Origin of the sequence: Caballeronia sp. INML2, assembly GCF_023631365.1 — a bacterium.
Taxonomy (GTDB): domain Bacteria; phylum Pseudomonadota; class Gammaproteobacteria; order Burkholderiales; family Burkholderiaceae; genus Caballeronia; species Caballeronia turbans.
On the sequence record NZ_JALQDH010000005.1, the window covers coordinates 1 to 57671 of the forward strand.

Annotated in this window: 47 protein-coding genes (1 of these 47 running past the window's edge); 36 read left to right on the forward strand and 11 right to left on the reverse strand. The window is 62.6% G+C overall.

From position 1 onward, the window contains the following. Positions 1 to 567: IS3 family transposase (locus NCT32_RS01395; RefSeq protein ID WP_250489853.1), on the forward strand; the 567-nt coding region annotated here is incomplete at its 5' end. A gap of 68 nt (positions 568 to 635) precedes the next feature. On the opposite strand, the gene NCT32_RS01400 is transcribed toward NCT32_RS01395, so the two are convergent. Further along, positions 636 to 1727 (reverse strand): AI-2E family transporter, encoded by a 1092-nt coding sequence (locus NCT32_RS01400; protein WP_061117865.1) that lies wholly within the window; start codon positions 1725 to 1727, stop codon positions 636 to 638. A gap of 110 nt (positions 1728 to 1837) precedes the next feature. Next, the gene (gene uvrA / locus NCT32_RS01405; RefSeq protein ID WP_250476251.1) at positions 1838 to 4711 is read right to left on the reverse strand and encodes an excinuclease ABC subunit UvrA; all 2874 of its coding nucleotides are present in this window, start codon (positions 4709 to 4711) and stop codon (positions 1838 to 1840) included. A 342-nt stretch (positions 4712 to 5053) separates the two neighbouring features. Here uvrA and NCT32_RS01410 point away from each other — a divergent pair, with 342 nt between their 5' ends. The 6 genes from NCT32_RS01410 to NCT32_RS01435 all read left to right on the forward strand — a co-directional run bounded on the left by NCT32_RS01410 (position 5054) and on the right by NCT32_RS01435 (position 13098). Next, positions 5054 to 6256 carry an MFS transporter gene (locus tag NCT32_RS01410; RefSeq protein WP_250476252.1) on the forward strand — a complete coding sequence of 401 codons (1203 nt, stop codon included), beginning with the start codon at positions 5054 to 5056 and terminating at the stop codon, positions 6254 to 6256. Between the two features lie 118 nt (positions 6257 to 6374). Beyond that, entirely contained in the window at positions 6375 to 6905 is a 531-nt protein-coding gene (locus NCT32_RS01415) for a single-stranded DNA-binding protein (RefSeq protein ID WP_250489854.1), read from the forward strand. Positions 6906 to 7334: 429 nt separating this feature from the next. Beyond that, a complete protein-coding gene (locus tag NCT32_RS01420; protein WP_284508471.1) occupies positions 7335 to 7964 on the forward strand; it encodes a response regulator transcription factor in 630 nt (209 codons plus the stop codon). Continuing rightward, the gene (locus tag NCT32_RS01425; protein WP_250476255.1) at positions 7961 to 8767 is read left to right on the forward strand and encodes a response regulator transcription factor; all 807 of its coding nucleotides are present in this window, start codon (positions 7961 to 7963) and stop codon (positions 8765 to 8767) included. Before NCT32_RS01420 ends, NCT32_RS01425 begins: the two co-directional genes overlap by 4 nt. Before the next feature lie 110 nt (positions 8768 to 8877). Continuing rightward, positions 8878 to 9528: a response regulator transcription factor gene (locus NCT32_RS01430; protein ID WP_250476256.1), complete on the forward strand. Its 651-nt coding sequence runs from the start codon at positions 8878 to 8880 to the stop codon at positions 9526 to 9528. Positions 9529 to 9798: 270 nt separating this feature from the next. Continuing rightward, complete coding sequence (locus NCT32_RS01435; RefSeq protein WP_250489856.1) at positions 9799 to 13098, forward strand: ATP-binding protein; 3300 nt, start codon at positions 9799 to 9801, stop codon at positions 13096 to 13098. Between the two features lie 40 nt (positions 13099 to 13138). Here the strand turns inward: NCT32_RS01435 and NCT32_RS01440 are convergent, their stop codons facing one another. Beyond that, complete coding sequence (locus NCT32_RS01440; protein ID WP_250476259.1) at positions 13139 to 14074, reverse strand: LysR family transcriptional regulator; 936 nt, start codon at positions 14072 to 14074, stop codon at positions 13139 to 13141. Between the two features lie 440 nt (positions 14075 to 14514). Here NCT32_RS01440 and NCT32_RS01445 point away from each other — a divergent pair, with 440 nt between their 5' ends. From NCT32_RS01445 to NCT32_RS01455, 3 genes are all read left to right on the forward strand, one after another. Then, complete coding sequence (locus NCT32_RS01445; RefSeq protein WP_250476347.1) at positions 14515 to 15660, forward strand: porin; 1146 nt, start codon at positions 14515 to 14517, stop codon at positions 15658 to 15660. A gap of 219 nt (positions 15661 to 15879) precedes the next feature. After that, on the forward strand, positions 15880 to 16281 hold the full coding sequence (locus NCT32_RS01450; protein ID WP_409219250.1) for a CHRD domain-containing protein: 402 nt from the start codon (positions 15880 to 15882) through the stop codon (positions 16279 to 16281). Between the two features lie 25 nt (positions 16282 to 16306). Next, positions 16307 to 17233 carry an alpha/beta hydrolase gene (locus NCT32_RS01455; RefSeq protein ID WP_250476261.1) on the forward strand — a complete coding sequence of 309 codons (927 nt, stop codon included), beginning with the start codon at positions 16307 to 16309 and terminating at the stop codon, positions 17231 to 17233. Here NCT32_RS01455 and NCT32_RS01460 read toward each other — a convergent pair. Continuing rightward, positions 17203 to 18051, reverse strand: a complete 849-nt coding sequence (locus tag NCT32_RS01460; protein WP_061117857.1) for an EcsC family protein — start codon at positions 18049 to 18051, stop codon at positions 17203 to 17205. The genes NCT32_RS01455 and NCT32_RS01460 overlap by 31 nt on opposite strands. Positions 18052 to 18157: 106 nt before the next feature. Here NCT32_RS01460 and NCT32_RS01465 point away from each other — a divergent pair, with 106 nt between their 5' ends. Together NCT32_RS01465 and NCT32_RS01470 are read left to right on the forward strand one after the other, a co-directional pair. Continuing rightward, positions 18158 to 19753: an MFS transporter gene (locus NCT32_RS01465; RefSeq protein WP_061117856.1), complete on the forward strand. Its 1596-nt coding sequence runs from the start codon at positions 18158 to 18160 to the stop codon at positions 19751 to 19753. 17 nt (positions 19754 to 19770) lie between these two features. After that, the gene (locus NCT32_RS01470) at positions 19771 to 20241 is read left to right on the forward strand and encodes a MarR family winged helix-turn-helix transcriptional regulator (protein ID WP_250476262.1); all 471 of its coding nucleotides are present in this window, start codon (positions 19771 to 19773) and stop codon (positions 20239 to 20241) included. On the opposite strand, the gene NCT32_RS01475 is transcribed toward NCT32_RS01470, so the two are convergent. Further along, complete coding sequence (locus NCT32_RS01475) at positions 20238 to 21512, reverse strand: amino acid deaminase (protein WP_250476263.1); 1275 nt, start codon at positions 21510 to 21512, stop codon at positions 20238 to 20240. The two genes, NCT32_RS01470 and NCT32_RS01475, sit on opposite strands and share 4 nt — an antisense overlap. 145 nt (positions 21513 to 21657) lie before the next feature. On the opposite strand from NCT32_RS01475, the gene NCT32_RS01480 reads away from it, so the two are divergent. Genes NCT32_RS01480 through NCT32_RS01490 form a run of 3 tightly spaced genes read left to right on the forward strand, consistent with a single transcriptional unit; the run spans position 21658 to position 24444 of the window. Beyond that, positions 21658 to 22545 (forward strand): MurR/RpiR family transcriptional regulator, encoded by an 888-nt coding sequence (locus NCT32_RS01480; RefSeq protein WP_250476264.1) that lies wholly within the window; start codon positions 21658 to 21660, stop codon positions 22543 to 22545. A 2-nt stretch (positions 22546 to 22547) separates the two neighbouring features. Then, positions 22548 to 24032: an amidohydrolase family protein gene (locus NCT32_RS01485; protein WP_250476265.1), complete on the forward strand. Its 1485-nt coding sequence runs from the start codon at positions 22548 to 22550 to the stop codon at positions 24030 to 24032. A 31-nt stretch (positions 24033 to 24063) separates the two neighbouring features. Then, on the forward strand, positions 24064 to 24444 hold the full coding sequence (locus tag NCT32_RS01490; protein ID WP_106854831.1) for a RidA family protein: 381 nt from the start codon (positions 24064 to 24066) through the stop codon (positions 24442 to 24444). Positions 24445 to 24499: 55 nt separating this feature from the next. On the opposite strand, the gene queF is transcribed toward NCT32_RS01490, so the two are convergent. The 4 genes from queF to NCT32_RS01510 all read right to left on the reverse strand — a co-directional run bounded on the left by queF (position 24500) and on the right by NCT32_RS01510 (position 28198). After that, a complete protein-coding gene (gene queF / locus NCT32_RS01495; protein ID WP_061117851.1) occupies positions 24500 to 25324 on the reverse strand; it encodes an NADPH-dependent 7-cyano-7-deazaguanine reductase QueF in 825 nt (274 codons plus the stop codon). Beyond that, on the reverse strand, positions 25321 to 26235 hold the full coding sequence (locus tag NCT32_RS01500) for a 5'-nucleotidase (RefSeq protein WP_061117850.1): 915 nt from the start codon (positions 26233 to 26235) through the stop codon (positions 25321 to 25323). The genes queF and NCT32_RS01500 overlap by 4 nt, the downstream gene beginning before the upstream one ends. 6 nt (positions 26236 to 26241) lie before the next feature. Then, complete coding sequence (gene ilvA / locus NCT32_RS01505) at positions 26242 to 27765, reverse strand: threonine ammonia-lyase, biosynthetic (protein WP_250476266.1); 1524 nt, start codon at positions 27763 to 27765, stop codon at positions 26242 to 26244. A 229-nt stretch (positions 27766 to 27994) separates the two neighbouring features. Beyond that, positions 27995 to 28198, reverse strand: coding sequence for a hypothetical protein (locus NCT32_RS01510; RefSeq protein WP_250476267.1), 204 nt, complete (start codon positions 28196 to 28198; stop codon positions 27995 to 27997). Between the two features lie 92 nt (positions 28199 to 28290). On the opposite strand from NCT32_RS01510, the gene NCT32_RS01515 reads away from it, so the two are divergent. The 18 genes from NCT32_RS01515 to NCT32_RS01600 all read left to right on the forward strand — a co-directional run bounded on the left by NCT32_RS01515 (position 28291) and on the right by NCT32_RS01600 (position 50863). Next, entirely contained in the window at positions 28291 to 32385 is a 4095-nt protein-coding gene (locus NCT32_RS01515; RefSeq protein WP_061117848.1) for an FAD/FMN-binding oxidoreductase, read from the forward strand. Positions 32386 to 32420: 35 nt separating this feature from the next. Further along, on the forward strand, positions 32421 to 32867 hold the full coding sequence (locus tag NCT32_RS01520; protein ID WP_061117847.1) for an HIT family protein: 447 nt from the start codon (positions 32421 to 32423) through the stop codon (positions 32865 to 32867). Between the two features lie 9 nt (positions 32868 to 32876). Then, positions 32877 to 33284 (forward strand): gamma-butyrobetaine hydroxylase-like domain-containing protein, encoded by a 408-nt coding sequence (locus NCT32_RS01525; RefSeq protein WP_061117846.1) that lies wholly within the window; start codon positions 32877 to 32879, stop codon positions 33282 to 33284. 83 nt (positions 33285 to 33367) lie between these two features. Next, the gene (gene ubiE / locus NCT32_RS01530; protein WP_250476269.1) at positions 33368 to 34099 is read left to right on the forward strand and encodes a bifunctional demethylmenaquinone methyltransferase/2-methoxy-6-polyprenyl-1,4-benzoquinol methylase UbiE; all 732 of its coding nucleotides are present in this window, start codon (positions 33368 to 33370) and stop codon (positions 34097 to 34099) included. A gap of 25 nt (positions 34100 to 34124) precedes the next feature. After that, on the forward strand, positions 34125 to 35138 hold the full coding sequence (locus tag NCT32_RS01535) for a Tim44 domain-containing protein (protein WP_250476270.1): 1014 nt from the start codon (positions 34125 to 34127) through the stop codon (positions 35136 to 35138). Between the two features lie 218 nt (positions 35139 to 35356). Continuing rightward, a complete protein-coding gene (locus NCT32_RS01540) occupies positions 35357 to 36028 on the forward strand; it encodes an SCP2 domain-containing protein (protein ID WP_250476271.1) in 672 nt (223 codons plus the stop codon). Positions 36029 to 36050: 22 nt separating this feature from the next. Further along, positions 36051 to 37619: a ubiquinone biosynthesis regulatory protein kinase UbiB gene (gene ubiB / locus NCT32_RS01545; RefSeq protein ID WP_250476272.1), complete on the forward strand. Its 1569-nt coding sequence runs from the start codon at positions 36051 to 36053 to the stop codon at positions 37617 to 37619. 11 nt (positions 37620 to 37630) lie between these two features. After that, complete coding sequence (locus NCT32_RS01550; RefSeq protein WP_250476273.1) at positions 37631 to 38248, forward strand: methyltransferase domain-containing protein; 618 nt, start codon at positions 37631 to 37633, stop codon at positions 38246 to 38248. 144 nt (positions 38249 to 38392) lie between these two features. Beyond that, on the forward strand, positions 38393 to 38737 hold the full coding sequence (locus tag NCT32_RS01555; RefSeq protein WP_250476274.1) for an FmdB family zinc ribbon protein: 345 nt from the start codon (positions 38393 to 38395) through the stop codon (positions 38735 to 38737). Positions 38738 to 38871: 134 nt separating this feature from the next. After that, positions 38872 to 39534, forward strand: coding sequence for a DUF502 domain-containing protein (locus tag NCT32_RS01560; protein WP_061117840.1), 663 nt, complete (start codon positions 38872 to 38874; stop codon positions 39532 to 39534). Positions 39535 to 39628: 94 nt separating this feature from the next. Then, a complete protein-coding gene (gene aspS, locus NCT32_RS01565) occupies positions 39629 to 41431 on the forward strand; it encodes an aspartate--tRNA ligase (protein WP_061117839.1) in 1803 nt (600 codons plus the stop codon). Between the two features lie 108 nt (positions 41432 to 41539). Further along, positions 41540 to 42016 carry a dihydroneopterin triphosphate diphosphatase gene (nudB, locus tag NCT32_RS01570; protein WP_250476275.1) on the forward strand — a complete coding sequence of 159 codons (477 nt, stop codon included), beginning with the start codon at positions 41540 to 41542 and terminating at the stop codon, positions 42014 to 42016. Then, positions 42013 to 43302: a phosphatidylserine/phosphatidylglycerophosphate/cardiolipin synthase family protein gene (locus tag NCT32_RS01575; RefSeq protein ID WP_061117837.1), complete on the forward strand. Its 1290-nt coding sequence runs from the start codon at positions 42013 to 42015 to the stop codon at positions 43300 to 43302. The genes nudB and NCT32_RS01575 overlap by 4 nt, the downstream gene beginning before the upstream one ends. A gap of 270 nt (positions 43303 to 43572) precedes the next feature. Further along, on the forward strand, positions 43573 to 44247 hold the full coding sequence (locus NCT32_RS01580) for a TetR/AcrR family transcriptional regulator (protein ID WP_061117836.1): 675 nt from the start codon (positions 43573 to 43575) through the stop codon (positions 44245 to 44247). Positions 44248 to 44317: 70 nt separating this feature from the next. Continuing rightward, entirely contained in the window at positions 44318 to 46105 is a 1788-nt protein-coding gene (locus tag NCT32_RS01585) for an acyl-CoA dehydrogenase C-terminal domain-containing protein (protein ID WP_061117894.1), read from the forward strand. A gap of 297 nt (positions 46106 to 46402) precedes the next feature. Then, a complete protein-coding gene (locus NCT32_RS01590) occupies positions 46403 to 48832 on the forward strand; it encodes a 3-hydroxyacyl-CoA dehydrogenase/enoyl-CoA hydratase family protein (RefSeq protein WP_250476276.1) in 2430 nt (809 codons plus the stop codon). 14 nt (positions 48833 to 48846) lie between these two features. Further along, entirely contained in the window at positions 48847 to 50043 is a 1197-nt protein-coding gene (locus NCT32_RS01595) for an acetyl-CoA C-acyltransferase (RefSeq protein ID WP_250476277.1), read from the forward strand. A gap of 55 nt (positions 50044 to 50098) precedes the next feature. Then, a complete protein-coding gene (locus NCT32_RS01600) occupies positions 50099 to 50863 on the forward strand; it encodes an enoyl-CoA hydratase (protein WP_250489857.1) in 765 nt (254 codons plus the stop codon). Positions 50864 to 50869: 6 nt separating this feature from the next. On the opposite strand, the gene fdhD is transcribed toward NCT32_RS01600, so the two are convergent. Then, the gene (fdhD, locus tag NCT32_RS01605; RefSeq protein WP_250489858.1) at positions 50870 to 51697 is read right to left on the reverse strand and encodes a formate dehydrogenase accessory sulfurtransferase FdhD; all 828 of its coding nucleotides are present in this window, start codon (positions 51695 to 51697) and stop codon (positions 50870 to 50872) included. A 189-nt stretch (positions 51698 to 51886) separates the two neighbouring features. On the opposite strand from fdhD, the gene NCT32_RS01610 reads away from it, so the two are divergent. Together NCT32_RS01610 and NCT32_RS01615 are read left to right on the forward strand one after the other, a co-directional pair. Further along, positions 51887 to 52366, forward strand: coding sequence for a nitrate reductase associated protein (locus NCT32_RS01610; protein ID WP_061117831.1), 480 nt, complete (start codon positions 51887 to 51889; stop codon positions 52364 to 52366). Between the two features lie 198 nt (positions 52367 to 52564). Then, positions 52565 to 55678 (forward strand): EAL domain-containing protein, encoded by a 3114-nt coding sequence (locus tag NCT32_RS01615; protein ID WP_250476280.1) that lies wholly within the window; start codon positions 52565 to 52567, stop codon positions 55676 to 55678. 6 nt (positions 55679 to 55684) lie between these two features. Here the strand turns inward: NCT32_RS01615 and NCT32_RS01620 are convergent, their stop codons facing one another. Further along, positions 55685 to 56080: an acyl-CoA thioesterase gene (locus NCT32_RS01620; RefSeq protein WP_061117830.1), complete on the reverse strand. Its 396-nt coding sequence runs from the start codon at positions 56078 to 56080 to the stop codon at positions 55685 to 55687. Between the two features lie 234 nt (positions 56081 to 56314). Here NCT32_RS01620 and NCT32_RS01625 point away from each other — a divergent pair, with 234 nt between their 5' ends. Beyond that, positions 56315 to 57671, forward strand: the 5' portion of a protein-coding gene (locus tag NCT32_RS01625; protein ID WP_061117829.1) for an ABC transporter ATP-binding protein/permease. Its footprint extends 521 nt past the window's final position; the window shows 1357 of its 1878 coding nt (coding positions 1-1357); it begins with the start codon at positions 56315 to 56317; the stop codon falls past the right edge of the window.

The following is a 57671-nucleotide window of genomic DNA, read 5'->3' on the forward strand; positions in this document are numbered from 1 at the left end:
CCGAAGAAGTTTCGGGCATTCCGGGGGACGGTGGGACGTATTGCGCCGAACGTACTGCAAAGACAGTTCGATGCCGACGCGCCAAATCAGAAGTGGGTCACCGATATCACCGAATTCCGGGTGGGCGAGCGAAAGCTCTATTTGTCGCCGGTGCTAGATTTGTATAACGGTGAGATTGTCGCTTACGAAACAGCCACTCGTCCGGCCTTCGCGATGGTCGCACGCATGATCAAAAAGGCGTTCAGGAGGCTGGGCGTTGACGATCGCCCCGTGGTTCACTCAGATCAAGGCTGGCACTACCAGATGGACGCTTATCAGGCGTTGGTCTCGCAACGAGCCCTGACGCAAAGCATGTCACGCAAGGGCAACTGCCACGACAACGCCACCATGGAAAGCTTCTTCGGTACCTTGAAGTCGGAGTTCTTCTACCCGAATCGCTTCGAGAGCATCGAAGCCCTTCAGGCCGGCATCAGACACTACATTCACTACTACAATCATCACCGCATCAAGCTAAAGCTAAAAGGGCTGAGTCCTGTAATGTACAGAACTCAGCCCTCACGGCCTTAGCCCAAACCTGTCCAACTTTGCGGGGTCAGTTCAATGAATCGCGGGCGTTTTCATTTGTGGCGGCCGGATCAGACGAGCCGCAGATAAATCAGCTCACGCTTGATATACGCATAGAAAATCGGCGCGGCGATCACGCCCGGAATGCCGAACGCGGCTTCCATCGCGAGCATTGCGAGAAGCAGTTCCCACGCGCGCGCCTCGATCTGGCCGCCGATGATGCGCGCATTCAGGAAGTATTCGAGCTTGTGAATGACGATCAGAAACGCGAGCGACGCGACCGCCGTGCCGAACGACACCGACAGCGAAATCCCGACGATGATCGTATTGGAGATCAGATTGCCGATCACCGGCAGCAGCCCGACGATGAACGTGACCAGCACGAGCGTCTTGGAAAGCGGCAGCCTTTCGTGAAAGATCGGCAGCGCGACGAGGAGATACAGCGCGGTGAAGACGGCGTTGATCGCGGAAATCTTGATCTGCGCGAACACGATGCGGCGAAACGCGTCTGCGAAGCGCGACACGCGTGCGATGAGCGCCGTGGACAGCGGCAAGCGGTGATGCGAGGGCCGCGGCGCGCTCACCGCGATGATCGCGCCGATGATCATACCGATCACGATGTGCCCGAAACCGCGCGCCATTTCCTTGCCGCCTTGCTGGAGCATTTCGGCGTGCCTGTGCATCAACTCGGTGGCTTTGTCCTTCATCTGGCCGGCATCGACCGGGAGATAGTTCGCGATCCAGTCCGGTACGCGCAGGCGCGCGCTCGACGTGATGGTCATCAACTGATCGAGCAGCTTTTGCAGGCTCGGCACGTCGTGTTCGAAATGTTCGATGGTGGCGACGGTGGCGCCCGTCAGCCCGCCGACGATGATGGCGGAAATCAGCCCGACCGCGATGAGCCGCGCGCCCTTGCTCACCACATGGCGCTCGATCACCGGCGAAATCATGTGTACGAGCTGGAACACAAGCATGCCGGCGAGAAGGCCGCCGAGCAGTTTCAGATCGAGCACCAGCCACATTGCGAAGAGCGCGAGGGCATAACTACCGATCTCCACCGCGGACAGCTTCGGCAAGCTCATGTCGCTCGTCAGCCTGACGTGCCGGGTGGGCAGGTCCCGTACACGCGCTTCTTCGTTGGCAGCTTCGTTGCGCTTCGGCATGACTGCGTTCCTTTCCCCTGCTGCGTAAGACGGTTATTCTTGCCGCGGCGCGCGCGGCGCATTCCAGCGGTCCCGGCTGGCGCGCCCGGCCGCGAGGCCCGGCCCGTGGTTCAGGCCGCCGATTTGGCCCGTTGCAGCAAGGGTGCCAGATATCTGCCGGTAAAACTCGACTTCGATTTCGCGACCTGTTCCGGCGTCCCCTGAGCGATGATCTGCCCGCCGCCCGCGCCGCCTTCCGGACCGAGGTCGATCACCCAGTCAGCGGTTTTGATCACGTCGAGATTATGCTCGATGATGACGACCGTGTTGCCCTGATCTCGCAGCCGATGGATCACTTCGAGCAGCAACGCGATATCGTGGAAGTGCAATCCGGTCGTCGGCTCATCGAGGATATATAGCGTCCGACCGGTATCGCGCTTGCTCAGTTCCAGCGAAAGCTTGACGCGCTGGGCTTCGCCGCCCGACAGCGTCGTCGCGGACTGGCCGAGCCGGATATAGCCGAGACCGACATCGAGCAGCGTTCTCAGCTTGCGCGCGACCACCGGCACCGCCTTGAAGAACTCGTGCGCCGCCTCGACCGTCAGATCCAGCACTTCGCTGATGTTCTTGCCCTTGTACTGGACTTCCAGCGTCTCGCGGTTGTAGCGCTTGCCGTGGCACACGTCGCAGGGCACGTAGACGTCCGGCAGAAAGTGCATTTCCACCTTCAGCACGCCGTCGCCCTGACAGGCTTCGCAGCGCCCGCCCTTCACGTTGAACGAGAAGCGGCCCGGATCGTACCCGCGCTCCTTGGCTGCCGGCACGCCGGCGAAGAGTTCACGGATGGGCGTGAAGAGCCCCGTGTAGGTGGCCGGATTCGAGCGGGGCGTGCGGCCGATCGGCGACTGATCGACGGCGATCACCTTGTCGAAATGCTCGAGACCTTCGATCGACTCGTACGGCGCGGGCTCCGTCGCCGAGCCGTACAGATGCTGCGCGACCGCGTGCTGCAGCGTGTCGTTGATGAGCGTCGACTTGCCCGAGCCGGAGACGCCCGTCACGCAGGTCAAAAGTCCGACAGGCAGATCGAGCGTCACGCGCTTCAGATTGTTCCCGTGCGCCTCGACGATGCGCAGCATGCGATCGTCCGGTTTGGTGCGCTCGGCGGGATAGCCGATGGTGCGCTTACCGGACAGATACTGCCCGGTGATCGAGTTCGCGTCTTTCTGCACCTGAACCGGCGTGCCCTGCGCGACGATCACGCCGCCATGTTCGCCCGCGCCCGGTCCCATATCGACGACGTAATCCGCCATGCGGATCATGTCCTCGTCGTGCTCGACCACGATCACCGAGTTGCCGATATCCCGCAGATGCTTGAGCGTGCTGATGAGCCGGTCGTTGTCGCGCTGATGCAGGCCGATGGAAGGCTCGTCGAGCACGTACATCACGCCGGTGAGCCCGGAGCCGATCTGCGACGCGAGCCGGATGCGCTGCGCCTCGCCGCCGGAAAGCGTTTCGGCGCTGCGTTCCAGCGACAGATAATCCAGCCCGACGTTGTTCAGAAACGAGAGCCGCGCGACGATTTCCTTGATCACTTTGTCGGCGATCTCGCCCTTCGCGCCCTCTAGGCGCAGCGTCTGGAAATAGCCGAGCGCATCGCGCAGCGGCCAGCCGCTGATTTCGTAGATGCCGCGCGCCTGGTCATTGGCGCCGACTTTGACGAAGCGCGCTTCGCGCCGCAGGCGCGTGCCTTCGCAAGCCGGGCAGGGCTGATTGTTCTGGTATTTCGCGAGTTCCTCGCGCACGGCGGCAGAATCCGTCTCGCGATAGCGTCGCTCCAGATTCGGGATGATGCCTTCGAACGCATGCTCGCGAACCGACGCGCGCCCGCGCTCATTGATGTACGAAAAGGGAATTGCCTGTTTGCCCGAGCCGTACAAGAGGATCTTGCGCACTTTCTCGGGCAAGTCTTCGAATGGCGCGTCGATCTCGAATTCATAGAATGCCGCGAGACTCTGCAGCATCTGAAAGTAGAACTGGTTGCGCCGGTCCCAGCCCTTCACCGCCCCCGCCGCGAGCGACAGCGACGGATGCGCGACCACACGCTTCGGATCGAAGAACGTGATCTGGCCGAGCCCGTCGCACTCGGGGCACGCGCCCATCGGATTATTGAACGAGAAAAGACGCGGCTCCAGTTCCGGCAGCGAGTACGAGCAAATCGGGCACGCGAACTTCGAGCTGAAGAGCTTTTCCTTGTCCGTGTCCATTTCGAGCGCGATCGCGCGGCCATCGGCGAGACGCAGCGCGGTCTCGAACGATTCCGCGAGGCGCTGCTTCATGTCCGGGCGCACTTTCAGGCGGTCGATCACGACGTCGATCGTGTGCTTGTCGTTCTTCTTGAGCTTCGGCAGGGAATCGACTTCGTAGATTTTCGCGACGCCCTCGTTTGCCGTGCCGCCGCCCGAGCGGATGCGAAAACGGATGAAACCCTGCGCCTGCATTTCCTCGAACAGTTCGACATGCTCGCCCTTGCGATCCGCCACCACCGGCGCGAGGATCATCAGCTTGGTTTCTTCAGGCAGGGCGAGCGCGGCATCGACCATTTGCGAGACGCTTTGCGCCTCCAGCGGAATCAGATGATCCGGGCAATACGGCGTACCGACGCGCGCGTACAAAAGACGCAGATAGTCGTGGATTTCCGTCACGGTGCCGACGGTGGAGCGAGGATTGTGCGACGTGGCCTTTTGCTCGATGGAAATGGCAGGCGACAAACCTTCGATCAAATCGACGTCCGGCTTTTCCATCAACTGCAAAAATTGCCGCGCATACGCCGAGAGGCTTTCCACGTAACGGCGCTGGCCTTCCGCATAAAGGGTGTCGAACGCGAGCGACGACTTGCCCGACCCGGACAGACCCGTGATCACGATCAGCTTGTGGCGCGGCAAGTCGAGATTGACGTTCTTCAGATTGTGGGTACGAGCCCCACGAATGCGAATTTCTTCCACGAGTTCGTTCCGGCGTTTTTTCGGATGCTTTCGGATGATTTCAGCGGCGCTTTCATCGGCCCGGACGGGCCATACAGCCATTGCCGGGCGGAAAGAGAGGGAACCAAACCTGCTACTATAACGACTTTTGAAGGGCGCAGCTCCCGGGCCCGAGGGCCGGATGCACGTCAATCGGCCGGCGCGGGGACTTGCAGGCCATGTGCGGAGCGAGCGCTGGCGCAACGAGCCGTACGCCCAGGCGATTCGTTCCATATAGTGCCGTTACGAGCAAGAACAAGGCGACCGCGCCTGCCTGCGCCGCAGGCCAGGCCCGACGCGACCCTCATCCTTTTCCCGTTTCTGATGTCCAATCCGTCTGCCACGTCTACACGTCTCTCCGCGCCGGAGCTGCGCGCGACCGTGTCGCTCGCCGCCATCTTCGCACTGCGCATGCTCGGTCTGTTCATGATCATGCCGGTGTTTTCCGTCTACGCGAAAACCATCCCCGGCGGCGACAACGTGCTGCTCGTCGGCATCGCGCTGGGCGCCTACGGCGTCACGCAGTCGATGCTCTATATCTTCTACGGCTGGATTTCTGACAAGTTCGGGCGCAAGCCGGTCATCGCGTTCGGCTTGCTCGTGTTCGCGCTCGGGAGCTTCGTCGCGGCCATCGGGCATTCGATGGCGTGGATCATCGCCGGGCGCGTGATTCAGGGGATGGGCGCGGTGTCGTCGGCGGTGATCGCGTTCATCGCCGATCTGACTCACGAGGAAAACCGCACCAAGGCGATGGCGATGGTCGGCGGCAGTATCGGCGTGTCGTTCGCGGTGGCGATCGTCGGCGCGCCGATCGTTTTCCACTGGGTCGGCATGAGCGGACTGTTTACGGTGATCGGCGTGCTGTCGATCCTCGCGATCGGCGTCGTGTTCTGGATCGTGCCGGATCCGCCGGCGCATCCAGTCCACGTCAAGGCGCCGTTCGCGGAAGTCCTGCACAACGTCGAGCTGCTGCGTTTGAACTTCGGTGTGCTCGTGCTGCACGCCACCCAGACGGCGCTCTTTCTCGTCGTGCCGCGCATTCTGGAGGAAGGCGGGCTGCCGGTCGCGTCGCACTGGAAGATTTACCTCCCTGTGATGGCGCTCGCTTTCGTGATGATGGTTCCGGCGATCATCGCCGCAGAGAAACGTGGAAGAATGAAGAGCGTCATGCTGGGCGCGATCGGGCTTATCCTGATCGGCCAGTTGTTATTGGGCGCCGCTCCCCATACGCTGTGGTCCGTGGCCGCCATTCTGTTCGTGTACTTTCTCGGCTTCAACGTGCTCGAGGCGTCGCAGCCGTCTCTGGTGTCGAAGCTCGCACCGGGCACGAGAAAGGGCGCGGCGGCGGGCGTGTACAACACGACACAGTCGATCGGCCTTGCGCTTGGCGGGGTGATCGGCGGCTGGCTGCTCAAGCTCGACGGGCCGAGTGCGGTCTTCTTCGCCTGTTCGGGGCTGGTGCTCGCATGGCTCGTTGTCGCAGCATGGATGAAACCGCCGCCGCGCAGGGCCGAGCGCGTGGCCTGACAGATAGTTGAACCATCGAATCAAAGCCGGCTGGTATGGGCGAATCCACGTCTGAAGACCGGATCGTTCCAATCCCAGCATTCGGCTGACAGTTAGCAAGGAATCTACCGGAGAAATCATGGCATCAGTCAACAAGGTCATTCTCGTGGGCAATCTGGGCGCGGACCCGGAAACCCGCTACCTCCCGAGCGGCGACGCCGTGGCCAACATCCGTCTCGCGACGACGGACCGCTACAAGGACAAGAGCTCCGGCGAATTCAAGGAACTCACGGAGTGGCATCGCGTGGCGTTCTTCGGCCGGCTCGCGGAGATCGTGAACGAATATCTGAAGAAGGGCTCGTCGGTGTATATCGAAGGCCGTATCCGCACGCGCAAATGGACCGACCAATCGGGCCAGGAGCGCTATTCGACGGAAATCGTCGCGGACCAGATGCAGATGCTCGGCGGCCGCGGCGGCGCGGTTGGCGGCGGCGATGAAGGCAGCTACAGCCGAAGCGCGCCGATGGAGCGTTCCGGCGGCGGCGGGCGCGCGCCTGCGAGCGGACGCCCGAGCGGTGGCGGAGCGGGAGGCGCAGGCGCCGGTTCGAGCCGCCCGAGCGCGCCGGCGGGCGGCGGCTTCGACGACATGGACGACGATATCCCGTTCTGACGAACAGGAAACGATTTGCGCATCGAAAGGATGGGCCTCCGGCTGAATTAGCCCGAGGCCCATTTTTTCGCTCCGGCAAGGCGCTTTCCGAATTATCGCGTGCGCTCCCCCTTTTCTCGCCGGACATATTAATCTCTCGATATGCGTGGGGCGAGCGGCGATGTCTAATCGGACTTCTCCTATGGCCTGTGATTTATTCGCGTCCTATTTTTGAAGTAATTGTTCAAGAGAATAAAGAACATAATTTTGCTTGATGTCATTGATTTAGGCATTTTCACCGTATTTGATCATCGATTTTGTCGAGCACAGATTCGGGTAAAAGCGCGCCTATCGATTACCGTCTCGGATTAATCCGCTGAGCAGGTCGACCCAAGCAAACTCACCAAGACCAGCAACTTCAATGGGGGCCTCTTGAAGCTTCGAATAATATTGGCTGACGATCATCCTTTCGTACTCCTTGGGATGAAAGCGCTCTTTGCCGCAGACCGTGGAATTGAGGTCGTCGGCGAGGCAAATAACGCGAGCACTTTGCTGGCCGAGCTTGCCGTCAAGTCATGCGACGTTTTGGTCACGGACTTCGCCATGCCCGAGCCGGGTGGAGATGCGAATGACGGCCTTCGTCTCATCCGCAAAGTGCGTCAGGATTTCGAAAACGTCAGCATCGTCGTGCTCACTAGCGTCAGCAATGTCGCGATTCTGCGCTCCATCTTGAACGCCGGCGCGATGAGCCTCGTCAGCAAGGCCGAGCCGATCGAACTCGTTGGGACGGCCGTGCGGCATGCGAGCGTCGGACGTCGCTTCGTGTGCGCGTCGTTTCTCGCCGCGCTCGCGGAGGCGGGCACGGAGACGGACTTTTCGGCCGAGGAGCCGCGCCTTTCGCCGAGAGAGATCGAAGTCGTCCGCCTGTTTGCCAAAGGTCATTCAATTACAGAGATCGCGAGAGAGCTCGAGCGCGACGTCCGCACCATCAGTCGCCAGAAGCGCGACGCGATGAATAAGCTCGGCGTACGAAACGATCCCGGATTGTTCGCATTCGTTCGCGCGCGCGGACTCGGATGAATTTTGTTGTGCGTTTTTCATTTCAGATGCGTCTTATGTATCTAAATAATTCGGTATCCGATGCTTATGTTTCATTTCCGGATTCAGAATCGGGTCCGCAGTTCGATAAGGGGTTGGAGTCAATGGAGTTCGGGAACGGGAGCCAAGTGTTCTCGCACGCTAAACGGATAAGACTGGCGATAGCGGATGACCATCCTCTCGTCATCCTTGCAGTCGAGCGTTTTGCCGGGAATTTTCCCAGTGTGGAAGTGGTGAGTCGTAGCACGAATTCGACACAGCTCGAAGAGTCGCTGGCTCGCGGCGAATGCGACGTAGCGATCATCGACTTCTTCATGCCGGGCGGGCGCTACGGTGACGGCATCGAGCTGATTCAGCATATAGCGAACCGGTATCCCGAAGTTCGCATCGTCGTCCTGTCACGCAACGACGACGCCTCGATCGTGAAACAAGCACTGGAGGCAGGGGCGCATGCGTTCCTGAGCAAGGAGGACCGGCTCGACCTGATCTACGTGGCCATTGTTTCGGCCATCGCCAATGAGACCTACCTCGGACCAGGCATTCGCCGAATGCTGGCACTCGCGGACTCTGAAAGTCATGCACGCTTCATTCGTCAGAGACTCACGAGTCGTGAGCTGGATGTGATCGAGCGCTATGCCCGCGGCGCGAACGTCACCGAGATCGCGAAGGAACTCGACCGTAGTGTGAAGACAATCAGCGCGCAGAAGTGTGCGGCCATGCGAAAGCTCGATCTGTCGACCGACGCTGATTTGTATCGATTCATCGCAGATAGCGGCTTGATCTAAGGCGGACTGGGCAGCGCGGGGGCGGTTAGCAGTAAAGGCCGGCAAGGAGACAGCGCTCAGTCGGTCGACGACTGTGGCGCGCCGGACAACTTCAACAGAACGCACAAACAATGACAACAAAAACGCTGAAACGAGCGATTGTTGCGGACGACCATCCGGTTGTCATCAAAGGAATCCAAAGCTTCCTGGAGCAAGACGGCGCGATACGAGTGGTCGCCACCGCGCGGGACACGCTGGAGCTTGCGGAGGCGGTCGATACGACGCCGTGCGACTTCGTTTTCTCGGATATCGGCATGCGCGGTATCGACGGCGAAAGCAGTTCGATCGCTTTTCTTCGGCGTTTGGCGTGGCAGGAACGACGCCCGAAGGTCATCGTCCTGACGATGATTTCACAGACGCGAATGCTGGCGGGCCTGGTTCAACTCGGCGTGGATGGCCTGATCGACAAGCGCGACGGACTCGAATACTTGCGCGACGCGATATCGGTGGCTGAGGCGGGCGGCTGCTTCCTTTCGCCGCGCGTGGAGGCGGCGGTGAGTCATCTGCCGGCGACATCGCCGGCGCGCGCAGGCGTATTGAGCCGGCGAGAGTGGGAAGTATTTCAGCTCTATGCACGCGGCCTTCTCATTCACGAAATCGCGGATCACTTCGGGCGAAGCCGCAAGACAATCGCGACGCAGAAGCGAAGCGGCATGCGCAAGCTGGGCCTCGAAAGCGAAGAGGAAATGGTTGCATATCTGCAGCAGGTCGGATTGATCTGAGTCGGCGTGGCCGTCAGCAACGCCCGATTCTAAAGCAAATTGGGACGGTTCTTATTCGATTCCGATGCATTGCGGATCAGACTCAACTCATTTGCTTCGACAGGCAAGCATGAAGCGCGTTGGCATTCGTCCGTCAAAAGCGGCGGACTGACATCGTGGGCTTGCCCGGCCGGCCACGCAGCTTTCGTTGCACGCGTCGGCCTCGTATCCGAGGGGTTCGAATTGAGATTCCTGTTCGCACGTTGTCTGCTTCTACTCGCCCTGATCAGCGTGACTGTCCCGCTATCCAGCCAGGCAGCCGAGGCGCATGTTCACACGAGGGCCTCACAGCCAACAGTTGGCGTCCGGGCCGAACCGAAGAGCGCAGCAGCCACGCTGAATCTCGACGAACCCGAGCGCAGTTATCTGCGCACGTTGAAGCCCGTCGCCGTCGGATTGATCGAGGCAACGGGCGACTCTGCCGATGAGTCGCTCCAGCGGCCAGAAGTCGCACTGGAAGACATCGAGAAATCGCTCGGCGTCACGTTCCAACCGAAGCACTTCAGCGATTGGGCAAGGGCCGCGTCGGCCTTTCAGCGGGGCGAGATCGACATGATCGTCGCGCCGAGCCCGCCGGAAAGGCTTAACTACGCCATGCACTCCGAGTTGCATCCGCTCGATCTGCTCATCGGGCGCGCATTCGCGCAATCGGGGGCGTCGCAATCCGGAGGCCCGCAGACGGCTGCATCCGCCGGCTGGAACGTCACGGCGTTGCGTCTGCTGCCGGCGCTCATCGGCATTGCCGCTGTGCTGTTAGTCACGCTGCGCGCCTTCATTCGACTGCAACAGGAAATGAACCGGCGCATCGAAACGGAGCAGCGTCTCGGGACGCAACTCAGTTTTCAGCAAACCATGATGGAGGTGGTTCCGTACCCGCTCGTCGCGAAGGACATGCAGAACCGCTACATCATGGTGAATCGCGCCTTCGAGGAAGTGCTCGGGGTGCAGCGCGAAGACATTATCGGGCGCACGAGCCTCGAGGTGACGGCGTGGGGTGAAGCGCATAGCCGCGTGCTGAATGAACTGACAGGTACGACGCTGGCCACCGGTCAGCGACAGGAAGTCGAAGCTGAGTTCCTCGACAATCAGAATCACCCGCGGTGCGGCCTTTTCTGGACCGGCGCATTCACGGCATTGAACGGGGAGCGAGCGGGCGTCGTCGGCACGATGATCGACATCACCGATATCCGCGACGCCGAAACCCGCGCGCGGCAAACCGAGCGGCGGCTTCGCGACGTGACGCGATCGCTGCCGGCAGTCGTGTTCCAGTTGCGGCGCGCAAGCGACGGCACATACAGCCTTCCCTATATCGACGGCGATACCCGGCAGTTGCTCGCACTGGACGTCGTCGCACTGGCTGACGATCCGATTCACGCGTTGACGCGCATTCACGCCGACGACAGCGCGCGTCTGCTCGAAGAAATCGAAGCGTCGGCGCGCACACTCGAGCCGCTGCATACCGAGTTTCGCTCAACGGTGGAAGGCGTTACCCGCTGGATTCGCGCCGACCTCGTCGCGCAGCGTGAGGACGACGGGGCCGTGGTCTGGAGCGGCTATTGGGCCGATGCCAGCGTGGAGCGCGCCCGCGCGGACGAACTCGCCCGAGCACGGGATATCGCCGAAGCCGCGTCGCGCGCGAAGGACGACTTCCTGGCGATGATGAGTCACGAGATCCGCACGCCGATGAACGGCGTTTTGGGGCTCGTCGAAGTGCTCCAGAACACGCCGATGAATTCCGATCAGTCGCAGATGCTCGGCATGATTCAGGATTCCGCGAGTGCGCTCCTGCAGATCCTGGACGATCTCCTCGACTATTCGAAGATCGAGGCCAACCGGTTGACGATCGAGTCGACTCCGATCGATTTGCGCGAACTCGTCGATAGTGCGGTCGGCCTGCTCGCCGGAAGGGCGCACGAAAAGGGTCTTCGCGTGCGTGTCGACGTGGCGCCGGAAGTGGCTGCGACGGTAAGGGGCGACAGCGTGCGCCTGAGGCAGGTTCTCTTCAACCTGATGAGTAACGCGATCAAGTTCACGATCAAGGGCGATGTCGCGCTCCACGTACGCGCGATCGAGCAGGGCGCATCGGAACAGGTGATCGAACTATGTGTGAAGGACACCGGCATCGGGATTGCCGCGGAGGCTCAGCAAAGCCTGTTCGAGCCGTTCGTGCAAGCGGAGACTTCCACGACGCGCCGCTTCGGCGGCACCGGGCTCGGGCTGACGATCTGCAATCGTCTCGTCGAATTGATGGGCGGCGCGATGAGTCTCGAAAGCGCGATCGGCGTCGGAACGGCGATGACCGTTCGTCTCGCAATGCCCATCGAAACGTTGCGATATCAGATCGACGGGTTGCGCGGAAAGCGGGGCATCGTCGCGATCGACGACGACCGAGTAGCGGCAGCGCTCATGCACTATGGCGAGGCGCTCGGTCTCGCGTTGCAGCGCTACACGCCCAACGAACTCGCGCGGTCGCAGCCGGGGTCGCTCGACGACATCGAGATCGTCTTTCTGAGCGATACGCACACGCTCGCGCTTCCGCTCGGTTCGCGCGTGATTCACATGACCGAAAAGCCAAAGCCCACCGGATACCGGATTCTCGAAGATGACATCCGCGTGAGCGTCAATCCGATTTCATGGCACGGGCTTGGCGCGGCTTGCGTCGCAGCATTGACAGGCATGACGCAGATCGCATCGGGACTCACGCTCCGCCACGAAGCAAAGATGGCGGCGCCGGACCGGGAAGACGCACTGCGCAGCGGCAAACTCGTGCTCGTGGCCGAGGATCATCCGGTGAACCAGGAACTGATCCGTCATCAGCTCTCGCTGCTCGGTTTCGCCTGCGATGTCGTGCACGATGGTGCCGAGGCGTACGCCGCGCTGGCGGATACGCGCTATGGCTTTCTGATCACGGACTGCCACATGCCGAACATGACGGGGTACGAACTGGCGCGTCGGATCCGGGCCGATGAAGCCGGCACGACGCGTCGCCTGCCGATTCTCGGCATAACGGCGAGCACCGCGCCCGACGAACTGCAGCGGTGCCGCGACGCGGGCATGGATGACCGGCTCGTCAAGCCGACCCGGCTCGCGACGTTGCGCGAACATCTGAACCGCTGGTGGGTGACCGAGGCTGCCGCGCCCGAGACCGGCGCGCATTCACCGCAAGCTACCGACGTGCCGGCGCGCGACGACGATGATCTCGACCTGAGCGCGATGGCTCAGCTATGGGGGAGTGAAACGACCGTGAAGGCATTGCTGGACGCGTTCGTATCGTCGTTCCGCGAGGATCTCGTGACGCTTCGGCAGTTGCTCGATCGCGGCACGGTGGACGATCTACGGGATTGGCATCATCGTGTCGTCGGGGCGGCCAGCGTTTTGCAGTATCGGCCGCTGCTTGGTGCGCTGAAGGATTTTCGTCGGGATCTGCATGTGAAGACCCGCGACGCACGCCGGCGCGAAGGCTTTGCCTTGATCGCGCGATGCGAACAACTCGTCGAGCGCATCCAGGCGAAAGGTGCCGCACTTGCCTGATGGGGCGACGTGGCGCAACGGCGCCGCGTCCGCCTACTTCTTAATCCAGAAATGTCTCGGGACTCGCATCGACCGGTTCGCGGTCGCGGAAGTGGGCCAGCGCGAAGTCCACGAATGTGCGCGTCTTGGCCGGCACGTGTCGGCGTCCCGGGTAGACAATCGACACTTCCTTGTCCGCATCCTTGAGCGAATAGCCCGGCAGCAGGCGCACGAGCGAACCCGTTTCGATGTCCTGCGCCACATAGCTCTCCGGCAGCACCGCGATTCCCATTCCTGAAAGCGCCGCTTGCCGCAACATGTGCGAGCTGTTCACGGTGTATGCCGGATCGAGGGCGACGCTTTCCTCCACGCCCGAAGGTCCGACAAAGGACCACGTCGATCCATGAATATCCGCGGTTGGCGCGAGAAACGCGTGTGCCGCCAGCAACGCCGGACGGTCGGGCGCACGGCGCCGCGAAAGATAGGCCGGCGATGCGACGAGCACGGCCGCCACTTTCACCAGCGGGCGGTTGATCAGCATGCCGCTGTTGACGAGATGCGGCACGACGATGCCGACGTCGAAGCCTTCCGCGACGAGATCGACCGGACGATGCAACAGCGTCACACGGAGCTTCACATTCGAATATCGCTCCATGAATCCGCGCAGCATCGGCGTGAGCCCGAGCAATGAAAAAGATGCCGATGCCACCAGCTTGAGCGTGCCCGAGGGATCGACGGAGCTGGTTCCCACCGATGCCTCGATCGTCTCGATCTGATCGATCACCACACGGCAGCCTTCGGCATAAGCGCGCCCAGCCTCCGTGAGAGAGACGCTGCGCGTGGTTCGGTTCAGCAAGCGCGTGTTGAGATGCGCTTCGAGCAGTGAGACGTAGCGCGTTATCACGGCGTTGGAGAGATCGAGCGCGGCAGCGGCGCGGCCGAATGACTCTGTTTCCGACACCTTAAGAAAGACGCGCATCGCTTGAAGTTGATTCATTGGGCGAGCGATTTGAGAAACGCTTTTAGACGCTTCGAGTATGCGAAGGAGGCAAGCGGTTGGAGCGCAGCCTCGCGTGCGCGATGTTATAGCGCAAAGGGAAGTTCGGAAATCGGAGGCTTCTGATCTCGATCAGGTGTCTCAATGTAACCACTGTCGTATGTGTGCAACTAAACCCTCACAACGCACCGGCGACGACCGTGTGATGCGATCTGTAAGTTCAGGCGCCGTAAGTATTTATCCATATCGAAATTACATTTTTCGAATTATTCGAAAAGGCTTTTGTGTTTCGTTTGGCCGTTTCTCAAAAAGACCGGGCAATAAACTTTGTCGTGCCGAATATCGGTGCTGAGCTAAACGAGCAAAGAGGCAATCCAAGCTCGACAGGCGTTCGGCCTGAAGCAACCCATCGAGTCTCACGACTCAGCAAAGGAACTCGCATGAAAAAGAATTTGATCGTCACGGCCATCGCAGCTCTGGCCGCATCGTTCGCAGGCGCTGCGAACGCGCAAAGCAGCGTCACGCTGTATGGTTTGATCGACGCAGGCTTCACGTACGTGAATAACGTGCCGGCTACGGATGGCTCCGATAGCATCAAGGGCAGCTCGTTCCAAATGAAGGGCGGCAACGTGCAGATGAGCCGTTGGGGCCTGCGCGGCACCGAAGATCTGGGCGGCGGCATGAAGGCGATCTTCACGTTGGAGAACGGCTTCGACGTGACCAACGGCACCTCGATTGGCGGCAGCGGCTTCGGCCGTCAGGCTTTCGTCGGCCTGTCGACCAATGCAGGTACGGTAACGCTGGGTCGCCAGACCGACTCCGTGACCGACTACCTCGGCCCGCTTAGCGCGACTGGCACGTGGGGCGGTACGTACTTCGCGCACCCGGGCAATCTGGATAACCTGAACGGCGACGACTTCCGCGAGAACAACTCGATCAAGTTCCAAAGCGCGAACTACGCCGGCTTCTCGTTCAGCGGCCTGTATGGCTTTTCGAACGTGGGTAACTTCGCAGCGAACCGTGCATACAGCATCGGCGCGGGCTACGCGAACGCTGGTCTGAAGCTCGGCCTCGCATACATGCAAGGGAACGGTGTCGGCGGCAATGCTCGGGGTGCGATTACGGACTTCGTGTTCCTGAACAACGACGACAACCAAGTCGCCACCGACGTTCGTCAGCGCACGTTCGGCGCGGGCGCGAGCTATTCGATTGGCGCTGCGACGTTCGGCGCGTTGTGGACGCAGACCCGTCTGGATCGTAACTCGTCCGACGGTTCGGTTATCACCAACAACTACGAAGTCAACGGTCGTTACGCGCTCACCCCGGCATTGTCGCTGGGCGCTGCGTACACGTACAGCCGCTACCGCGACAGCTTCTTGAGCGACGCCGCGGTCCATGCGCACCAGTTCGGCCTGCAGACGGACTACGCGTTGTCCAAGCGCACTGACATCTATGCTGAAGGCGTAGTGCAGATCGCCAGCGGCGGTGACGAAGGCGTGTATCCGGCTGCCGGCATCAATGGCGTTCCGACTTCGACGAGCAGCCGTCAAGTCGTTCTCTCGACGGGTATCCGTCACCGCTTCTAAAGCCATCGGAGCAATACCGAGCTTTAGCTAGTTAGAAAAGGGCGCCGCAAGGCGCCCTTTTCGCATGTTTGCCTGTTGCCACTGAGGCGAAGCGCATCCCGCATTCGGATGCTCTACCATGGCGATGTGGTCATCGCATCGAAAACGCGCTGTCCGCCAAACAGGAGAAGAGCCATGACCTCGACATGCAGACCACATGTACGCTGGACGACCGTTCTGATGTTCGCCATTCTCGCGTCAGGCGCGGCTCGTGCGGACACCGTCGCCCTGAAAGCCAATCTCCAGCCCTCGAGTGAAGTCCCGCCGCGCGTGAGCAAAGGTCACGGCACAGTGGACGCGACGTTCGATACCGACACCAAAGTATTCACCTGGACCGCAACCTACGCGGAGTTATCGGGCCCCGTGACGATGGCTCATTTCCACGGCCCCGCGCCGGTCGGTCAGAACGCGAAAGTGCAAGTGCCCATCGACAAGAAAGCCCTCGCGAGTCCCATGAAAGGACAGGCGACGCTATCGGAACAACAAGTAAACGACCTGATGACCGGGCAGTGGTACTTCAACATCCACACGCAGGAAAATCCGACTGGCGAGATCCGCGGTCAGGTGATGCCGGCGAATTGAAACGCACCGGCCGGATCAATCAACGATGAGCTGGCAGAGCACCCTGGCTTGCTGGGCCGTACGCACGCGCATGCGCCCGCACAGCGCGAAGCCCGAACTCGACGTCGAGTTGGCGCGAAGCTACGCCTCGCGTCGAATCTGGTCGCCGCGCGTGCCGAAAGGCTGGCGGCTCGATACGCGCGACCCGAGCGGCGAATGGCTCACACCGCCGACCAATCCACGTGCAACCATTCTCTATCTGCACGGTGGAGGCTATTACTTCTGCTCGCCGCGCAGTCATCGGGCGATTACGTTCGGGTTGGCCACGCAGGCAAATGCGCGCGTCTTCTCGCTCGATTACCGCCTTGCGCCGGAACATCGCTTTCCCGCAGCGCTCGACGATAGCGTTGCCGCATACCGTCGCTTGCTCGGAGACGGCATTCCGGCACAATGGATCGCGATTGCAGGGGACTCGGCCGGCGGCGGCCTCGCGCTCGCGACGCTCCTCGCGCTGCGCGACGCGGGAGATCCGCTTCCCGCGGCTGCGGTGCTGTTTTCGCCGTGGACGGATCTGACCTGCAGCGGCTCGTCGATGCGAACCAACGACGGCCGCGATCCGATGTATCACGCGGCCATCTTTCCTCGCGTGGCCGCGCAGTATCTCGGCGCAGCCGACGCGCGACATCCTTACGCCTCGCCGGTATTCGGCCAGTTCGAAAGCATGCCGCCGCTGCTGATTCAGGTCGGCGACACCGAACTGTTGCTCGACGATTCGACTCGCGTCGCGACCAAAGCGCGCGCGGCCGGCGTGCGCGTCGAACTGGAGATCTGGCGCAACGTTCCGCACATCTTCCAGATCTGGGCGCCGTTCATGCCCGAAGCAAGCGACGCGCTCGCGCGCGCCGCCGCGTTTATCGACGCCGCGACCTCCGCGCCCCGGACTCATCTGCCGCCCATGACCTCGATCGTCTGATAGGCACGTTCGACGGCCGGCGCGCCATAGCGCCGCTCGAGCCTGCGCACGGTGAAGTGGCCATGCGCCATCTGCTGGAAGTGGTCGATGAACACCGTGTTGACCATCGCGCCGAGCACTGCGCCGATCGCCGGAATGGACTTCGCGGCCACTTGCTCGCTGACCTGCACCGAAAACCTCGATGCGATCGTCTGCAAAAACTTGAGCAACGCCGTCGATCCATGACTGCCGAGTCCCTTCGCCGCGATCTCGTTCGTCGCGCGCGACACGGACTGGGCGAGCGCGCCGCGCACAATGAAATAGCCGAGATCGGCGTTGTCGTCGCTGGCTTTCGTGCCGCCCATGCCGAGCACCATCATGCATTGCAGCTGGGTTTCGACGCGATGCACGTCCTCGCCCTCGCTACGCGCGATATCGCAAATCGAGCGGAACATCAGCGTGGTTGTCACCGGCAATTCGACAGGCAATGCGAACAGTCCGAAAGCGCCGCCTGCCGCGCCGGTCGTCGCGACGGCCAGCTTGTGCATCAGATTGTGCGGTTTGTCGGGAGGCGGCGCGAGCAGCGAACTGGACGGCGCGCTCTTGCCGAGCGTGCGCAATGCGAGCTGGAGGCACTTTCTCAGCGCCAGTTGCGTCGCGTCGTCGACCTTCTCTTGCGCGGCGGCAGGCAAGCGGCCCATCAGTTTTTCGATGGGCGCCCCGACGACGCTCGCCAGCTTCATCGTCAGCGACGGGCTTTCCAGCGCTTCCTTCGCGCGTGTGAGCGCCGCAAAATCTTCGGTTGTGAGCGGCGAGGTGATGATCGGCGTCGGTTCCATGCGATGTCTTCTGTCCGGTAAATGGTGAGTTGCCACGCAAATTAGAGCGCGGCGCCGTGCTATGATTCCATTTCAATTGACTAGTCAATCATTGCGTCTACAAAAAATGGCCGTTCACACAGCCGCGCACCATTCCAGCGGACAGGTCCTGCCTTTCCGCGAATCCCTCATGGCGATGCTGGGCGTCTCGTTCGTCACGATGCTCGTCGCGCTCGACCAAACGGTGGTGGGCACCGCGCTGCCGACGATCGTCGCCGAGCTTAAAGGCTTCGATCTCTACGCGTGGGTCGCCACGTCGTATCTTCTGACTTCCGTCATCACCGTGCCGATTTTCGGCCGGCTCGGCGACTACTACGGACGCAAGCCGTTCGTGATCGCGTCAATCGTCGTGTTTACCGTCGCCTCGGTGCTCTGCGGACTCGCCAACAGCATGATGTTCCTCGTGCTGGCGCGCGGGTTGCAAGGCATCGGCGGCGGTATGCTCGTCGGCACTGCGTTCGCGTGCATCGCCGATCTCTTTCCGGACAACGTCGTGCGCCTGCGCTGGCAAGTGCTGATGAGCTCGGCGTTCGGCATCGCGAACGCGGTCGGGCCGTCGCTCGGCGGTTTTCTCACGCAATATTACGGCTGGCGCTCGGTGTTCTATGTGAACCTGCCGGTGGGCATCGTCTCGCTTTATTTCGTATGGCGTTTTCTGCCGCATCTGCGCCACGTCGCGCATGAAGGCAAAATGCGCCTCGACTGGCCCGGCGCCGCGCTCATCGCGGTGGCGCTCGGCGCATTGCAATTGTTCGTCGAAATGCTGCCGAAGCATGGTCTCGGCGCCGAGACCGCCGCGTTGCTCGCGCTGAGCGTCGCCGCCGGCGTCGCGCTGTGGAAATGGGAAATGCGCTGCGACTACGCGATTCTGCCCGTCGACATGTTCCGCAACAAGGCGCTCGCCGCGCTCTTCACGCTCGCCATTCTCGGCGGCTTCACCATGTTTTCGTTGCTGTTTTACGCGCCGTTGCTGTTTCAGGGCGGCTTCGGCATGTCGCCGAAAGACGCAGGCATGATGATCACGCCGCTCGTCGTGTTCATCACGATCGGCAGTATCGTAAACGGGCGCATCGTCACGCGCCTGAAGAACGCCAATCTGATGCTGTATGTCGGCTTCGCGTTGCTCGCCGTCTCGTGTCTGGGCATCGTCGTCGCCACGCACAACATGCCGCGCTCGCTGCTGCTCGTGATCATGCTGCTCGGTGGCCTCGGTCTCGGCTTCGTGATGCCGAATCTCACCGTGTTCGCGCAGCAGACCGCAGGGCGCGCGCATCTGGGTATCGCGACGGCGCTGTTGCAATCGCTGCGCATGATCGGCGGGATGATTGGCACCGCGCTCACCGGTACGCTCGTGAGCCATCTGTACGCGAGCGGCGTGAGTCTCGCGCTCGAAAAGGATCACGCGATGCGCTGGGTCGGCGATCTCTCCGATCCGCAGATTCTCATCAACCGCGAAGGACAGCAGGCGTTGCTCTCGCAACTGACGGCGGCTGGCCATAGCGGGGCGATGCTGCTCGAAGCCGCGCGCGAGGCGCTCGTCGCCGCGATTCACATCGGCCTCGCAGTGGCGGCGGTGGTCGCGGTGGTGTCGCTGTGGCAGTCGCGCCGTGTGCCGCCGGTGCGCCTGAAAGGGCCGCAGGAACCGGTCATCCTCGCCGAATGACTACGGAAATCGAAAGCATGAATGAACAGGACCGTATCGCCGTGGTGCAGCAGTTCGGGCGCACGTATCGCGCGTTCATGTCGGCGTTCGAGGCGGCCGTCGGCCAGCCGATGCCGCGCTGGCGCATCCTGCTCGCGTTGCATGAACACGCGGGCGTGCTGTCGCAGAAGAGGCTCGTCGAACGTTTGAAGGTGGACCCGGGCGCGCTGACGCGGCAGTTGAAGACGCTGGAAGGGCTCGGCTGGATCGTGCGCAGCGTCGATGCACGCGACAATCGCGTGTCGAATGTCGCGCTGACGGCGCAAGGGCGCGCGATGGCCGAAGAAAGCCTGCCGCGTCGCAACGCGTTTCTGCACGACACGATGGCTTCGTTGCCCGATGAAGCGATCGAAGCGTTGTCGAGCGCGCTTCACATGTTCGAGGGACGCATTCAGGAAGTGGCGGCCGCGAACGCGTCGCAAGCGGCCGCCGTCGAAGTGAAAGCTTAAAAGAACGTTTCGATCACCTCGGTGACGCGGTATTTCGGATCCAGGACGAGAATCTGACGCCACTTGTCGAAGGTCAGGCACGGGTGCGAGATGTCGAACGCGATCATGTCGCCGACTTTCACGTCGTCGCCCGGCTTGATGCGCAAGTACGCGTGCTGGTCCATCAGGCCGAAAATCTCCCAGCCTTCGTCGCGCGAAACATCGCGCGGCGCTTCATTGCCCGGACGATAATGCTTCGCCGGCTCGGGCATACCCGCATCGAATGCGGAATCGCGCTTGCCGAGCCCGATGATCGCGCGATCCGGTTCGGGAATCGACTGCACATACGCCCACAACTGCAGCGCCGGCTTCAAACCTTGCCCCATCTTCTTCGCGATCGGATTGCGCGCGAAGATCTCGTTCTGCGCTTTCTTGTAGATGCCGACATCGTGCGTCAGATAGCAGCCCGGGCGCAGCACGACTTCGATCGCGTCGCTGTTGGCCTTCGCGAATTCGTCAGCGACGACGTCATACCATGCCGATCCCGCGCCCGAGAGAATCGCGGGCTTGCGCGCGATCTTGCCGTCCGCGATCAGCTTGCGCGTGACGTCCACCGCGCTTTGCAGGAACGCGCGAACTTTCGTTTCGTCCTGCAGCACGCCCTCATACAACTCGATGCCCGCAAGTTCGATCGTGCCTTGCCAGCGCGCGATCGCAGCGAGCACCGCATCGCGCTGCGCGTCGTCGCGCACGCCGGTGCGTCCGCCCGGCACGCCGAGCTCGATCAGGACGTTCAGCTTTTTGCGGACGGAACTGAAGAATTCTCCGAGCTGATCGACGCCGTCGGCTGAATCGACCAGACAGAAGAACTCGAAATTCGGATCGGTGAGCAACTCGGCGATCATGCCCATGTTGCGTTTGCCGACGAGCTGATTGGCCATCAGGATGCGATGCACGCCGCCGCGATACGCCGCGCGCACCTGATGCGCGGTCGCGAGCGTGATGCCCCACGCGCCGGCGTCGAGCTGACGGCGAAAGAGTTGCGGCGCCATCGTCGTCTTGCCGTGCGGCGCGAGCTTCACGCCGTATTCGCCGACGAACGCCTGCATCCACTTCAGGTTGTGCTCGATGCGATCGGAATAGAGCACGGCGGCGGGCAGGCTCACGTCCTCTTCGAGCAGATTCCATTGCAGGCGCGACGCGTCGTTCAACTGGATGCCCGTGCCCGGCACCATGCCGAGACCCTTGCCGAACGGGTCGATCGTCGCGTTCTGATAGTTTGTAACTTTCATGTGCTGCTACTCCATCGTCCGTTTAAATAAACCTTGCGCACGACTCGATGCGCATCAGAGTTGACGGTGCTATGTTAACCAAAGTAGCATCCGCGATGGAAATGTTATTTAGTAACACGAGCTTCACGTAAACCCGCAACCCGATATGAACGGCCACGCCGACATGCTCAGTTTCGACATCGTCGCACGCATCGCGGAGCGCGCGCCCGAGTTGCGCAGCGCCGAGCGCAAGGTCGCCGCGCTGATTCTCGACGACCTGACGGGCGCATCGCGCGCGAGCATCGGTGCGCTCGCCGACAAGGCGGACGTGAGCATCGCGACCGTGACGCGTTTCGCGAAGGCGGTCGGCTGCGTGGACGTGCGCGAATTGAAGCTTCGGCTCGCGCAGGCGGCGGCCGTGGGTCAGCGCTTTCTGAAGCGCGAGCCTGATGCGGTGCCCGATTCGCTCGCCGCGCGCATTTTCGAGGAAGTGCAGGCGACGCTCGCGCAGAATCAGGGCGCGCTCGCCGCCGCGCCGATCGCCGAAGCCGCGGACGCGCTCGCCGCGGCATCGATGATCTACGTGTTCGGCATGGGCGGCGGCTCGACCGCCCTCGCCGACGAGATGCGTTTTCGTCTCGTGCGGCTCGGACGGCCGGTCGCGTCCTATCAGGACGGGCTGTTGCAGCGGATGGTCGCGTCGACGTTATCGAAAGAACATCTCGTGGTTGCGCTATCGGTGACGGGGCAGACGCCGGAGATAGTCGAAAGCTGTCAGCTCGCGAAACAGTACGGCGCGCGCGTGATCGCACTGACCGCGCCCGCGTCGCCGCTCGGCGCGCTTGCGGACTGGCTGATTCCGGTCATCGCGATCGAAACGGATTTCATCTACAAACCGTCGTCGTCCCGCTACGCGATGATGATGGCGCTCGATTTGCTCGTCACCGAACTGGCCGTCAAGCAGGCCGACCACAGCCGCGAACTGTTGCGCCGCATGAAACACGCGCTCGATTCGCATCGCGGCGGCGGCGAGCGTCAACCTTTGGGAGACTGATCATGGAATCGTTGAAAGCCGACACGCTGATCGTCGGCGCGCGCGTGATCGACGGCACGGGCGCGCCCGCCGTCGAGCGCGATGTCGCCGTGCGCGACGGGCGCATCGTGGCGATCGAGGCGCCGGGCGGCTTGTCCGGCTGGCATGCCGATGAAACCTTCGACGCCGAGGGCAAAGTGCTCGCGCCCGGTTTCATCGACGTTCACACGCACGACGACACGCACGTGATCCGCTCGCCGCAGATGATGCCGAAGATCACACAGGGCGTGACGACGGTGATCGTCGGCAATTGCGGCATCAGCGCGTCGCCGGTGACGTTGAAGGGCGATCCGCCCGATCCGATGAACCTGCTCGGCGACGCCACCGCATTCAGATATCCGACCTTCGCCGCTTATGTCGATGCCGTCAACGAAGCGCGTCCGGCGGTGAATGTCGGCGCACTGATCGGGCATACGGCACTACGCAATAATCATATGGACCGGCTGGATCGCGCGGCCAGCGCCGATGAAGTCGCGGGCATGCGCGCGCAACTCGAAGAAGCGCTGGATAACGGCGCGCTCGGCTTGTCGAGCGGGCTCGCGTACGGATCGGCGTTCAGCGCGCCGCCGGAAGAAGTGCAGGCGCTGGCCGAGCCGCTCGCCAAAGCCGGCGCGCTCTACACGACGCACATGCGCACCGAATTCGACGCGATTCTCGATGCGATGGACGAGGCGTATCGCGTCGGCCGTCATGCGCGCGTGCCGGTGGTGATCTCGCATCTGAAGTGCGCGGGGCCGTCGAACTGGGGACGCAGCACGGAAGTGTTGAAGTCGATGGAAACCGTGCGCGACGGCCAGCCGGTCGGCTGCGATTGCTACCCGTACAACCGGAGTTCGTCGACGCTCGATCTGAAGCAGGTCACGGGCGATATCGACATCACGATCACGTGGTCGACGCCGCATCCGGAGATGGCGGGCAAGCTGATCCGCGAAGTCGCCGACGAGTGGAAAGTCAGCCAGCAGGAAGCGGCGAAGCGCCTGCAGCCGGCGGGCGCGGTGTATCACAACATGTCGGAAGACGACGTGCGTCGCATCCTCTCGCATCCCGCGACGATGGTCGGCTCCGACGGCTTGCCGAACGATCCGCTGCCGCATCCGCGTTTGTGGGGCGCGTTTCCGCGCGTGCTCGGCCACTACGCGCGCGACACGGCGCTGATTTCGCTCGAGGAAGCGGTGCGCAAGATGACGAGCCTGTCGGCGCGGCGCTTCGGTTTGACGGAGCGCGGCGAGTTGAAGGTCGGCTATCACGCGGATCTGGTCGTGTTCGATCCGGAGCGTGTGCGCGATGCCGCGACGTTCGCGAAGCCGCAGCAGGCGGCCGACGGCATCGACGCGGTGTGGGTGAATGGCGTTTTGACGTATCGCGAGCAGGCCGTGACCGGCGCGCGCGCGGGACGTTTCGTGGCGCGCGGCGCGGCATCGAAGCTCGATGCGCAGGGCGCGTTTTGAATTCTTATCGCATGGAAAAAGGAGCAGGACGATGAAGCGTTATGGCGTGGAAGGTGGCAAGGGACAAGGCGGCGCGCACATGCCGTTCGCACGCGCGGTCGAGGCGGATGGCTGGCTGTTCGTGTCGGGCCAGACGCCGATGGAAAACGGCGAGGTGATCAACGGCGGCATTGTCGAGCAATCGCACAAGGCGATTCAGAACGTGCTCGCGATTTTGAAGGAAGCCGGTTACGGCACGGAAGATGTCGTGCGCTGCGGCGTGTGGCTGGACGATCCGCGCGATTTCGCGTCGTTCAACAAGGTCTTCAAAGAGTACTTCGGCGCGAATCCGCCGGCGCGCGCGTGCGTGGTGTCGTCGATGGTGATCGACTGCAAGGTCGAGGTGGATTGCGTGGCTTATAAGAAGGCGTAAGCGCGATCGCGGCTCTGGTTCATCGAAAGCAGAGCCGCGTCATCATTAATCTGTTTTACTGCCGCGCCAGCCGCGCATTATCCGGCATCGGCAGATTGAAGTTCGTCCGAAACGGGTTGATGTCGAGCCCGCCGCGCCGCGTGTATCGCGCATACACCGCCAGCCGCTCCGGTCTGCATTCCCGCATGATGTCCATAAAGATGCGCTCGACGCATTGCTCATGGAACCCGGTATGTCCGCGATAAGAAACTATGTATCGCAACAATCCCGCATGATCGATCTGTCCGCCGTAGTAGCGAATCTGCACGCTGCCCCAGTCCGGCTGTCCCGTCACCGGGCAGTTCGATTTCAACAGATTCGAGAACAGCGTCTCATCGGTCGGCGTTTCGTCGTGCGCCGCCTTCAGGAGCGACGGATCCGGCGTGAAAACCTCACAATCGAGATCGAGTCGATCCAGAGACAAACCGTCGAATTCTTCCATCGTCAGCTTGCCGAAGTCGCCGGGCGCCGCGAGCTGTACCGACACCGTCGCGCCGCAGATCGCGGATACGTCGCGTTTGATGGCGGCGCGCACGTCGTCGATGGAATCGAACTGCGTCTGCGCGAACGAGCCGAGATACAGCTTGAACGACTTCGACTCCACGATATTCGGCGAGTCCGCCGGCACGAAGAAGGTCGCGACCGCCACCTGCGGCTTGCCGCGCCGGTTCAGCCACGACAATTCATAGGCGTTCCAGATATCCGTGCCGAAGAACGGCAGACGCGCGGGCACGCCGATCGAATCGCGCGCGCGCTTGCGATCGATCGGAAACAGCAACGATGCGTCGTACTGTTCGGTGTAGTGGACGGGCTTGCCGAGCGGAGATTGATCGGGTGTCATGATGCGTTCGCAATGCCGCTGAGAACATGCCCCGTCGCGGTGACGACGCGGGCCGATTCGCAGTGGCGAATTTGATCGTCGAAGAAAAAATCGGGCTCGAATTCTCGCAGGAATTCGCCTTTGTCGAGGCCGCCGAGAAACATCGCTTCGTCGATTTCGATGTCCCAGGCCATCAGCGTGCGGATCGCGCGCTCATGCGCGGGCGCGGAGCGCGCGGTGACGAGCGCGGTGCGGATGTGCATCGGCGACTTGCTTTCGTTGTCGTCGGCGATGCGCTGCAACTTGTTCAACGCCGCCAGCAGCGGTTTGAGCGGGCCGCCGGGAAGCGGCGAATCCTTCTTTTGCGTTTCGTGGCCGACGAACGCGCCGAGCCCCTCGCTCTGAAAGATGCGCTCGGCTTCGTCGGAGAACAGAACGGCGTCGCCGTCGAACGCGATGCGAATCTCGTCCGCATAACGGCTCGCGGCGCGCGGCGTTTCCGGCAGTACGCGCGCAGCAGGAAAACCGGCGGCGAGCGCGTCGCGCACATCGTGCGGATTCGCCGACAGAAACAGCGACGCCCGCAGCGGCTTCAGATACGCGAACGGCGAGCGGCCGCGCGTGAACACGCCGCGCTCGATCGCGAGACCATGCTCGCGGCACGAATGAAACGCGCGCAGACCGCTGATCGGATCGCTGCGCGACAGAATCACCACTTCGACGCGCTGTTCGCCCGCGTTGAGCGCGAGCAGCTTGCGGATCAGCCCGAACGCGACGCCCGGCTTCGCGGGCGTCTCCAGCCGTGAACGTTGCAACGCTTCGTATTGGGCGAGATCGCCCGTCTCGAAGACGCGGTTCTCTTCCTCGAAATCGAAAAGCGCGCGCGACGAAATCGCGACGACGAGCTTGTCTTCGAGCGTGAACTTCGGCATCGCTGCTTAAGCCAGGAACAGCTTGTACACCGGGTTCGCGCCTTCGTCCCACCACGGATAGCCGAGCGTCGCGAGGAAGCGCTCGAACTCCGCGTTGTCCGACTGCGGCACCTGAATGCCGACGAGAATCGAGCTGGTATCCGCGCCCTGATTCCGATAATGGAACAGGCTGATGTTCCAGTCCGGCGCCATCGACGACAGGAACTTCATCAGCGCGCCCGGGCGCTCCGGGAATTCGAAGCGCAGCAGGCGTTCGTCCCGTGCGAGCGGCGAATGACCGCCGACCATGTAACGGATGTGCTGTTTCGAAAGTTCATCGTGCGACAGGTCGACCGTCGCGAAACCATGCTCGACGAACGACGACATCATCTGCGCCGTTTCCTTGCGCGACTTGATCTGCACGCCGACGAAGATATGCGCGGCCTTTTCATCGGCAATGCGGTAGTTGAATTCCGTCACGCTGCGTGTGCCGACGAGCTCGCAGAAGCGCCTGAAGCTGCCGCGCTCTTCTGGAATCGTCACGGCGAACACGGCTTCGCGCGCCTCGCCGACTTCCGCGCGCTCCGCGACGAAGCGCATGCGGTCGAAGTTCATGTTCGCGCCCGACGTCACCGCGACGAGCGTCTTGCCTTCGATGCCTTCGCGCTCCGCGTAGAGCTTGGCGCCCGCGACAGCGAGCGATCCCGCCGGCTCGAGCACGCTGCGGGTGTCCTGAAACACGTCCTTGATCGCTGCGCAAAGCGCGTCGGTATCGACGGTGACGACTTCATCGAGCAACTCGTTGCACAGCCGGAACGTCTCCTCGCCGACGAGCTTCACCGCCGTGCCATCCGAAAACAGCCCGACTTCGTTCAGCGTGATGCGTTTGCCGGCCTCGATCGACTGCGCCATCGCGCAGGAATCCTCGGTCTGCACGCCGATCACCTTGATCTCCGGCCGCACCGCCTTGATGTACGCCGCGACGCCCGCCGCGAGTCCACCGCCGCCGATCGGCACGAAGATCGCGTGAATCGGGGCCTGGTGCTGGCGCAGGATCTCCATGGCAATAGTGCCCTGTCCGGCGATCACGTCCGGATCGTCGAACGGGTGCACGAAGGTCAGGCCGCGCTCTTCCTGAAGCTGCACGGCGCGCGCGTACGCGTCGCTGTACGATTCGCCCGCGAGCACCACTTCGACGGTCGGTCCGCCATGCGCGCGGATCGCGTCGATCTTGACCTGCGGGGTTGTGGTCGGCACTGCGATCACCGCACGGCAGCCGAGCCGCGCCGCCGACAGCGCCACACCCTGCGCATGATTGCCCGCCGACGCCGTGATCACGCCGCGCGCGAGTTCGTCCGCCGACAGATTCGCCATCTTGTTGTAAGCGCCGCGAATTTTGAAGGAGAACACCGGCTGGTTGTCCTCGCGCTTCAGGAACACGGAATTGCGCAGACGCGCCGACAGGATGCGCGCGGGTTCGAGCTCGCTCTCCCGCGCGACGTCGTACACGCGCGCGGTCAGCACTTTCTTCAGGTAGTCGGGATGTGTCATGCGTGGAATCGTCACGCGGCAACGGTGCGCGCGGGTTTTTGAGGGCGAAAGCATTAATGATAGCGCCAACCGCGCGCCCTCCGGGCACGCCATGCGTTTCTACCGTCCGGACGGTCGTGCAAAAAAGCGTCGAAAATGACACGAACGCGTCGCGAATGCGCACGCAAAAGCCCCTTCTCGCTGCTAGCAACCGCGAACGCGCGTCACCGCGATGAGTTAGAATTTCCTTTTACGAATCAGCAATCAGGATCGGCAGATGCACCGGCAGCTTCGGATCGATTTTTGGGCGCATGTCTCCCGCGCGTCGCACCCGGCGGCCGAGCGGCATGCGCGCCGCGCGCGATCGTGGCGTTGATCCAGGGCACATCGAAGGCGCCGTGATGGAGTTCACTTCGCCGCGTTTCACGCTGCGTGACCCGGCGGCCTTCGCCAAGATAAGTCTCATTCGAAAATTTGCGCCCCCACGCGCATCGTCGGCGTTTCCGCTTTTCGAAGCGCGCCCGCCGGCACACCGAACCGTCGAACATGAACGCACCTCAAGCCTTCGATCCGAACGGCGCCCATGCCGCCTTGGCGCTCGATGTCGAGCCCCGTCTGCGCGAAATCCCCTATAACTACACGTCGTTCTCCGATCGTGAAATCGTCATGCGGCTCCTGGGCGACGAAGCCTGGGCCGTGCTCGACGAACTTCGCAACGAGCGCCGCACGGGCCGCTCCGCGCGCATGCTGTACGAAGTGCTCGGCGATATCTGGGTCGTGCGGCGCAATCCGTATCTCCAGGACGACCTGCTGGACAACCCGAAGCGCCGCGCGCTGCTGGTCGAGGCGCTGAATCACCGGCTCACGGAGATCGATAAGCGCCGCAGCGCCGATCTCACCGCGCATAGCGACGAAGCCGGCAGCCGCGAGCGCGCCGAGCGCGTGCAGTTGCTGATTACCGCCGCGCGCCGCGCCGTCGACGACTTCGCCTCCGAGTTCGGCAGCATGGCCGACTTGCGCCGGCGCGCTTCGCGCGTGCTGGGCAAGGAGACGCAGAAAGACAACATCAAGTTCGATGGCCTGTCGCGCGTCTCGCACGTCACCGACGCGACGGACTGGCGCGTCGAATACCCGTTCGTCGTGCTGACGCCGGACACCGAAGGCGAAATCGCCGGCCTGATCAAGGCGTGCTTCGAACTGGGACTCACCGTCATTCCGCGCGGCGGCGGCACCGGCTATACGGGCGGCGCGATTCCGCTCACGCCGTTCTCGGCCGTCATCAACACGGAAAAGCTCGAGCAGCTCGGTCCCGTCGAGATGACCGATCTGCCGGGCGTCGATCACAAGGTCGCGACGATTTTCTCCGGCGCGGGCGTCGTCACACGGCGCGTCACCGAGGCGGCCGAGCAGGCGGGCTTTGTGTTCGCCGTCGATCCGACTTCGCTCGATGCATCGTGCGTCGGCGGCAATGTCGCGATGAACGCGGGCGGCAAGAAGGCCGTGTTGTGGGGCACGGCGCTCGACAACCTCGCGTGGTGGCGCATGGTCGATCCGGAAGGCAACTGGCTCGAAGTCACGCGTCTGGATCACAACTGCGGCAAGATTCACGACGTCGAAGTGGCGCGCTTCCGGCTCGACTGGTTCGACGGCAATCGTCCGCCGGGCGAGAAACTTCTGCGTACCGAAAATCTCGACATCACCGGCCGCACGTTCCGCAAGGAAGGGCTCGGCAAGGACGTCACCGACAAATTCCTCGCCGGCCTTCCCGGCGTGCAGAAGGAAGGCTGCGACGGGCTGATCACGTCCGCGCGCTGGATCCTGCACAAGATGCCCGCGCACACGCGCACCGTTTGCCTCGAATTCTTCGGCCAGGCGCGCGACGCAATTCCGAGCATCGTGGAGATCAAGGACTATCTCTTCGAAACGTCGAAGCAGGGCGGCGCGATTCTCGCCGGCCTGGAGCATCTCGATGAGCGCTATCTGCGCGCGGTCGGCTACGCGACCAAGAGCAAGCGCAATGCTTTCCCGAAGATGGTGCTGATCGGCGATATCGTCGGCAATGACGCCGATGCCGTCGCCGCCGCGACTTCCGAAGTCGTGCGCATGGCCAACGGCAAGAGCGGCGAAGGCTTCGTCGCCGTGAACGCCGAGGCGCGCAAGCGTTTCTGGCTCGACCGCTCGCGCACCGCGGCGATCGCAAAGCATACGAACGCGTTCAAGATCAACGAAGACGTCGTGATCCCGCTCAACCGCATGGGTGAGTACACGGACGGCATCGAGCGCATCAATATCGAGCTGTCGATCAAGAACAAGCTGCAACTCGTCGATGCGCTCGAAGCGTTCTTCCGCACCGGCAAGCTGCCGCTCGGCAAGACCGACGACGCGAACGAAATTCCCAGCGCCGAACTCCTCGAAGATCGCGTGCAGCAGGCGCTCGACCTGCTCAAGCGCGTGCGCGAGCGCTGGACCTTCGTCAGCGAAAAGCTCGACATGCCGTTGCGCGAGGCGCAGCACTATCTCGTCAATCTCGGCTACGCAGCGCTCGCCGAAAAGCTCGCGGATCGCGTCGACGTGCAGCCGGATGCGAACATCTTCCACGTCGCGCAGGATCGCACGGTGCGCATCTCGTGGAAGCAGGAGATTCGCGCGGAACTGCGTCAGATCTTCAACGGCGGCGAATTCAAGCCGATCCTCGACGAAGCGCAGGCCATCCACAAGCAGGTTCTGCGCGGACGCGTGTTCGTCGCGCTGCACATGCATGCGGGCGATGGCAACGTGCACACCAACATTCCTGTCAACTCCGACAACTACGAGATGCTGCAGGACGCGCATCACGCGGTGGCGCGCATCATGAAGCTCGCGCGTTCGCTCGATGGCGTGATTTCGGGCGAGCACGGTATCGGCATCACCAAGCTGGAGTTTCTGACCGAAGAGGAAATCGGCGATTTCCGCGCGTACAAGCAGCGCGTCGATCCGCACGGTCGCTTCAACAAGGGCAAGCTGTTCGAAGGGGCGGACCTGCGCAACGCCTACACGCCGAGCTTCGGGCTGATGGGCTACGAGTCGCTCATCATGCAGCAGTCGGATATCGGCGCGATTTCCGATTCGATCAAGGACTGCCTGCGCTGCGGCAAGTGCAAGCCGGTCTGCGCGACGCACGTGCCGCGCGCGAACCTGCTGTACAGCCCGCGCAACAAGATTCTCGCGACTTCGCTGCTGGTCGAGGCGTTCCTGTATGAAGAGCAGACGCGCCGCGGCGTATCGATCAAGCATTGGGACGAGTTCAACGACGTCGCCGATCACTGCACGGTCTGCCATAAATGCGTGACGCCATGCCCGGTGAAGATCGACTTCGGCGATGTCACGATGAACATGCGCAATCTTTTGCGCAAGATGGGCAAGAAGAAGTTCAACGCGGGCAACGCGGCGGGCATGTTCTTCCTCAATGCGACGAATCCGCAGACCATCAATCTCGCGCGCACCGCGATGATGGGTGTCGGCTACAAGGCGCAGCGCTTCGGCAACGACGTGCTGAAGAAGTTCGCGAAGAAGCAGACGGCGAAACCGCCCGCGACGGTCGGCAAGCCGCCCGTGGTCACGCAGGTGATCCACTTCATGAACAAGAAGATGCCGGGCAATCTGCCTAAGAAGACGGCGCGCGCGCTGCTGGATATCGAAGACAACAAGATCGTTCCGATCATCCGCAATCCGAAGACGACTACCGTCGATTCGGAAGCCGTGTTCTATTTCCCCGGCTGCGGCTCGGAGCGCCTGTTCTCGCAAGTCGGGCTCGCGACGCAGGCCATGTTGTGGGAAGCGGGCGTGCAGACCGTGCTGCCGCCGGGCTATCTGTGCTGCGGTTATCCGCAGCGCGGCTCGGGGCAGTACGACAAGGCCGAGAAGATCGTCACGGACAATCGGGTGCTGTTCCATCGGGTCGCGAATACGCTGAACTATCTCGATATCAAGACCGTGGTCGTGTCGTGCGGAACCTGCTACGACCAGCTTGCGGGCTATGAATTCGAGAAGATCTTCCCGGGCTGCCGGATCATCGACATTCACGAATTCCTGCTCGAAAAGAACATCAAGCTCGACGGCGTGACGGGCACGCGCTACATGTACCACGACCCGTGTCACTCGCCGATCAAGACGATGGACCCGGTCAAGCTCGTCAACGACCTGATGGGCTCCAAGAACGACGGCTACAAGATCGAGAAGAACGATCGTTGCTGCGGCGAGTCGGGCACGCTGGCGGTCACGCGGCCCGACATTTCGACGCAAGTGCGCTTCCGCAAGGAAGAGGAGATCCGCAAGGGCGCGGCCAGGTTGCGCGGAATCCCGCTCGTCGCCGAAGCGGGCGCGAACGCCATCAACATGGCGAACGCGGCGGCCGGTGCGGCGGGCGCGCAACCGGGCTCGGTGCTCAAGGCCGGCGACGGTCCGCAACCGAATGGCCAGGACGTGAAAATCCTCACGAGCTGCCCGTCGTGCTTGCAGGGCCTGTCGCGCTACAACGAGGACGCCAACATCGAGGCGGACTATATCGTCGTGGAAATGGCGCGCAAGGTGCTCGGCGAAAACTGGATGGAACAGTATGTCGAAAGCGCGAACAATGGCGGTATCGAGCGCGTGCTGGTGTAATAGCGAAATCGAGGTTGATTCGCTAGAGGGTCGAGATGGACTGTGTGTTTTGCCGTGAAGACGGCGGTGAGGTGCTGTGGTCGGACGACGCATTGCGCGTCGTCCTCGCTGACGAGCCCGACTGGCCGGGACTGTGCCGCGTGATCTGGGGCGCGCATGTCGCCGAAATGTCCGATTTGTCGGATGGTGACCGTGCGCGCGTGATGACGGCCGTGAACGGCGTCGAGCGCGCGATGCGCCGCGTGCTCGTGCCGGAGAAGATCAATCTGGCGAGCCTCGGCAATCAGGTGCCGCACGTCCACTGGCACATCATTCCACGCTTTTCCAACGATTCCCGCTTCCCTCTGCCGATCTGGGCGCCACGCCAGCGCACGGTGTCCGAATCGCAGCTATCGAAACGCCGCGCGCAGGCGACGCTCTTGCGCGAGCAGGTGCGCAACGAGCTGAACCAGGCGTTCGGCCCGCAGGTTGGTCACCCATAAGACGACATCATGAGCGGACTCACTTCAACGACGCCGATTCCCACCGGCGTCGTCGTGCATTCGAAATCCCGCGTGCTCGAACTGCAATACGGCGGGGAGTCGTATCGCGTGCCGTTCGAGTTGCTGCGTGTCTACTCACCTTCCGCTGAAGTGCAGGGCCACGGACCGGGCCAGGAAACCCTGCAGACCGGCAAGCGCGAGGTGACGATCATCGGCATCGATCCGGTCGGGCATTACGCGCTGCAACTGAATTTTTCGGACGGCCACAATACGGGCATCTATTCGTGGGACATCCTGCACAACCTGGCGACGCGGCAGGACCAATTGTGGCGCGAGTATCTGGCGAAACTGGAAGCCGCGGGCGTGGACCGCGACACGCCGATGGCAGCCAAACCAACCGGTGGCCACTGCCACTAAGCATCAAGGCTGCGGCATACGGCCGCACAGCCGGCGCGACGATTGCGCATACATAGAACGAACAACAGGCGAGGAAGAGCGCGATGAGCAAGACCCACTTCGGATACGAAACGGTCGACGAGCAGGACAAGGCGAAGAAAGTGGCGGGCGTGTTCCACTCCGTTGCTGGCAACTACGACTTGATGAACGACCTGATGTCCGGCGGACTGCATCGGATCTGGAAGCACTTCACGATCGGGCAGGCCAAGGTGCGGGCGGGCTACAAGGTGCTGGATATCGCGGGCGGCACGGGTGATCTGGCGATGGCCTTTGCCAAGCAGGCAGGCGAAACCGGCGAAGTCTGGCACACGGACATCAACGAATCGATGCTGCGGGTGGGCCGCGACCGGCTTATCGACAAAGGCGTGCTGACGCCCGCATTGCTGTGCGACGCGGAGAAGATTCCGTTCCCAAACAGTTATTTCAATGTTGTTACGGTTGCTTTCGGTCTTCGTAATATGACGCACAAGGACCGTGCGCTGGCGGAAATGACCCGCGTGCTGAAGCCGGGTGGCAAGCTTCTCGTGCTGGAATTCTCGAAGGTGTGGGAACCGCTCAAAAAGCCGTACGATATCTACAGTTTCAAGATTTTGCCGTGGCTTGGCGAAAAAGTGGCCAAAGATGCGGACAGCTATCGGTACCTCGCCGAGTCGATCCGCATGCACCCGGACCAGGAAACTTTGAAAACGATGATGGAACAAGCAGGCTTGGATCGAGTCGAATATTACAATTTGTCAGGTGGCGTGGTAGCGTTACACGTCGGGACAAAATTTTAGTGTTCCACTCTCTTAAGGATTCGATATGTTCGATTCGCGCAAACCCCAATCCCGGGGTTTCCTGAGCTTCTTTTTCAGGAAGGCCGGAGTCTTGGCGCTGGCTGGCGTTATTGCGGCCGGCGCAATCTTCGCGGAAACGGCGGAAGCCAAGCGCATGGGCAGCGGCCGCAGCATGGGCCGTCAGTCGGCCACGGCGACGCAGCAGCATCAAGCCACGCCGCCGTCGCAATCCATGCAGCAGGGGCAGGCGGGGCAGGCGGCGCAGGCTCAGCGCGCCCAGCCCGCGCCCGCTGCACCGGCAGCGGCGCAACCCGCGCGCAATCGCTGGCTCGGACCGATTGCCGGTCTTGCGGCGGGTCTCGGTATCGCGGCGCTGCTGTCGCACTTCGGGCTGGGCGAAGCGTTCGCCGGCGCGATGGCCAACATGATCATGATTGCCTTGATCGTGCTGGCGGCCGTCATGCTGTTCCGCTTCATCATGCGCAAGCGTCAGGGCAATAACACGCCTGCATACGCTGGTGCCGGTTCGGCCTCGGGTTCGCCGTACGGCGCCTCCGCGCGCACGAGCCTGAACCAAGACCCGCCGCAAGTGCCGCAACAGCCGAGCGGCTTCGGCGCGAACTACATCGAATCCGCGGCGCCGCAACCGGCCGTGAATCCAAACGTGCCGGCTGGCTTCGACACCGACGCATTCTTGCGTAACGCGAAGGTCTACTTCGTGCGACTTCAGGACGCGTGGGACCGCGGCAATGTCAACGACATCCGCGAATTCACGACGCCCGAAATGTTCGCCGAAGTGAAACTCGACGTCGATGCCCGCGGCAGCGCGCCGAACCGCACGGACGTGGTGCAGCTCAACGCCGATCTGCTCGGCGTCGAAGATCGCCCGAACGAGTACCTCGCTAGCGTGCGCTTCCACGGTCTCATCCGCGAGTCGGAAGGCACGGCGGCAGAGCCGTTCGTCGAGGTGTGGAACCTGTCGAAGCAAAAAGTCGGCAATGAAGGCTGGCTGCTGGCGGGGATTCAGCAGGTAAGTTGATGCCGGCAAGCGCAAATCTGTAGAGCGCCACCGCGTTGCTGTCCGGCGCGGTCTGCGCAGCGTATGTCGAGATAGTTATGGGAAACCGCGCGAAAGCGTCTCGCGCAGATTTACCCCGTAGAATAGGACCCGCGCGAGCCACCGCTTGCGCGGGTTTTTTTATCTCCGAATCGATGACGAACGCAGACGAATCCGCCCGTTCCGTAGCAAATCCCGCCATGAAGACCGCATCCAGTGGATTCGCGGCCGCCGTGAATCATCTGCTCGTGCGCGAGCCTTGGGCGCTCGAACGCCTCAAGCCGTACGCGAGCAAGCGTGTAAAGCTGTCGTGCACGCCGGTTTCGATCGCGCTCGCGGTGCAAGCTGATGGCCTTTTTGCCGCGACCACCGACGCCGAGGCGGGCGCATTCGACGTGACGATCGCCGTTCCGCTCGACGCGCTGCCGATATTTCTGCAAGGCGGACAGGCCGCGGTGATGAAGCATGTCCGGATCGAAGGCGACGCGGAGTTTGCGACGACCCTCGCAAAGCTCGCGGAGCATCTGCGCTGGGATCCCGAAGAGGATCTGGCGCGCGTGATCGGCGACGCGCCTGCGCATCGCGTGGGACTCGTCGCGCGGGCGGTGCAGGAGCAGGCGCAGCGCACCGGGCGGAATCTGCTGGACACTTTCACCGAATACTTCCTCGACGAGCGGCCGCAACTCGTGCGCAAGAGCGCGCTCGACGCGTTCAACGCCGAGCTTTCGAGAACGCGCGATGCGCTTGCGCGCGTCGAAAAGCGCATCGAAAGAATCGAGCAACAAAGCGGACAACGAACCGAACAACCACGGCCGGCAAGCGGTGCCTCAGCGCGAACCGGCGGCGAGTCTGTGCGCGACTCGCACGAATAACGAGCTGAAGCGAATTCGAACCATGCGTTTTCTGCGTTTTCTCAAGATTTTTTTCACGATCGTCCGCTTCGGGCTCGATGAACTCGTGATGAGCGGCATCGACGATCGACGCGTGCGCTTTCTCATGCGCATCACGACCTTCGGCCGCCGGTTCGAGATCGAGCGCGGCATCCGTCTGCGGCTCGCGCTGGAAAGCCTCGGACCGATCTTCGTGAAGTTCGGGCAGGTGCTGTCGACGCGGCGCGATCTTTTGCCCGTCGATGTCGCCAATGAACTCGCCAAGCTTCAGGATCAGGTTCCGCCGTTCGATTCGGCGGTGGCGGTGTCCATCATCGAAAAGTCGCTCGGTGCGCCCATCGACGAACTGTTCGACGATTTCGAGCGCGTGCCGGTGGCGAGCGCGTCGATCGCGCAGGTGCATTTCGCGAAGATCAGGTACGGCGAGCACGCGGGCAAGTCGGTTGCGGTGAAGGTGCTGCGCCCGGGCATGCTTCCCGTGATCGACTCCGACCTCGCGTTGCTGCGCGATATCGCGACGTGGGCCGAGCGCCTGTGGGCGGACGGCCGTCGCCTGAAGCCGCGCGAAGTCGTCGCCGAATTCGACAAATATCTGCACGATGAGCTCGACCTGATGCGCGAGGCCGCCAACGGCAGCCAGTTGCGCCGAAACTTCCAGGGCCTCGATCTGCTGCAAGTGCCGGAAATGTACTGGGATCTGTCGGCGCCGACGGTGCTCGTCATGGAGCGCATGGTCGGCGTGCCGATCAGCCAGGTGGAAACGCTGCGTGCGGCCGGCGTCGATATCCCGAAGCTCGCGCGCGAGGGCGTCGAGATTTTCTTCACGCAAGTGTTCCGCGACGGCTTCTTCCACGCCGACATGCACCCCGGCAACATTCAGGTCAGCCTTGATCCGGCGACGTTCGGGCGTTATATCGCGCTGGACTTCGGCATCGTCGGGGCGTTGTCGGACTTCGACAAGAACTACCTCGCCCAGAATTTTCTGGCGTTCTTCAAGCGCGACTATCACCGTGTCGCGACGCTGCATCTGGAATCCGGCTGGGTGCCGCCGAGCACGCGCGTCGAGGAGCTGGAAAGCGCGATTCGCGCGGTGTGCGAGCCGTACTTCGATCGCGCGCTGAAGGACATTTCGCTCGGGCAGGTGCTGATGCGCCTTTTCTCGACGTCGCGCCGCTTCAACGTCGAGATCCAGCCGCAACTCGTACTGCTGCAAAAGACGATGCTCAACGTCGAAGGGCTCGGGCGCTCCCTCGACCCGGAGCTCGATCTGTGGAAAACGGCCAAGCCGTATCTCGAGCGCTGGATGAACGAGCAGATTGGCTGGCGCGGCTGGTACGAGCGCCTGCAGATGGAAGCGCCGCAGTGGAGTAAGACGATTCCACAGTTGCCGCGACTGGTTCACCATATTCTTGCGGAGCGCCACGACGCGCCGAGGAGCGGCAGTGACGAACTCATGCGGATGCTTTTAGCCGAGCAAAAGCGCACGAACCGCCTGCTGGTGACGCTGCTCGTCGCCGGCCTCGTTGCGATGGCGGGCGCGGGTGTCGTGGCCGCGCAGTTTTTGCTTCACTGAACGCCGACATCATGAGCGATCCGACGAATCCAGACGTTCCCGATTTTCAGAACCGCGATCCGAATTCGCCGGGTTTTTGGGATGAACGCTTCGACCGACGGTTCACGCCGTGGGATCAGGCGGGCGTCCCGGAAATGTTCAAGACGTTCGTCGAGTCGCGCCATGCGCAGAATGTGCTCATTCCAGGCTGCGGCAGCGCGTACGAAGCGCTTTACCTGGCCGAACGCGGCTGGCCGGTGCGCGCGATCGACTTCTCCTCGGGCGCCGTTGAAGCGGCGCGTGCGCGACTCGGCGCGCATGCGGACGTCGTCGAAGAGGCGGATTTCTTCGCATACGCGCCGCCTTTTTCGCCCGACTGGATTTACGAACGGGCCTTTCTGTGCGCGCTGCCGAAAGTCCGCTGGCAGGACTACGCCACCCGGATGGCTGCGTTGCTCGAACCGGGTGCGCTGCTCGCCGGCTTCTTTTTCATCGGGTCGACGCCGAAAGGGCCGCCTTTCGGCATCGGGCGCGGCGAACTGGACGCGCTGCTGTCGCCGCACTTCGAGTTGACCGAAGACCGCGAGGTGAGCGGCTCGATTCCCGTATTCGCCGGCCGCGAACGGTGGATGACCTGGCGACGAATCTGAGCCGGCCGACTTGAAAACCGCCGACGGCGCCCCGAAATATCGGGCGATCAAGCTTGTGCCCGTCCTGCGGAAAATTGCGGGTCAAGTTTGCGGCTATAATTCAAGGCTTTGCAAGCGTCGACAGATCATTGTAGGAAGAGTGCCATGCCGATTTACGCGTACCGCTGCGCACACTGCGGCCACGAAAAAGACGTGCTTCAGAAACTGAGCGATGCGCCGCTCACGCAATGCCCTGCCTGCGGAAAGGATACGTTCTCGAAGCAGGTGACCGCCGCCGGATTCCAGCTGAAAGGCTCGGGTTGGTATGTCACCGATTTTCGAAGCGGCAATAACGGTTCGAAGGGCAGCGCACCGGCAACGAAAACGGAGGACGCTGCGACCGCTGGCTCCGGCAACGCGAATTCGGGCGACGCAACGCCGGCAAGCACGTCATCGTCGGATGCCGCCAAGCCCGCGGCGGGCGCCTCCGCATCGTCGGACGCTGCCTGAAGCGCCGGGTCGCCAGTCCGCCTGGCCTATGGCGCGCAGATGACCTCGCCGACCGCGCGCAATTTGGGCGCGGCTCGCCTGCCAAGCCGGATTTCCGACACGATCGGGAGCCGGCGCAGCCTCCGCCCCGTTAAATGACCACGAAAAAGACTACGCTGAAATCCGTGTTCCTCACCGGCCTGCTCGTGCTGGTGCCGCTCGCGATCACCTTGTGGGTACTGGGCCTCGTCATCGGGACGATGGACCAGACGCTCCTGCTCCTGCCGGAATCGTGGCAGCCCGAGCGCGTCGTCGGCTTTCACCTGCCGGGCGTGGGCGCCGTGCTGACGATTGCCTTCATTTTCATCGTCGGATTATTGACGCAGAACTTCGTTGGCCAGAAGCTCGTGAAATGGTGGGACGCCATCCTGCGCCATATCCCGGTGGTCGGGCCTTTGTATACGAGTGTGAAACAAGTATCGGATACGTTGCTCTCTTCGAGCGGTAACGCGTTCCGCAAGGCGCTGCTGATCGAATATCCGCGCAAGGGCTCGTATACCATTGGCTTTCTGACAGGCATTCCGGGCGGCGACGTGCTGAATCATCTCGGCGAAGAGCACGTGAGCGTCTACGTGCCGACGACGCCGAACCCGACGTCCGGCTTCTTCCTCATGATGCCGAAAAGCGAAGTGGTCGAACTGGACATGACCGTCGACGCCGCACTGAAGTACATCGTCTCGATGGGCGTGGTGGCCCCCGCCCCGAGCGCGCCGACGCCGGTCGCGCCCGCCCGCCGCCCCACCGAGCCGCCGATGTAATGCCGGCGCGCGCGAGCCTGGAGTCCGCCGACCGAAAGAGCGAGACCCGAACGCGCGAGCCGTTGATCAACGAACAACGAAAGACACAAACATCATGTCGATGCGATCTGAATACTGCGGTCTGGTGACCGAGGCCCGCCTGGGCCAAACCGTTTCGCTGTGCGGCTGGGTGCATCGCCGCCGCGATCACGGTGGCGTTATCTTCATCGACTTGCGCGATCGCGAAGGGCTCGTTCAGGTCGTCTGCGATCCGGACCGCGCCGAGATGTTCAAGGTGGCTGAAGGCGTGCGCAACGAATTCTGCGTACAGGTGAAGGGCGTCGTGCGCGAGCGTCCTGAAGGCACGGTCAACGCGAACCTCACGAGCGGCAAGATCGAAGTGCTGTGCCACGAGCTGACCGTGCTGAACGCATCGGTTACGCCGCCGTTCCAGCTCGACGACGACAACCTGTCGGAGACCACGCGCCTCACGCATCGCGTGCTCGATCTGCGCCGTCCGCAGATGCAGAAGAACCTGCGCTTGCGCTACCGCGTCGCCATGGAAGTGCGCAAGTATCTCGACGCGCAAGGCTTCATCGACATCGAAACGCCGATGCTGACCAAGAGCACGCCGGAAGGCGCGCGCGATTACCTCGTGCCATCGCGCGTGAACGCGGGTCAGTTCTTCGCGCTGCCGCAGTCGCCGCAATTGTTCAAGCAATTGCTGATGGTCGCGAACTTCGACCGCTACTACCAGATCACCAAATGCTTCCGCGACGAAGACCTGCGCGCCGACCGTCAGCCGGAATTTACGCAGATCGACTGCGAAACCTCGTTCCTGAACGAGCAGGAAATCCGCGATCTGTTCGAAGAGATGATCCGTCACGTCTTCAAGGAGACGATGGACGTCGCGCTGCCCGCAAAATTCCCGGTCATGCTGTACTCGGAAGCGATGCGCCGCTTCGGTTCGGACAAGCCCGATCTGCGCGTGAAGCTCGAATTTGCCGACCTCACGGATGCGGTGAAGGACGTCGACTTCAAGGTGTTCAGCATGCCGGCCAACTCGAAGGACGGCCGAGTCGCGGCGCTGCGCGTGCCGAAGGGCGGCGAACTGTCGCGCGGCGACATCGACGGCTACACGGAGTTCGTGCGCATCTACGGCGCGAAGGGCCTCGCGTGGATCAAGGTTAACGACAAGAGCCGCGGCCGCGACGGCCTGCAAAGCCCAATCGTCAAGAACCTGCATGACGCGGCGCTCGCGGCGATCATGGAGCGCACGGCGGCGCAAGACGGCGACATCATCTTCTTCGCGGCGGATCGCGCGAAGGTCGTGAACGACAGCCTCGGCGCGCTGCGCCTGAAGATCGGCCATTCGGAATTCGGCAAGGCGACCGGCCTGCTCGAAACCGGCTGGAAGCCGTTGTGGGTCATCGACTTCCCGATGTTCGAGTACGACGAGGAAGAGAACCGTTACGTGGCCGCGCATCACCCGTTCACGAGCCCGAAGGACGAGCACCTCGAGTACCTCGAAACCGACCCGGGCCGCTGCCTTGCGAAGGCATACGACATGGTGCTGAACGGCTGGGAAATCGGCGGCGGTTCGGTGCGTATCTTCCAGGAAGACGTGCAGAGCAAGGTGTTCCGCGCGCTGAAGATCGGCGCGGAAGAAGCGCGCCTGAAGTTCGGCTTCCTGCTCGACGCGCTTCAGTATGGCGCGCCGCCGCACGGCGGCATCGCGTTCGGTCTGGACCGCATCGTCACGTTGATGTCCGGCGCCGATTCGATCCGCGACACGATCGCATTCCCGAAGACGCAGCGCGCGCAGGATCTGCTCACGCAGGCGCCGAGCGAAGTGGACGAGCGCCAGTTGCGCGAGCTCCACATCCGTCTGCGTCAGCCGGAGCAGAAGGCGCACTGAGCCGCTTCGTTGTCGATGTGATGAAAAAGGCGCCGGGTGCGCCTTTTTCACTTTTTGCGTTACAGTCTTTGGGCACAGACAAATAATGAAACGCGCATTCATAAAGACATGCAGAAGCCGCCCAAAATCCCTGAATCCGTGCTCGTCGTCATTCATACGCCGGAACTCGATGTGCTCATCATCGAACGTGCGGATCACAAGGGTTTCTGGCAATCGGTGACAGGCTCGAAGGATCGTATCGACGAACCGCTGATCGAGACCGCCGCGCGCGAGGTTGAGGAAGAGACGGGTATCGTGATCGGCAGCACGCTCGTGCCCGAGAACGCGCTGCTCGACTGGCATCACAGCATTCAGTACGAAATCTATCCGCAATGGCGGCATCGTTACGCCGAAGGCATCACGCGCAACACCGAGCATCAGTTCAGCCTGCTCGTGCCGCATTGTCTCGAAGTGACGCTCGCGCCGCGCGAGCACACCGCGCATCTGTGGCTGCCGTTTCGCGAGGCCGCCGACCGATGCTTCTCGTGGTCGAACCGGGAAGCCATCCTGCAATTGCCCGAGCGCCTCGCGGCGCATAACCGATGATCGGACTGCGTCCACGGCGCAGTTTCAAGCGGCTGCGCCAGGCGCTGTTTCTGGGCCGTCGACCGCCGCGCCTTTGCTTCACGTCCGGCAACCACGTTCGGCTCTTCAAGTGCGGCGTGCAATTCTTCCCGGCGTTGATCGAGCGGATCGACAACGCGCGCAAGTCGGTGTCGCTGGAAACGTACATCTTTGCCAACGACGACATCGGTCGCGCCGTCTCCGATGCGCTCGTGCGCGCCGCCGAACGCGGCCTCAAGGTGCGTGTGATCACGGATGGCATCGGCACGGAAAGCAATCTGCCGATGTTCAAGCTCTGGCAGGAGCGCGGCGTCGAGCATCGTATTTACAACCCGCATCTGCTGTTCGGGCCGCTCGGCTTCTCGCGCACGCATCGCAAGCTCGCGCTGATCGACGAGACGTATGCGTTTTGCGGCGGCATCAATATCGTCGACGACTACGATCAGAACGGCACGCGTCTCGAACGGCCGCGCTGGGACTTCGCGATGGAGGCGCAAGGCCCCGTCGTGAAGGACGTGATCGAAGCGTTCGACCTTCAATGGCAGCGCATTCGGCTCGGCGTGAAGCCGCGGCAGCCGTCGCAGCCGGGTTGCGAGCAGCAGGAAAACGATCGCGGGCCCGGCCGATGGAACGCACGCCGCGCGATGCTGGCGCGCCGGCGCGCGCGGCTCGGTGAAATTCACGCGGTGGACCAGCCGTGCATCGCGTTCGTCGCGCGCGACAACTTGCTGAATCGTCGCGCGATCGAAAAGGCGTATCTGCGGGCAATCGCCCACGCCGAGAGCGAAGTGTTGCTCGCGAATCCTTACTTCATGCCGGGGCGCAAGTTGAGGCGCGCGCTCGTCAACGCGGCCGAGCGTGGCGTACGCGTGTCGCTGGTCATCGGTCGCAAGGAATTCGTGGCTCTCGATTACGCGACGCCGTTCCTCTACGGCAACCTGCTGAAGCACGGCGTGCGGATCGCCGAGTATGAAAAGACGATGCTTCACGGCAAGGTCGCGGTCGTCGACGCGGATTGGGCCACCATCGGCTCATCGAACCTCGATGCGCTGTCGCTCGTGCTCAACAACGAGGCCAACATGGTGCTCGTGAATCACGCCGAAATCGCCGGATTGCACGATGCCATTCTTCAGGCGTTTGACGAAGGCCGCCCGATCGATGAAAAACACTATGCGTCGCGGCCTGTTACGGAGCGGGCGCTGAGTTGGCTTGCGTACAACACTTATCGCCTCATGATGAAAATGATCACCATTGGTCAGTACGATTAACTGCTATTTAGCAGCGATTGCGCAAGAATACTGGACTACAAGCATCATCAGGTAAAGGATCCCACGAATCGGGAACTCGGGCAGTCACTTACAGGCAGTCCGTACATAAAACGCGACAATGGGCGCAGGCATTGTTGAGATTTATCCTATAGACATGCCCTGGCGTTTTAGAAACGCGTATCTAAAAATTTGCTTGTATCACCAGCGTTCGGCCACAATAATAGAACGGCCGTTCGATTTTACGGGTCACATAAGAACGGTAGGGACATCATGCGAAAAGGCGAACAGACGCGGGCCGCGATTCTCGACGCAGCGCTGGAGTTGGCAAGTCGGGACGGGCTGGAAGGGCTGACGATCGGCCTGCTGGCCGAGCGGATGCAAATGAGCAAGAGCGGTGTGTTTGCGCATTTCGGGTCGCGCGAGGACTTGCAGGTGGAGGTGGTGCGCGAGTACCACCGGCGCTTCGAAGATGAAGTGTTCTTTCCGAGTCTGCGTGAAGCGCGCGGCCTGCCGCGATTGCGCGCGATGATGAATCGCTGGATGGAGAAGCGCATCCAGGAAGTGACCACGGGTTGTATCTATATCAGCGGAGCGGTGGAGTACGACGACCGCGCCGCGAGCGCCGTGCGCGAGCAGCTCGTGCACAGCGTGAGCATGTGGCGCGAGGCGCTCTTGCGCGCGATCCGCCAGTCGAAGGACGAAGGGCATCTGAAGCCGGAGACGGACCCGCATCTGATGCTTTTCGAGCTGTACAGCTTCACGCTCGGCCTGCATCACGACGCGCGCTTCCTGCATCTGCCGGAAGCCGTGCAACTGACGCGGGACGCGCTCGAAAAGACGATCGTGTCGTATCAGACGTCGAATGCGGGAGCCGGAACGGGCATCCCTCAACCGGCGGCGAATACGGCGACGAATCTGACATCACAACACACCGACAGCCGTTAGCGGCGCCGTTCGCATCGAGAAGGTGGCTCGGCGGCGCGCAACCAGAAGCTTGAAGAAACTGGAGAGACTCATGGGACAGTACGCCGCCCCCCTTCGCGACATGCAATTCGTGCTGCACGAAGTGCTGAACGTGGAAGCTGAACTGAAGAGCATGCCGCGGCATGCCGACCTCGACGCCGACACCATCAATCAGGTGCTCGAGGAAGCCGGCAAGTTCTGCTCCGAAGTCGTGTTCCCGCTCAACCAGAGCGGCGACCGCGAAGGCTGCACTTACGAGGGCGACGGCGTCGTCAGGACGCCAGCCGGCTTCAAAGAGGCTTACCGCCAGTACATCGATGCGGGCTGGCCCGCGCTCGGGTGCGATCCCGAGTACGGCGGTCAGGGCTTGCCTGCGTTCGTGAACAACGCGCTTTACGAAATGCTCAACTCGGCGAATCAGGCCTGGACGATGTATCCCGGTCTCTCGCACGGCGCGTACGAATGCCTGCACGCGCACGGCACGCCGGAGCAAAAGTCGACCTATCTATCGAAACTCGTCTCGGGCGAGTGGACCGGCACGATGTGCCTGACGGAACCGCATTGCGGAACGGATCTCGGCATCCTGCGCACGAAAGCCGAGCCGAATTCCGACGGTTCCTACGCACTCACCGGCACGAAGATCTTCATCTCGAGCGGTGAGCACGACATGGCCGAGAACATCGTTCATCTGGTGCTCGCGCGTCTGCCGGGCGCGCCGATGGGAACGAAGGGCATCTCGCTTTTCATCGTGCCGAAGTTCGTCCCCGATGCGAACGGTGCGATCGGTGAACGCAACGGCATCAAGTGCGGCTCGATCGAGCACAAGATGGGCATCCACGGCAACGCGACCTGCGTGATGAATCTCGACGGCGCAAAGGGTTGGCTCGTCGGCGAGGCCAACAAGGGCTTGAACGCGATGTTCGTGATGATGAACGCCGCGCGGCTGGGCGTCGGCATGCAGGGTCTCGGCCTGACCGAGGTCGCGTATCAGAACTCGCTCGTGTATGCGAAAGAGCGCTTGCAGATGCGCTCGCTCACCGGCCCGAAGGCACCGGAGAAGCCTGCCGATCCGATCATCGTGCATCCGGACGTGCGCCGCATGCTGCTCACGCAGAAGGCCTATGCCGAAGCGGGCCGCGCGTTCACGTACTGGGCGGCGCTCAATATCGACAAGGAACTCTCGCACGCGGACGAGTCCGTGCGTCAAGAGGCCGCTGATTTCGTCGCGCTGCTCACGCCGGTGATCAAGGCCTTCCTGACGGACAACGCGTTCGAAGGCACGAATATGGCGATGCAGATCTACGGCGGCCATGGCTTCATCTCCGAATGGGGCATGGAGCAGTATGTCCGCGATGCGCGCATCAACATGATCTACGAGGGCACGAACTCCATTCAGGCGCTCGATCTGCTCGGGCGCAAGATTCTCGGCGACATGGGCGCCAAGCTGAAGCGCTTCGGCAAGCTCGTTGCCGATTTCGTCGAGCAGGAAGGCGTAAAGCCGGAGATGCAGGAGTTCATCAACCCGCTCGCGGATATCGGCGACAAGGTGCAGAAGCTCACCATGGAGATCGGCATGAAGGCCATGCAGAATCCTGATGAAGTGGGCGCTGCGGCCGTGCCGTATTTGCGTACGGTCGGGCATCTGGTGTTTTCGTACTTCTGGGCGCGGATGGCACGGGTTGCTTTGGACAATGCCCCTTCCGGCGATGCCTTCTATAAGGCCAAGCTCGCCACCGCGCGGTTTTACTTCGCCAAGCTGCTGCCTGAGACCGCTTCGACGATTCGGGCTGCCCGTGCCGGGGCCAAGCCGATGATGGACTACGACGAAGCGCTCTTCTGATTTTTTTGGGCTTTTGCCGGATCCCGTTTTTTATTGGTCTATCGGCGTTGCCCCTGTGCGGGGGCGGCGGTCATTTTCTTTGCTGCTGCAAAGAAGGTAGCCAAGGAAAGCAGCTCGAGACGCCCGCGGTCACACGCAGTTTGGCCATGCTTGCCAAGTGTTCGTGGGCTCCGTAGCGAGTGCCCACACAAAACTCTCGCGGCTTGGACGGCGCACGGTCCGTCGCACCAGTCGTTCCAAGGGCGCCGAAAGCAAACCGAATCAACCCACGTTCACGAACCCCGGAGTGACAAACCTGTGAGCACCCTGAACATCAAGAAAGTCGCCGTGCTCGGCGCGGGCGTGATGGGCGCGCAGATCGCCGCGCATCTGATCAACGCGCGTGTGCCCGTCCTGCTCTTCGATCTTCCCGCAAAGGAAGGCCCGAAAAACGGCATCGCGCTGAAGGCCATCGAGAACCTGAAGAAGCTGTCACCCGCGCCGTTCGGCGTGAAGGACGACGCGCAATACATCGAGCCCGCCAACTACGACGACGACATCGCGAAGCTCGCCGAATGCGACCTCGTGATCGAGGCCATCGCCGAGCGCATGGACTGGAAGCACGATCTCTACAAGAAAGTGTCGCCGCATATCGCGCCGGACGCGATTTTCGCGAGCAACACGTCGGGCCTGTCGATCACGGCTTTGTCGGACGGCTTCTCCGACGAACTGAAGTCGCGCTTTTGCGGTGTGCACTTTTTCAATCCGCCGCGCTATATGCACCTGGTCGAGCTGATCCCGACCGAATCCACGAAGCCCGAGATTCTCGACCAGCTCGAAACCTTCCTGACGAGCGTGATCGGCAAAGGCGTCGTGCGCGCGAAGGACACGCCGAACTTCATCGCGAACCGCGTCGGCGTTTTCTCGATTCTCGCGGTGATTGCCGAAGCGGAGAAGTTCGGCCTGCGCTTTGATGAAGTCGACGACCTGACCGGCGCGCGACTCGGCCGCGCGAAGTCGGCGACGTTCCGCACCGCGGATGTTGTCGGTCTCGACACGATGGCCCACGTCATCAAGACGATGCAGGACAACCTGCCCGACGATCCGTTCTTCTCTGTCTACAAGACGCCGCCGGTGCTCGAAGCGCTGGTGAAGAATGGCGCGCTCGGCCAGAAGACGGGCGCGGGTTTCTATCGCAAGGAAGGACGCGCGATCAAGGTGCTCGATCCGAAAACGGCTGCTTACGTCGATGGCGGCGCGAAGGCCGACGAGCTCATCGGCCGCATCCTGAAGCGTCCGCCCGCCGAGCGCTTCAAGCTCCTGCGCGAAACCGACAACAAGCAGGCGCAATTCCTGTGGGCGATTTTCCGCGACGTGTTCCACTACATCGCGGTGCATCTCGAATCGATCGCGGACAATGCCCGGGACGTCGATCTCGCGATCCGCTGGGGCTTCGGATGGAATCAGGGGCCGTTCGAAAGCTGGCAGGCGGCGGGCTGGCAACAAGTCGCGAAGTGGGTGCAGGAGGATATCGATGCGGGCAAGGCGCTCTCGAACGCGCCGCTGCCCGCGTGGGTGCTCGAAGGTCCGGTCGCCGAAAAGAACGGCGTGCACACGAACGAAGGATCGTGGTCGCCGAAATCGAAGCGCTTCGAACCGCGTTCGGCGCTGCCCGTCTATGAGAAGCAGGTGTTCCGCGCGCCGCTCGAAGGCGTGACGGGCGCCGATCCGAAGACCTTCGGCAAGACGCTGTTCGAAACCGGGAGCGTCCGCGCCTGGCTCGATCGTGACGACGGCGATGTCGTGATCGTCTCGTTCAAGACCAAGATGAACACCATCGGCCCGGGCGTGATCGACGGCCTCACGCAGGCTATCGAACTCGCGGAGAAGGCATATCGCGGCGTGGTGATCTGGCAGCCGACGTCGCTGCAACTCGGCGCGCCGGGTGGCCCGTTCTCGGCGGGCGCGAATCTCGAAGAAGCGATGCCCGCGTTCATGATGGGCGGCGCCAAAGGCATCGATCCGTTCGTGAAGAAGTTTCAGCAAGGCATGCTGCGCGTGAAGTACGCAAACGTGCCGGTGGTGTCGGCTGTGTCGGGCCTCGCGCTCGGCGGCGGCTGCGAACTGCTGCTGCATTCGGCGAAGCGCGTCGCGCATGTCGAGAGCTATATCGGTCTCGTGGAAGTGGGCGTCGGTCTGGTGCCGGCGGGCGGCGGTCTGAAGGAGGCCGCGTTGCGCGCGGCGGAAGCAGCGGGCGCGGTCAATGCGACCAGCGATCTGCTCAAGTTCCTGCAGAAATCTTTCGAGAACGCGGCGATGGCGAAAGTCTCGTCGTCCGCATTCGATGCCCGCGCGATGGGCTATCTGAAGCCGTCCGACACGATCGTCTTCAACGTGCACGAGTTGCTCGACATCGCGAAGAGCGAGGCGCGTGCGTTGAGCGCATCGGGCTATCGGCCGCCATTGCGCGTGAAGCAGGTGCCGGTGGCGGGGCGCTCGGCGATCTCGACGATCAAGGCGTCGCTCGTGAACATGCGCGACGGGCGCTTCATCAGCGACCACGACTATCTGATCGCGAGCCGCATCGCGGAAGCGGTCTGCGGCGGCGATGTCGAAGCGGGCAGTCTCGTCGACGAAGAATGGCTGCTGGCGCTCGAGCGCCGCGCGTTCGTCGAACTGCTCGGCACGCAGAAGACGCAAGAGCGAATCATGGGCATGCTGCAGACCGGCAAGCCGGTTCGCAACTAATCGCGGAGCAATCAATGAGCAAACAACTTCAAGACGCATACATCGTCGCCGCGAGCCGCACGCCGATCGGCAAGGCGCCGCGTGGCGTGTTCAAGAACACGCGCCCCGACGAGCTGCTCGTTCACGCGATCAAATCCGCGGTCGGGCAAGTGCCGGGACTCGACACGAGCGTGATCGAAGACGCGATCGTCGGCTGCGCGATTCCCGAAGCCGAGCAAGGTCTGAACGTCGCTCGCATGGGCGCGCTGCTGTCGGGCTTGCCCAACACGGTCGGCGGCGTGACGGTGAACCGTTTCTGCGCGTCGGGCCTGACCGCGCTCGCGATGGCGGCGGACCGCATCCGCGTGGGTGAAGCCGAGGCGATGATCGCGGGGGGCTGCGAATCAATGAGCATGGTGCCGATGATGGGCAACAAGCCGTCGCTGTCGCCGCATATCTTCGATCGCAATGAAGACGTCGGCATTGCGTACGGCATGGGCCTGACGGCGGAAAAGGTCGCGGAACGCTGGAAGGTGAGCCGCGAGGCGCAGGACGCGTTCGCGGTGGAGTCGCATCGCCGCGCGCTGGCCGCGCAACAGGCGGGCGAATTCGCGGATGAAATCGCCGCCTACACGCTGAACGAGCGTTTTCCGGATCTCGCATCGGGCGAAGTGCGCACGAATAATCGCGAAATCAGGCTCGATGAAGGCCCGCGCGAAACCAACCTGGAAGGGCTGGCGAAGCTGCGTCCCGTGTTCGCGAACAAGGGCTCGGTCACGGCGGGAAACAGTTCGCAGACCTCGGACGGCGCGGGCGCGCTGATCGTCGTGTCGGAAAAGATTCTGAAGCAGTTCAACCTGACGCCGCTCGCGCGCTTCGTGAGCTTCGCGGTGCGCGGCGTGCCGCCGGAAATCATGGGCATCGGGCCGAAGGAAGCGATTCCGGCCGCGTTGAAGGCGGCAGGGCTGAAGCAGGACGACATCGACTGGATCGAACTGAACGAAGCCTTCGCGGCGCAAGCGCTCGCGGTGATCGGCGATCTCGGTCTCGACCCGTCGAAGGTCAACCGGCTCGGCGGTGCGATTGCGCTCGGCCATCCGCTCGGCGCGACGGGCGCGATCCGCGCATCGACGGTCGTGCACGGTCTGCGCCGGCGCAACCTGAAGTACGGCATGGTGACGATGTGCGTCGGCACCGGCATGGGCGCGGCGGGCATCATCGAACGCCTTTGATCGTGAATGGTCCGCGAGTGTCGTCGCTCGCGGACCGGCATGAAGGAGACAGCGGATGGACATTCAGATCGAACGCGCGGACGGCGTGCTGAGCATCGTGCTCAATCGTCCGGAAAAGAAGAACGCGATCACCGCGGCGATGTATCAGGAAATGGCCGACGGCTTCTACGAAGCCGAGATGGACGCGACCGTGCGGGCGGTGCTGATTCGCGCGAACGGCAGTACGTTCAGCGCGGGCAATGATCTCGAGGATTTTCTGAACGATCCGCCCAAGGGTCTCGACGCGCCCGTGTTCCAGTTCCTGCGGCGCATCAGCGGCTTTCCGAAGCCGATCGTGGCGGCGGTCGCGGGGACGGCGGTGGGCATAGGCACGACGATGCTCCTGCATTGCGACATCGTCTACGCGAGCACGAACGCGAAGTTCTCGCTGCCGTTCTCGCAGCTCGGATTGTGTCCCGAAGCGGCGTCGAGTCTTTTGCTGCCGCGCACGGCGGGTTATCAGCGCGCGGCGGAAAAGCTCCTGCTCGGCGAAGCGTTCGACGTGAACGAAGCGATCCGCATGGGCTTCGTGAATGGCGCGATCGACGCAGGCGAGCTAGACCCCTACGCGTTCGACAGAGCGAAGCGGCTGGCGATGCTGCCGGCATCGTCGCTGCGTGTGACCAAGTCGTTGATGAAGGGCGCGCAGACGCATGAAGTGAGCGCGCGCATGGAGGACGAAGCCGCGCACTTCGCGCGGATGCTGGTTGCGCCCGAAGCCCGCGAAGCGTTTCAGGCGTTCTTCGAAAAACGCAAGCCGAGCTTCAGCCAGTTCGAGTAAGGCGCTTCATTCGACGTCGTATTCGACGAAGCTGTTCTCGCGCGCGAAGCTGACGAGCCGCAAGCCCGCCTGCTTCGCGATCGCGATGGCGAGCGATGTGGGCGCGGAGATCGTCGCGACCATCGGCACGCCGACGCGCGCCGACTTGCGCACGAGTTCATAGCTCGCGCGGCTCGACAGAAACACGAAACCTTGCGTCGTGTCCTCGCGCCGCAGGATCAACTGGCCGATGAGCTTGTCGAGCGCGTTATGCCTTCCAACGTCCTCGAAGGCGTAGCGCACCGCGCCGGTTTCGTCGCACCATGCGGCGGCATGCAAGCCGCCCGTGAGCTTCGTCAACTGCTGATGCGCGGGCAATTCGCGTGCGGCGCGCTCGATCGCATCGGGCGCAAGGCGCGCGAGAAAGCCCGTGTCCGGCACCTGTTCCGGCTGAAGATCGAGCAACTCGATACTTTCGATGCCGCACACGCCGCAGCCCGTGCGCCCGGCGAGCGCCCGGCGCTTGTCCTTGAGCGTAGCGAAGGCCTGCTGCACGACCTGAAGATGCACTTCGGCATGCGGCAATGCGACGCCGTCATCGCGGAAATGGACCTCGATATCGTGAATGTCGCTGCCACGCTCGACGATGCCCTCCGTCAGCGAGAATCCCACGGCGAACGCTTCGAGATCGCGCGGCGTGCACATCATCACCGCGTGGGAGATGCCATTGAAAACGAGCGCGACGGGCCATTCCTGACCGACGTTGTCCGCGGCGACGGTGCTCTCGTTCCTGCGATGCCTGCGCACCTGGCGCTCGACGAAGCCTGGTTGATCGTCGGTTTCGAGTTGATTCACTTCAATGCTCCTGACCGCTCACTTCGAGTAAAGTCGGGTATATGACTTGCTGCTTATCGTTGCTGTTCGCACGCTTTGCGGCGCGAGCAGCGGCTAGAGTGCAATGGTTCCAGCCAGATCCAAGGCCCTACAATAACTTAAGCGGCGATGCGCGTCGCGCACCTCCGCTCAATCCAACGAGGCTTCGCTATGGGACTCTACGACGCCGCCCGTCTCTTCGGATTCGAAGTCGAATCCTCTGACAATCTGCGCTTCATCCCGCTTGCGGTGCGCTTTAATCTCGATCGCTTCGGCATGCGCATCACGCTCGATCAATGGCAGGCGCTTCCTTACGACGATCGCGCGCTGCTCGCCCGCTTCCCGGTCGAGGACGATGCCGAACTCGAGAAGAACTTCGACCTCGCGCTCGAAGAGATGTTGAAGACGCACGCGAACGCAGCGCCAGAAAAGATCGAGCGCGATCCGGAACCGGTGTGGATGCACGCCGATGCCGTGCCCGAAACCGTGATCCGGCAGAGCAGCCTGTGCGGCGTGAGCGCGCCGAGTCTCGATCGTTGGGGCAGGCTCGACCGTTTCCAGCGATACGCGCTCGCGAAACTCTCGCGCAACACCGACAAGGTGAATCACGATTTCCTTCCCGCGATGAAGGAATTCGGCCTCGCCGAGTGAGCGCCGGGGCGCGCAAACGTTAAGCGCGCGTTTTAATCAGATTATTTGCGGACTAGCCCTAAATGTAGGGCGAGCGGTGCCGTTATTGGGCGTTATCCATCAATCGCGGCGTGGACGAGTTTTACGCCGCGCATTCGCGTGGACGCGCGTCGCCTCGATGCGCGTCCGACGCGCATCAAAGGATTAAGCCCGCCGCTCATGACCCGATTCCTCTCCAGAGGTTTGCTCGTCAACATTGCCGTGGTACTGGCCGCGCTCGGCGCGAACGCGTTCGTCGCCTGCGAGCGCATCGGCGGGCTGCGCGAAAGCGACGCGCGCACGCTGCGCTCGATGAGTCTCCTGCGCGATCTCGCGGCATGGCGCGGCACGCTCGGCGAATCCCTCACGCAACTGAGCCGCTTCGAAGCGACCGGCATCGTTGAAAGCGACGCGCAGCATCAGGCGCGCGAGGCGCATCTCGATGCACTGGAAAGCGGGCTGCGCGCGCAGATCGCAGCCGAGCCGGGCATGTCGGGGGCATTCGATGCGCTCGCCGCGCGCGCCGCAGCGATGCGCCACGATGCCGATCGCGCATTCGAGCGCGCCAAGCACGCCGACCCCGGCGAATCGCGCGCATGGGCCGACGCGGCGTTCGTCGCGCTGGGCGAAGATCAGCAGAGCGTCGACGAGGAACTCGACGTCGTGCGCTCACACATCGATAACGCGACCATCGTCGCCCTCGATGAGTCCGCGCAGGCCTCGGGCGGCGCGATGCTGCTGCTCGTCTTCACGATGCTCGCAGGCAGCGCCGTGCTGATCTATCTGTTCGCGAGCCGCGAGCGGCAATCGCGCGAGAAGCTCGGCGTCGTGCGTGCGAGGCAGCGCAGCAACGAACGCTTTCGCGGCATGTTCGAGGCGCATCCGGTGCCGATGTGGATCGTCGATCGCGAGACGATGCGCTTCGTCGCCGTGAATCAGGCTGCGATCGAGCACTTCGGTTTCAACGAGCCGGAGTTCATGAACATGACGCTGCGCGATCTGCATCACGCGGACGACTTCGACCGCTTCGCCGCACGGCTCGCGCGCAGCGGCGGCGAGAGCGGCGAGCGTGCCGCATCGGGGCGAGGCTCGGCGGGCGTGTGGCGTTATCGGTGCAAGAATGGCGCGATCGTCGGCGCGGATGTCTCGCATCACTCGCTCACGTATTCGAATCGTCCGGGCATCTTCATGCTGGCGAACGACGTGACCGACCGCATCAATGCGGAAGCCGAGGCGCGCAGATCCAACGAGATGCTCGAAGCGGTCATCGACAACATTCCGCAGCGCGTGTTCTGGAAGGACCGCGACCTGCGTTATCTCGGCTGCAACAACGCGTTCGCGCGCGATGCGGGTCTCGCGTACAACGAGCAGGTCATCGGCAAGACGGATTTCGAACTGCCGTGGAGCGCGTTTGCGGACGTCGTGCGCGCGGACGACGAGGAAGTCATCGTCACGACGGTGCCGAAGATGCATTACGAGCGCGACATCGTGATGGGCGAGCAACTGCGCACCGTGGTCACGAGCAAGCTGCCCTTGCTCGACGGCGAAGGACAGACAATCGGCGTGCTCGGCTCGTATCACGATGTCACCGATCGCAAGCGCGCCGAACTCGCGCTGCGCCTGCAAAGCCGCGCGCTCGACGCGAGCGTGAACGCGATTCTGATCACGGGCGTCGTGGACGGCGCGAACGTGATCGAGTATGCGAATCCGGCGTTCAAGCGCATCACCGGCTACGACCCGAGCGAGGTGATCGGGCAGGACTGCCGCTTTCTGCACGGCCCCGACGGCGATCAGGACGGACTCACCGCGATTCGCCGCGCGCTCGCCGTGAACACGGAGGCGAGCGTCGTGGTGCGCAACTATCGCAAGGACGGCGCGCTCTTCTGGAATCAGCTCTTCGTCGCGCCGGTGCCGGACGCGCAGGGCATGACGACGCATCACATCGGCATCATCAACGACGTGACCGATCTGATGCGCTATCAGGAAGAACTCGAATATCAGGCGAACTACGACACGCTCACGCGCCTGCCGAACCGCAATCTGCTGCGCGACCGCTTGCAGCACGCGATCGAAACCGCCCGGCGGCGCGAGACGAAGATCGCCGTCGTCTTCATGGATCTCGACGGCTTCAAGAACGTCAACGATAGTCTCGGTCACAGCGTCGGCGACCGCCTGCTCGCGGTGATCGCGGAGCGGCTTGCGCGCTCGGCGCGATCGAGCGATACGGTCGCGCGTCACGGCGGCGACGAGTTCGTGGTCGTGCTGCCCGATATCACCGACGAAGCCGGGCTGATCGCATGGATGGAACGCACGCGCGCGGCGATCTCGGAACCGGTCTGGCTCGACGATACAGAGCTTTACGTCGGCTGCAGCATGGGCGCGAGTCTCTATCCGCAGGACGGCGACGACGCCGAATCCGTGATGAAGAAGGCCGATCTCGCGATGTATCGCGCGAAGGACATGGGCCGCAACACGTATCAGTTCTATCAGCCGGAGATGAACGCGAGCGTCGGCGCGCGCATGAATCTCGAACGGCGCTTGCGGCGCGCGCTGCGCGACGGCGAGTTCCTGCTGCACTATCAGCCGCAAGTGGACATGACGACGCGCGCGATCGTCGGCATCGAGGCGCTCGTGCGCTGGCGCGATCCGGAGCAGGGGCTCGTGTCGCCGGCGTCGTTCATTCCGGTCGCGGAAGAGAGCGGCCTGATCGGGCCGCTGTCGGAGTGGGTGTTGCGCGAAGCGTGCCGTCAGAACAAGGCGTGGCAGGATGCCGGGCTGCCGCCGGCGCGCGTGTCGGTGAATCTGTCGGCGCGCCATTTTCAGCAGCGCGACATCGCGCGGCTCGTGACGTCCGTGCTCGAAGAGACCGGGCTGGAGCCGCGCTATCTCGAACTGGAGCTCACGGAAAGCGCGATCATGCGCAACGCCGAGGAAGCGATCACGATGCTCTCGGAGCTATCGGCGCTCGGCATCGGCATCGCGATCGACGACTTCGGCACCGGATATTCGAGCCTGTCGTATCTCAAGCGCTTCCCGGTGCACCGGTTGAAGATCGACCGCTCGTTCGTCGCGGATATCGGCTCGTCGGGGGATGACGAAACGATCACGTCGGCGATCATCGCGCTCGCGCATTCGCTGGAATTGCAGGTGATCGCGGAAGGCGTCGAAACGCACGCGCAGCACGATTTCCTGCGCGAGCGCGATTGCGACGAAATGCAGGGCTATCTGTTCTCGCGCCCGATGCCGCACGAAGCGATTCCGGGCTTGTTGCAGCAGGGCGTGCTGCCCCATTGATCGCCTTTAATCGAGCGACGGCAGCACGCGCGGACGGCGATCGCGGTCGGTCGCGACGTAAGTGAGCGTCGCTTCCGTGACCTTGACGACTTCTTCGGCGAGGCTCATGCGCTGCGCCCAGACCTCGACCGATACCGTGATCGACGTATTGCCCGTCTTGACGATATCGGCGTAGAAGCTCAGCAGGTCGCCGACGAACACCGGATGCTTGAACAGGAACGAATTCACCGCGACGGTCGCGACGCGGCCGTTCGCGCGGCGGCTCGCCGGAATGGAGCCGGCGATATCCACCTGCGCCATGATCCATCCGCCGAAGACGTCGCCGTGGACGTTGGCGTCGGCGGGCTGCGGCACGACGCGCAGCGCGACGTGCTTCTCGGGAAGGCTGGAGTGGTCTGTCATGGGAGGCGTTCCGGTTTGCGATTGCGGCGGAAGGCCGGCCGGCGTGAGCGGCCCCTCGAACCTTCTGCGACAATGCATGTTGATGAATGAGCCCCAGCGCGCGAGGCGGAAACCTCCATGACGCCGGGGCCTGAAGTAAATTGTACGGGAAAGCATGCGAGAGACGTGCGCTCGTTCCGCCGATAACAGCGTCCCCACGCCGCGCCCAAGCGACGCGCTCAAACGATACGACTCATGCGCCGCTATTCCAACAGCGAGCCCGGCCCGATGGCCCAAGGTCCGCGCAACGACTGGCAGACGATTCGCTCACTGCTGCCTTATCTCACGACGTACAAATGGCGGGTCGCGTTCGCGCTGACGTGCCTGATCGGCGCGAAGGTCGCGAACCTCGGCGTGCCGATCGTGATGAAGCGCATCGTCGATAGCCTCGCTTCCGTGCAGCACCTCACCGCGCTCGGACGCGCGAACGACGCGCCGGGCATCGTGCTGATCGGCGGCATCGGGCTGCTGGTGATCGCTTATGCGGGCGCGCGGCTTTCGACATCGCTTTTCACCGAGCTTCGCGAGCTGCTCTTCGCGAAGGTCACCGAAAGCGCCGTGCGGCAACTCGCGCTGCAAGTCTTCCGGCATTTGCATTCGCTGTCGCTGCGCTTCCATCTGGAGCGGCAAACGGGCGGCATGTCGCGCGATATCGAGCGCGGCACGCGCGGCATCCAGCAACTCGTGTCCTACTCGCTTTACAGCATCCTGCCGACGCTCGTCGAAGTCGGTCTCGTGCTCGCATTCTTCGTGACGAAGTATGAGGCGTATTACGCGATCGTCACGCTCGTCGCGCTCGCCTCGTACATCGTCTTCACGGTGAAGGTCACCGAATGGCGCACGCATTTCCGCCGCACGATGAACGATCTCGACTCGAAGGCGAACTCGCGCGCGATCGATTCGCTGCTCAACTACGAGACCGTGAAGTACTTCGGTAACGAAGAATGGGAAACGCGCCGTTACGATGAAAACCTGCAACGCTATCGCGCGGCCGCGATCAAGTCACAGCGCTCGCTGTCGATGCTGAACTTCGGGCAGCAGATGATCATCGGCGTCGGGCTCGTATTCATTCTCTGGCGCGCGACGCAGGGCGTGATGGCGGGGCGTCTCACGCTCGGCGACCTCGTGCTCATCAACACGTTCATGCTGCAGCTTTATATCCCGCTGAACTTCCTGGGCGTCGTGTATCGCGAGCTGAAGCAGGCGCTGACGGACATGGACCGCATGTTCACGCTGCTCGGCGCGGGCCGCGAAGTCCCCGATGCGCCGGGCGCGCAGGCGCTTGCCGTGCGCGGCGGCGAAGTGCGTTTCGAGAACGTGAGCTTCGCATACGAGAAGGCGCGGCCGATTCTGCATGGCGTCGATTTCACGATTCCCGCAGGCACGACGACGGCCGTGGTCGGACACAGCGGCTCGGGCAAGTCGACGCTCGGACGGCTGCTCTTTCGCTTCTACGATCTCGATCGCGCGCAGGGCGGAAGCATCAGGATTGACGGACAGGACATTCGCGACGTGACGCAGGATTCATTGCGCGCGGCGATCGGCATCGTGC

What these genes read in the sequence shown, in the direction of transcription:
- NCT32_RS01450 (WP_409219250.1), top strand. Translation starts at nt 15,880, where the DNA reads ATGTTCGCCATTCTCGCGTCAGGCGCGGCTCGTGCGGACACCGTCGCC.
- NCT32_RS01470 (WP_250476262.1), top strand. Translation starts at nt 19,771, where the DNA reads ATGAATGAACAGGACCGTATCGCCGTGGTGCAGCAGTTCGGGCGCACG.
- ubiB (WP_250476272.1), top strand. Translation starts at nt 36,051, where the DNA reads ATGCGTTTTCTGCGTTTTCTCAAGATTTTTTTCACGATCGTCCGCTTC.
- NCT32_RS01465 (WP_061117856.1), top strand. Translation starts at nt 18,158, where the DNA reads ATGGCCGTTCACACAGCCGCGCACCATTCCAGCGGACAGGTCCTGCCT.
- NCT32_RS01475 (WP_250476263.1), bottom strand. Translation starts at nt 21,512, where the DNA reads ATGAAAGTTACAAACTATCAGAACGCGACGATCGACCCGTTCGGCAAG.
- ilvA (WP_250476266.1), bottom strand. Translation starts at nt 27,765, where the DNA reads ATGACACATCCCGACTACCTGAAGAAAGTGCTGACCGCGCGCGTGTAC.
- NCT32_RS01540 (WP_250476271.1), top strand. Translation starts at nt 35,357, where the DNA reads ATGAAGACCGCATCCAGTGGATTCGCGGCCGCCGTGAATCATCTGCTC.
- NCT32_RS01560 (WP_061117840.1), top strand. Translation starts at nt 38,872, where the DNA reads ATGACCACGAAAAAGACTACGCTGAAATCCGTGTTCCTCACCGGCCTG.
- NCT32_RS01555 (WP_250476274.1), top strand. Translation starts at nt 38,393, where the DNA reads ATGCCGATTTACGCGTACCGCTGCGCACACTGCGGCCACGAAAAAGAC.
- NCT32_RS01440 (WP_250476259.1), bottom strand. Translation starts at nt 14,074, where the DNA reads ATGAATCAACTTCAAGCGATGCGCGTCTTTCTTAAGGTGTCGGAAACA.
- NCT32_RS01610 (WP_061117831.1), top strand. Translation starts at nt 51,887, where the DNA reads ATGGGACTCTACGACGCCGCCCGTCTCTTCGGATTCGAAGTCGAATCC.
- NCT32_RS01535 (WP_250476270.1), top strand. Translation starts at nt 34,125, where the DNA reads ATGTTCGATTCGCGCAAACCCCAATCCCGGGGTTTCCTGAGCTTCTTT.
- NCT32_RS01580 (WP_061117836.1), top strand. Translation starts at nt 43,573, where the DNA reads ATGCGAAAAGGCGAACAGACGCGGGCCGCGATTCTCGACGCAGCGCTG.
- nudB (WP_250476275.1), top strand. Translation starts at nt 41,540, where the DNA reads ATGCAGAAGCCGCCCAAAATCCCTGAATCCGTGCTCGTCGTCATTCAT.
- queF (WP_061117851.1), bottom strand. Translation starts at nt 25,324, where the DNA reads ATGACACCCGATCAATCTCCGCTCGGCAAGCCCGTCCACTACACCGAA.
- NCT32_RS01430 (WP_250476256.1), top strand. Translation starts at nt 8,878, where the DNA reads ATGACAACAAAAACGCTGAAACGAGCGATTGTTGCGGACGACCATCCG.
- NCT32_RS01620 (WP_061117830.1), bottom strand. Translation starts at nt 56,080, where the DNA reads ATGACAGACCACTCCAGCCTTCCCGAGAAGCACGTCGCGCTGCGCGTC.
- NCT32_RS01400 (WP_061117865.1), bottom strand. Translation starts at nt 1,727, where the DNA reads ATGCCGAAGCGCAACGAAGCTGCCAACGAAGAAGCGCGTGTACGGGAC.
- aspS (WP_061117839.1), top strand. Translation starts at nt 39,629, where the DNA reads ATGTCGATGCGATCTGAATACTGCGGTCTGGTGACCGAGGCCCGCCTG.
- NCT32_RS01410 (WP_250476252.1), top strand. Translation starts at nt 5,054, where the DNA reads ATGTCCAATCCGTCTGCCACGTCTACACGTCTCTCCGCGCCGGAGCTG.
- NCT32_RS01615 (WP_250476280.1), top strand. Translation starts at nt 52,565, where the DNA reads ATGACCCGATTCCTCTCCAGAGGTTTGCTCGTCAACATTGCCGTGGTA.
- NCT32_RS01455 (WP_250476261.1), top strand. Translation starts at nt 16,307, where the DNA reads ATGAGCTGGCAGAGCACCCTGGCTTGCTGGGCCGTACGCACGCGCATG.
- NCT32_RS01490 (WP_106854831.1), top strand. Translation starts at nt 24,064, where the DNA reads ATGAAGCGTTATGGCGTGGAAGGTGGCAAGGGACAAGGCGGCGCGCAC.
- NCT32_RS01460 (WP_061117857.1), bottom strand. Translation starts at nt 18,051, where the DNA reads ATGGAACCGACGCCGATCATCACCTCGCCGCTCACAACCGAAGATTTT.
- NCT32_RS01415 (WP_250489854.1), top strand. Translation starts at nt 6,375, where the DNA reads ATGGCATCAGTCAACAAGGTCATTCTCGTGGGCAATCTGGGCGCGGAC.
- NCT32_RS01445 (WP_250476347.1), top strand. Translation starts at nt 14,515, where the DNA reads ATGAAAAAGAATTTGATCGTCACGGCCATCGCAGCTCTGGCCGCATCG.
- NCT32_RS01525 (WP_061117846.1), top strand. Translation starts at nt 32,877, where the DNA reads ATGAGCGGACTCACTTCAACGACGCCGATTCCCACCGGCGTCGTCGTG.
- ubiE (WP_250476269.1), top strand. Translation starts at nt 33,368, where the DNA reads ATGAGCAAGACCCACTTCGGATACGAAACGGTCGACGAGCAGGACAAG.
- NCT32_RS01515 (WP_061117848.1), top strand. Translation starts at nt 28,291, where the DNA reads ATGAACGCACCTCAAGCCTTCGATCCGAACGGCGCCCATGCCGCCTTG.
- NCT32_RS01500 (WP_061117850.1), bottom strand. Translation starts at nt 26,235, where the DNA reads ATGCCGAAGTTCACGCTCGAAGACAAGCTCGTCGTCGCGATTTCGTCG.
- NCT32_RS01585 (WP_061117894.1), top strand. Translation starts at nt 44,318, where the DNA reads ATGGGACAGTACGCCGCCCCCCTTCGCGACATGCAATTCGTGCTGCAC.
- NCT32_RS01520 (WP_061117847.1), top strand. Translation starts at nt 32,421, where the DNA reads ATGGACTGTGTGTTTTGCCGTGAAGACGGCGGTGAGGTGCTGTGGTCG.
- NCT32_RS01480 (WP_250476264.1), top strand. Translation starts at nt 21,658, where the DNA reads ATGAACGGCCACGCCGACATGCTCAGTTTCGACATCGTCGCACGCATC.
- NCT32_RS01600 (WP_250489857.1), top strand. Translation starts at nt 50,099, where the DNA reads ATGGACATTCAGATCGAACGCGCGGACGGCGTGCTGAGCATCGTGCTC.
- NCT32_RS01595 (WP_250476277.1), top strand. Translation starts at nt 48,847, where the DNA reads ATGAGCAAACAACTTCAAGACGCATACATCGTCGCCGCGAGCCGCACG.
- NCT32_RS01575 (WP_061117837.1), top strand. Translation starts at nt 42,013, where the DNA reads ATGATCGGACTGCGTCCACGGCGCAGTTTCAAGCGGCTGCGCCAGGCG.
- NCT32_RS01485 (WP_250476265.1), top strand. Translation starts at nt 22,548, where the DNA reads ATGGAATCGTTGAAAGCCGACACGCTGATCGTCGGCGCGCGCGTGATC.
- NCT32_RS01550 (WP_250476273.1), top strand. Translation starts at nt 37,631, where the DNA reads ATGAGCGATCCGACGAATCCAGACGTTCCCGATTTTCAGAACCGCGAT.
- NCT32_RS01425 (WP_250476255.1), top strand. Translation starts at nt 7,961, where the DNA reads ATGAATTTTGTTGTGCGTTTTTCATTTCAGATGCGTCTTATGTATCTA.